General features: G+C 65.5%; 54 protein-coding genes (1 of these 54 only partly in view). 24 read left to right on the top strand and 30 right to left on the bottom strand.

The genetic code is table 11. From position 1 onward, the window contains the following. Nucleotides 1–202, top strand: partial view of an ornithine cyclodeaminase family protein gene (locus EPY72_RS07100; protein WP_135805988.1) — the 3' end only. The gene continues 794 nt to the left of window position 1, outside the view; 202 of the gene's 996 nt are visible here — the last part of the coding sequence; the start codon falls outside the window, past its left edge; its stop codon occupies nt 200–202. Nucleotides 203–318: 116 nt separating this feature from the next. Here the strand turns inward: EPY72_RS07100 and EPY72_RS07095 are convergent, their stop codons facing one another. Beyond that, entirely contained in the window at nt 319–1,602 is a 1,284-nt protein-coding gene (locus tag EPY72_RS07095; protein ID WP_210423507.1) for a carboxylate--amine ligase, read from the bottom strand. Nucleotides 1,603–1,990: 388 nt separating this feature from the next. On the opposite strand from EPY72_RS07095, the gene leuS reads away from it, so the two are divergent. Next, nucleotides 1,991–4,651: a leucine--tRNA ligase gene (leuS, locus tag EPY72_RS07090; protein WP_135805987.1), complete on the top strand. Its 2,661-nt coding sequence runs from the start codon at nt 1,991–1,993 to the stop codon at nt 4,649–4,651. 26 nt (nt 4,652–4,677) lie between these two features. After that, the gene (locus EPY72_RS07085; protein ID WP_134668329.1) at nt 4,678–5,145 is read left to right on the top strand and encodes a hypothetical protein; all 468 of its coding nucleotides are present in this window, start codon (nt 4,678–4,680) and stop codon (nt 5,143–5,145) included. Here the strand turns inward: EPY72_RS07085 and EPY72_RS07080 are convergent. The 12 genes from EPY72_RS07080 to lipA all read right to left on the bottom strand — a co-directional run bounded on the left by EPY72_RS07080 (nt 5,134) and on the right by lipA (nt 16,650). Then, nucleotides 5,134–5,631, bottom strand: coding sequence for a hypothetical protein (locus EPY72_RS07080; RefSeq protein WP_135805986.1), 498 nt, complete (start codon nt 5,629–5,631; stop codon nt 5,134–5,136). The two genes, EPY72_RS07085 and EPY72_RS07080, sit on opposite strands and share 12 nt — an antisense overlap. A 43-nt stretch (nt 5,632–5,674) precedes the next feature. Then, a complete protein-coding gene (locus tag EPY72_RS07075; RefSeq protein WP_134668325.1) occupies nt 5,675–6,127 on the bottom strand; it encodes a peroxiredoxin in 453 nt (150 codons plus the stop codon). 38 nt (nt 6,128–6,165) lie between these two features. After that, nucleotides 6,166–6,609: an Hsp20/alpha crystallin family protein gene (locus EPY72_RS07070; RefSeq protein ID WP_134668323.1), complete on the bottom strand. Its 444-nt coding sequence runs from the start codon at nt 6,607–6,609 to the stop codon at nt 6,166–6,168. A 67-nt stretch (nt 6,610–6,676) separates the two neighbouring features. Further along, on the bottom strand, nt 6,677–7,483 hold the full coding sequence (gene pheA / locus EPY72_RS07065) for a prephenate dehydratase (protein WP_135805985.1): 807 nt from the start codon (nt 7,481–7,483) through the stop codon (nt 6,677–6,679). A 139-nt stretch (nt 7,484–7,622) separates the two neighbouring features. Then, nucleotides 7,623–9,047, bottom strand: a complete 1,425-nt coding sequence (gene lpdA, locus EPY72_RS07060) for a dihydrolipoyl dehydrogenase (protein WP_135805984.1) — start codon at nt 9,045–9,047, stop codon at nt 7,623–7,625. Nucleotides 9,048–9,143: 96 nt separating this feature from the next. Then, nucleotides 9,144–9,800, bottom strand: a complete 657-nt coding sequence (locus tag EPY72_RS07055) for a lactate utilization protein (RefSeq protein WP_135805983.1) — start codon at nt 9,798–9,800, stop codon at nt 9,144–9,146. 173 nt (nt 9,801–9,973) lie between these two features. Next, nucleotides 9,974–11,191, bottom strand: a complete 1,218-nt coding sequence (gene ilvA, locus EPY72_RS07050; RefSeq protein ID WP_135805982.1) for a threonine ammonia-lyase — start codon at nt 11,189–11,191, stop codon at nt 9,974–9,976. Nucleotides 11,192–11,299: 108 nt separating this feature from the next. After that, a complete protein-coding gene (locus tag EPY72_RS07045; protein WP_135805981.1) occupies nt 11,300–11,566 on the bottom strand; it encodes a hypothetical protein in 267 nt (88 codons plus the stop codon). Between the two features lie 141 nt (nt 11,567–11,707). Beyond that, nucleotides 11,708–13,252, bottom strand: coding sequence for a dihydrolipoamide acetyltransferase family protein (locus EPY72_RS07040; protein ID WP_135805980.1), 1,545 nt, complete (start codon nt 13,250–13,252; stop codon nt 11,708–11,710). A gap of 1 nt (nt 13,253) precedes the next feature. Continuing rightward, nucleotides 13,254–14,255 carry an alpha-ketoacid dehydrogenase subunit beta gene (locus tag EPY72_RS07035; protein WP_134668313.1) on the bottom strand — a complete coding sequence of 334 codons (1,002 nt, stop codon included), beginning with the start codon at nt 14,253–14,255 and terminating at the stop codon, nt 13,254–13,256. A 2-nt stretch (nt 14,256–14,257) separates the two neighbouring features. Beyond that, nucleotides 14,258–15,367, bottom strand: a complete 1,110-nt coding sequence (pdhA, locus tag EPY72_RS07030) for a pyruvate dehydrogenase (acetyl-transferring) E1 component subunit alpha (RefSeq protein WP_134668311.1) — start codon at nt 15,365–15,367, stop codon at nt 14,258–14,260. A 314-nt stretch (nt 15,368–15,681) separates the two neighbouring features. Next, complete coding sequence (lipA, locus tag EPY72_RS07025; RefSeq protein WP_134668309.1) at nt 15,682–16,650, bottom strand: lipoyl synthase; 969 nt, start codon at nt 16,648–16,650, stop codon at nt 15,682–15,684. A gap of 224 nt (nt 16,651–16,874) precedes the next feature. On the opposite strand from lipA, the gene EPY72_RS07020 reads away from it, so the two are divergent. Next, complete coding sequence (locus EPY72_RS07020) at nt 16,875–17,201, top strand: DUF378 domain-containing protein (protein WP_135805979.1); 327 nt, start codon at nt 16,875–16,877, stop codon at nt 17,199–17,201. 8 nt (nt 17,202–17,209) lie between these two features. On the opposite strand, the gene EPY72_RS07015 is transcribed toward EPY72_RS07020, so the two are convergent. Then, entirely contained in the window at nt 17,210–17,842 is a 633-nt protein-coding gene (locus tag EPY72_RS07015; RefSeq protein ID WP_135805978.1) for a ribulose-1-phosphate aldolase, read from the bottom strand. Between the two features lie 169 nt (nt 17,843–18,011). On the opposite strand from EPY72_RS07015, the gene EPY72_RS07010 reads away from it, so the two are divergent. Then, entirely contained in the window at nt 18,012–19,409 is a 1,398-nt protein-coding gene (locus EPY72_RS07010) for an MATE family efflux transporter (RefSeq protein WP_135805977.1), read from the top strand. On the opposite strand, the gene EPY72_RS07005 is transcribed toward EPY72_RS07010, so the two are convergent. The 3 genes from EPY72_RS07005 to EPY72_RS19280 all read right to left on the bottom strand — a co-directional run bounded on the left by EPY72_RS07005 (nt 19,406) and on the right by EPY72_RS19280 (nt 22,729). Beyond that, a complete protein-coding gene (locus EPY72_RS07005; protein WP_134668302.1) occupies nt 19,406–21,760 on the bottom strand; it encodes a DEAD/DEAH box helicase in 2,355 nt (784 codons plus the stop codon). The two genes, EPY72_RS07010 and EPY72_RS07005, sit on opposite strands and share 4 nt — an antisense overlap. Before the next feature lie 69 nt (nt 21,761–21,829). Beyond that, nucleotides 21,830–22,474 carry an HAD family hydrolase gene (locus tag EPY72_RS07000; protein WP_244605540.1) on the bottom strand — a complete coding sequence of 215 codons (645 nt, stop codon included), beginning with the start codon at nt 22,472–22,474 and terminating at the stop codon, nt 21,830–21,832. An 81-nt stretch (nt 22,475–22,555) separates the two neighbouring features. Further along, on the bottom strand, nt 22,556–22,729 hold the full coding sequence (locus tag EPY72_RS19280; RefSeq protein ID WP_168216004.1) for a DUF7987 family protein: 174 nt from the start codon (nt 22,727–22,729) through the stop codon (nt 22,556–22,558). A 116-nt stretch (nt 22,730–22,845) separates the two neighbouring features. Here EPY72_RS19280 and EPY72_RS06995 point away from each other — a divergent pair, with 116 nt between their 5' ends. The 4 genes from EPY72_RS06995 (at nt 22,846) to EPY72_RS06980 (ending at nt 26,701) form a co-directional block, all read left to right on the top strand. Beyond that, a complete protein-coding gene (locus tag EPY72_RS06995) occupies nt 22,846–23,640 on the top strand; it encodes a topoisomerase DNA-binding C4 zinc finger domain-containing protein (protein ID WP_135805976.1) in 795 nt (264 codons plus the stop codon). Nucleotides 23,641–23,752: 112 nt separating this feature from the next. Beyond that, nucleotides 23,753–24,835, top strand: coding sequence for a tRNA-intron lyase (gene endA, locus EPY72_RS06990; RefSeq protein ID WP_134668298.1), 1,083 nt, complete (start codon nt 23,753–23,755; stop codon nt 24,833–24,835). 8 nt (nt 24,836–24,843) lie between these two features. Further along, on the top strand, nt 24,844–26,427 hold the full coding sequence (locus EPY72_RS06985; protein ID WP_135805975.1) for a tryptophan--tRNA ligase: 1,584 nt from the start codon (nt 24,844–24,846) through the stop codon (nt 26,425–26,427). A gap of 73 nt (nt 26,428–26,500) precedes the next feature. Next, entirely contained in the window at nt 26,501–26,701 is a 201-nt protein-coding gene (locus EPY72_RS06980; protein ID WP_134668294.1) for a DUF8123 family protein, read from the top strand. A 12-nt stretch (nt 26,702–26,713) separates the two neighbouring features. Here EPY72_RS06980 and EPY72_RS06975 read toward each other — a convergent pair whose 3' ends face one another. Beyond that, a complete protein-coding gene (locus EPY72_RS06975) occupies nt 26,714–27,520 on the bottom strand; it encodes a hypothetical protein (protein WP_135805974.1) in 807 nt (268 codons plus the stop codon). Between the two features lie 143 nt (nt 27,521–27,663). Here EPY72_RS06975 and EPY72_RS06970 point away from each other — a divergent pair, with 143 nt between their 5' ends. Both EPY72_RS06970 and EPY72_RS06965 read left to right on the top strand, forming a co-directional pair. Continuing rightward, entirely contained in the window at nt 27,664–28,374 is a 711-nt protein-coding gene (locus EPY72_RS06970) for a 5-formyltetrahydrofolate cyclo-ligase (RefSeq protein WP_135805973.1), read from the top strand. A gap of 90 nt (nt 28,375–28,464) precedes the next feature. After that, entirely contained in the window at nt 28,465–29,643 is a 1,179-nt protein-coding gene (locus EPY72_RS06965) for a M24 family metallopeptidase (protein WP_134668990.1), read from the top strand. A 41-nt stretch (nt 29,644–29,684) separates the two neighbouring features. Here the strand turns inward: EPY72_RS06965 and EPY72_RS06960 are convergent, their stop codons facing one another. Both EPY72_RS06960 and EPY72_RS06955 read right to left on the bottom strand, forming a co-directional pair. Further along, on the bottom strand, nt 29,685–32,690 hold the full coding sequence (locus tag EPY72_RS06960; RefSeq protein WP_135805972.1) for an FAD-binding and (Fe-S)-binding domain-containing protein: 3,006 nt from the start codon (nt 32,688–32,690) through the stop codon (nt 29,685–29,687). Nucleotides 32,691–32,699: 9 nt separating this feature from the next. After that, the gene (locus EPY72_RS06955; protein WP_135805971.1) at nt 32,700–33,671 is read right to left on the bottom strand and encodes a D-2-hydroxyacid dehydrogenase; all 972 of its coding nucleotides are present in this window, start codon (nt 33,669–33,671) and stop codon (nt 32,700–32,702) included. Nucleotides 33,672–33,804: 133 nt separating this feature from the next. On the opposite strand from EPY72_RS06955, the gene EPY72_RS06950 reads away from it, so the two are divergent. Then, nucleotides 33,805–35,085: an amidohydrolase gene (locus EPY72_RS06950; RefSeq protein WP_135805970.1), complete on the top strand. Its 1,281-nt coding sequence runs from the start codon at nt 33,805–33,807 to the stop codon at nt 35,083–35,085. Further along, nucleotides 35,082–35,252, top strand: coding sequence for a hypothetical protein (locus tag EPY72_RS19275; RefSeq protein WP_168216003.1), 171 nt, complete (start codon nt 35,082–35,084; stop codon nt 35,250–35,252). Before EPY72_RS06950 ends, EPY72_RS19275 begins: the two co-directional genes overlap by 4 nt. 108 nt (nt 35,253–35,360) lie before the next feature. On the opposite strand, the gene EPY72_RS06945 is transcribed toward EPY72_RS19275, so the two are convergent. After that, the gene (locus EPY72_RS06945; protein ID WP_135805969.1) at nt 35,361–36,719 is read right to left on the bottom strand and encodes a class-III pyridoxal-phosphate-dependent aminotransferase; all 1,359 of its coding nucleotides are present in this window, start codon (nt 36,717–36,719) and stop codon (nt 35,361–35,363) included. Nucleotides 36,720–36,773: 54 nt separating this feature from the next. Continuing rightward, nucleotides 36,774–38,417 (bottom strand): BCCT family transporter, encoded by a 1,644-nt coding sequence (locus tag EPY72_RS06940; RefSeq protein WP_135805968.1) that lies wholly within the window; start codon nt 38,415–38,417, stop codon nt 36,774–36,776. 545 nt (nt 38,418–38,962) lie between these two features. Between EPY72_RS06940 and EPY72_RS06935 the strand changes: the two genes are divergently transcribed. Then, nucleotides 38,963–39,616: a DUF8102 family protein gene (locus EPY72_RS06935; RefSeq protein ID WP_135805967.1), complete on the top strand. Its 654-nt coding sequence runs from the start codon at nt 38,963–38,965 to the stop codon at nt 39,614–39,616. Nucleotides 39,617–39,706: 90 nt separating this feature from the next. Next, the gene (locus EPY72_RS06930; protein ID WP_135805966.1) at nt 39,707–40,774 is read left to right on the top strand and encodes a succinylglutamate desuccinylase/aspartoacylase family protein; all 1,068 of its coding nucleotides are present in this window, start codon (nt 39,707–39,709) and stop codon (nt 40,772–40,774) included. 7 nt (nt 40,775–40,781) lie between these two features. Here the strand turns inward: EPY72_RS06930 and EPY72_RS06925 are convergent, their stop codons facing one another. Both EPY72_RS06925 and EPY72_RS06920 read right to left on the bottom strand, forming a co-directional pair. Next, nucleotides 40,782–41,171, bottom strand: coding sequence for a RidA family protein (locus tag EPY72_RS06925; RefSeq protein ID WP_135805965.1), 390 nt, complete (start codon nt 41,169–41,171; stop codon nt 40,782–40,784). A 41-nt stretch (nt 41,172–41,212) separates the two neighbouring features. After that, the gene (locus tag EPY72_RS06920; protein WP_135805964.1) at nt 41,213–42,595 is read right to left on the bottom strand and encodes an aspartate aminotransferase family protein; all 1,383 of its coding nucleotides are present in this window, start codon (nt 42,593–42,595) and stop codon (nt 41,213–41,215) included. 505 nt (nt 42,596–43,100) lie between these two features. Between EPY72_RS06920 and EPY72_RS06915 the strand changes: the two genes are divergently transcribed. After that, entirely contained in the window at nt 43,101–44,399 is a 1,299-nt protein-coding gene (locus EPY72_RS06915; protein ID WP_135805963.1) for a tyrosine-type recombinase/integrase, read from the top strand. Between the two features lie 127 nt (nt 44,400–44,526). Here EPY72_RS06915 and EPY72_RS06910 read toward each other — a convergent pair whose 3' ends face one another. The 3 genes from EPY72_RS06910 to EPY72_RS06900 form a co-directional block, all read right to left on the bottom strand. Next, nucleotides 44,527–45,633: an HNH endonuclease gene (locus EPY72_RS06910; RefSeq protein ID WP_135805962.1), complete on the bottom strand. Its 1,107-nt coding sequence runs from the start codon at nt 45,631–45,633 to the stop codon at nt 44,527–44,529. Between the two features lie 194 nt (nt 45,634–45,827). Further along, nucleotides 45,828–46,511 (bottom strand): tyrosine-type recombinase/integrase, encoded by a 684-nt coding sequence (locus EPY72_RS06905; protein ID WP_135805961.1) that lies wholly within the window; start codon nt 46,509–46,511, stop codon nt 45,828–45,830. A gap of 150 nt (nt 46,512–46,661) precedes the next feature. Next, nucleotides 46,662–47,057 carry a hypothetical protein gene (locus EPY72_RS06900; RefSeq protein ID WP_135805960.1) on the bottom strand — a complete coding sequence of 132 codons (396 nt, stop codon included), beginning with the start codon at nt 47,055–47,057 and terminating at the stop codon, nt 46,662–46,664. A gap of 238 nt (nt 47,058–47,295) precedes the next feature. Between EPY72_RS06900 and EPY72_RS06895 the strand changes: the two genes are divergently transcribed. From EPY72_RS06895 to EPY72_RS06875, 4 genes are all read left to right on the top strand, one after another. Next, complete coding sequence (locus tag EPY72_RS06895; protein WP_135805959.1) at nt 47,296–47,502, top strand: hypothetical protein; 207 nt, start codon at nt 47,296–47,298, stop codon at nt 47,500–47,502. Nucleotides 47,503–47,504: 2 nt separating this feature from the next. Further along, nucleotides 47,505–48,293 (top strand): site-specific integrase, encoded by a 789-nt coding sequence (locus tag EPY72_RS06890; RefSeq protein WP_135805958.1) that lies wholly within the window; start codon nt 47,505–47,507, stop codon nt 48,291–48,293. Nucleotides 48,294–49,325: 1,032 nt separating this feature from the next. Continuing rightward, a complete protein-coding gene (locus EPY72_RS06880) occupies nt 49,326–49,796 on the top strand; it encodes a PDDEXK family nuclease (RefSeq protein WP_210423506.1) in 471 nt (156 codons plus the stop codon). Then, entirely contained in the window at nt 49,796–50,833 is a 1,038-nt protein-coding gene (locus EPY72_RS06875; RefSeq protein WP_135805956.1) for a hypothetical protein, read from the top strand. Before EPY72_RS06880 ends, EPY72_RS06875 begins: the two co-directional genes overlap by 1 nt. A gap of 74 nt (nt 50,834–50,907) precedes the next feature. Here the strand turns inward: EPY72_RS06875 and EPY72_RS06870 are convergent, their stop codons facing one another. After that, nucleotides 50,908–51,300, bottom strand: a complete 393-nt coding sequence (locus EPY72_RS06870; RefSeq protein WP_135805955.1) for a SpoIIAA family protein — start codon at nt 51,298–51,300, stop codon at nt 50,908–50,910. 279 nt (nt 51,301–51,579) lie between these two features. Between EPY72_RS06870 and EPY72_RS06865 the strand changes: the two genes are divergently transcribed. Further along, nucleotides 51,580–51,960 carry a hypothetical protein gene (locus EPY72_RS06865; protein ID WP_135805954.1) on the top strand — a complete coding sequence of 127 codons (381 nt, stop codon included), beginning with the start codon at nt 51,580–51,582 and terminating at the stop codon, nt 51,958–51,960. A 70-nt stretch (nt 51,961–52,030) separates the two neighbouring features. Here EPY72_RS06865 and EPY72_RS06860 read toward each other — a convergent pair whose 3' ends face one another. Then, the gene (locus EPY72_RS06860; protein WP_135805953.1) at nt 52,031–52,837 is read right to left on the bottom strand and encodes a nucleotidyl transferase AbiEii/AbiGii toxin family protein; all 807 of its coding nucleotides are present in this window, start codon (nt 52,835–52,837) and stop codon (nt 52,031–52,033) included. Then, nucleotides 52,834–53,667 carry a type IV toxin-antitoxin system AbiEi family antitoxin domain-containing protein gene (locus tag EPY72_RS06855; RefSeq protein WP_135805952.1) on the bottom strand — a complete coding sequence of 278 codons (834 nt, stop codon included), beginning with the start codon at nt 53,665–53,667 and terminating at the stop codon, nt 52,834–52,836. The genes EPY72_RS06860 and EPY72_RS06855 overlap by 4 nt, the downstream gene beginning before the upstream one ends. Before the next feature lie 426 nt (nt 53,668–54,093). On the opposite strand from EPY72_RS06855, the gene EPY72_RS06850 reads away from it, so the two are divergent. From EPY72_RS06850 to EPY72_RS06840, 3 genes are all read left to right on the top strand, one after another. Next, nucleotides 54,094–54,600, top strand: coding sequence for a DUF8009 family protein (locus EPY72_RS06850; RefSeq protein ID WP_135805951.1), 507 nt, complete (start codon nt 54,094–54,096; stop codon nt 54,598–54,600). 161 nt (nt 54,601–54,761) lie between these two features. Next, nucleotides 54,762–55,568, top strand: coding sequence for a uracil-DNA glycosylase family protein (locus EPY72_RS06845; protein WP_135805950.1), 807 nt, complete (start codon nt 54,762–54,764; stop codon nt 55,566–55,568). A 131-nt stretch (nt 55,569–55,699) separates the two neighbouring features. Continuing rightward, entirely contained in the window at nt 55,700–56,065 is a 366-nt protein-coding gene (locus EPY72_RS06840) for an Nmad3 family putative nucleotide modification protein (protein ID WP_135805949.1), read from the top strand. Nucleotides 56,066–56,181 lie beyond the last annotated feature (116 nt).

The raw sequence follows: 56,181 nt of genomic DNA, 5'->3' as shown, positions 1-56,181 counted from the left end.
GAGCGACGACGACATCTACGGCGAGGTCGGCGACATCGTCGTCGGCGACATCGAGGGGCGCACGGACGACGACGGTATCACGGTGTTCGACAGCACCGGGCTCGCGATTCAGGACGTGGCCGCGGCCCACGTCGTCTACGAGCACGCCGACGAGAACGACAACGGCTACCCCTTCGATCTCATCGGCTCGGACGTCGAGTAGTCGGGCTACCGCGACCGCCCGCCGGGGAGGCGCTCGGTCGGCGCCGCGCGTCCGCACTCCCCTTCTCATACGGCGCGTATCGACGACTGCACAGAGACGCGTTTTCGGCGGTTCGATCACCCGCGGCGAAGCAGGTTCACCAGCGTCGTCGCCGCCCGCGTCGCATTCCCCGAACCGACGGGCGTCTGTTGTTCGCGCTCGTCGATCGCGGCCTCGAAGAGGCCGGCGACGTCCCGGAGGAACGGGCCGACGTCGTCGGCGCTGAGGTAGTCGAACTGGGGGTGGCGAACGACCGAGGCGACCGTCGCCGCCGCGGTCCCGGCGACCGAGGGGCGTTCGACCACCGGGTAGTCCTCGAAGAGGACGCTGTGGAGGTGGAGCAGTTCCCCCCGGAGCAGGTGGCCCGCGACGCCGACCTCGTAGTCGGGGTCGGTCGCCGGGCGCTCGCCCGCCGCCATCGCTCGGTAGAGGTTCGGGAAGTCGACGCCGGCCTGCACCGTGAACGGCAGCGACGACCAGAACCGCGGGTTCACCTCCATCAGCTCGAACTCGCCGGTCTCGTCGTCGTGCAGGAACTCGACCATCGCGAGCCCGTGCCAGTCGAGCTCGTCGAGCAGTCGCAGACCCGCCGCTTCGAGCGCGGGGATGTCGACCGACTCGCGGTAGGCGCTCGGGCCGCCGCAGTACTTGTAGCCCCGGAGCTGGCGGTGCTGGAACGTCGCGAGCGCCTCGCCCTCGTCGTAGAGCGCGAAGAAGCCGTACTCGTCGTTTCCAGGCACGTACTCCTGGACGATCGGAACGTGACCCATCTCGGCGACGATCGAGTCGCGGTCGGGCTTGCCGCCCGGCTCGACGTACCTCGTCGTGCCGTGGCGGTACTCGGCGGCCGACTCCGGGCCGACGTACTCGGCGGTCGGCAGGGTGTAGCGCGCCTTGACGATGACCTCCTCGTCCCACGTCGTCCAGTCGTCGAACCGTCGAGTCTCGGGCGCGGGGACGCCCGCCCGCTCGGCGGCCGCGAACAGTTCGACGCGGTCTTGGGCCCCGCGGAGGGTGTCGAGCGACGGCCACGGCGTCCCGACGTGGTCGGCAAACGCCGACCGGTGGGCCGCCAGCGCGTAGACGTCGGGCTCGCGGAGCGGGATCACCGTGCACACGTCCTCGCGCTCGGCGAGCCCCAGCAGTCGCCGGGCGTACGCCGAGAGGTCCTCGGTCGGGTCGGGGGCCGAGACCGTCTCGTCGACGTACCGCGACCGGAACGCCGGCGGGTCCTCGCGCTCCGAGACCGCGATCGTCCGGACGCCTTCCCGACCGAGCGCCCTGACGCAGGCGGTACTGCTCGGGACGTCGATGGCGGGAACCACGACGCTCGGTCCTTCCTCGTGTCTGTTTGCTCTCATTGCGTGGGGACCACTTCGTGTAATGTCTTTGTTATGAATCGGCTGTCGCGGACGATCGGCCGACTCCGCCGGCCGCAGGCGGCTCCTACCGTCGAGAGCCGACGGCGTAAACGGCCCCTATCGACGGGGAAGCGAAATCTTACCGCCCGAGGGCGCGCGACAAGTGCCCACCGAGACGGGCGGCGGGCCGACTCCGAGGGGGTGTTCGACCCCGTGGGCGCGCCCGTCGGCGTCCCGCCCGCTAAGCTCAAATCTGCGCCGGGCTCGCGGTCGCCAGACCCGCCGGGAGCCGGACCGATCTCGACGCGGCGAGCGCGGTCGGCGCCCCGAACTGCCGTATTGAAAGACCTTTGGCCCTCGACTTCGTACGCTCGCCCAAGAGATACGTATGGGACGCCAAAACGGCTACGACCACCGAGAGATAGAGCGACGCTGGCAGGACCAGTGGGACGAGGCCGACGTGTTCCGGGTGCCAGACGACGCCGAGGACCCGGCGTACGTGCTGGCGATGTTCCCCTACACGTCCGGCCAGCTCCACATGGGCCACGTCCGGAACTACGCGATTACCGACGCTCTCGCCCGATACCGCCGGATGGACGGCGACGAGGTGCTCCACCCGATGGGGTGGGACTCGTTCGGACTGCCGGCCGAGAACGCCGCCAACGAACGGGACACGAACCCCCGAGAGTGGACCGAGCGGTGCATCGAACAGATGCGCGAGCAGTTCGAGGCGCTCGGGTTCGGCTACGACTGGGACCGGGAGGTGACCACCTGCGATCCCGACTACTATCGGTGGAACCAGTGGATCTTCAACCGGTTCCGCGAGGCGGGGCTGGTCGAGCGCCAGGCCGCGACGGTCAACTGGTGTCCGTCCTGCGAGACGGTGCTGGCCGACGAGCAGGTCGAGGGCGAGGCCGAACTCTGCTGGCGGTGTGACACGCCGGTCGAGGAGCGGGACCTCGACCAGTGGTTCTTCCGCACGACCGAGTACGCCGACGAACTGCTCGAGGACATCGACGAGTTGGACGGGTGGCCCACCAACGTCCGGGACATGCAGCGCAACTGGATCGGCCGGACCGAGGGCGCGGAGGTGCCCTTCGACGTCGAGACGCCCGACGCGACCGAGACCGTCCGGGCGTTCACCACCCGGCTCGATACGATCCACGGCGCGACGTTCTTCGCGCTCGCGCCCGACCACCCGCTCGCGGAGGCGGCCGCCGAGCGCGACGACGAGGTGGCCCACTTCGTCGAGCACGTCGCCGACCCGGACGGCGACGAGCCCCAGGGCGTCGCGACCGACATGACCGCCCGCAACCCCGTCACGGGCGAGGAGCTACCCGTCTTCGTCGCCGACTTCGTGCTCTCGGACATCGGCACCGGCGCGCTGATGGCGGTCCCCGGCCACGACGAGCGCGACCACGCGTTCGCCCAGTCCCACGACCTGCCGATCCGGCAGGTGATCGCCCCCGAGGACGGCGCGGATACCGAGGACGTCGACATCGAGGCGGCGCCCTACACCGAGGACGGCGTCCTCGTCAACTCCGGGGAGTACGACGGCCTGTCGAGCGAGCCGGCCCGCGAGCGGCTGACCGAGGAGGTCGACGGCGCCGACTCGGCGGTCCAGTACCAGCTTCGGGACTGGGGCATCTCGCGCCAGCGCTACTGGGGGACGCCGATTCCGATCGTCCACTGCGAGGAGTGTGGGCCCGTCTCGGTCCCCGACGACCGGCTCCCGGTCGAGCTCCCGGAGTTCGTCCACACCACCGGCAACCCCCTCGACGCGGCCGAGGAGTGGAAGCACACGGAGTGTCCCGAGTGTGGCGGCCCCGCCGTCCGGGAGACCGACACGATGGACACCTTCGTCGACTCGTCGTGGTACTTCCTGCGGTTCACCTCGCCGGATCTCGACGACGCCCCGTTCGACGTCGAGCGCGCGAACGACTGGATGCCGGTCGACGAGTACGTCGGCGGCGTCGAGCACGCCGTGATGCACCTGCTGTACTCGCGGTTCGTCACGAAGGCGTTCGCGGACCTGGACCTGCTCGACCACCGCGAGCCGTTCGAGTCGCTCACCACGCAGGGGATGGTGCTTGGCGAGGACGGCGCGAAGATGTCGAAGTCGAGAGGAAACGGGGTCTCGCCCGAGCGCATCGTCTCCGAGTACGGCGCCGACACCGCCCGGCTGTTCGTCCTCCGGGCGGCCCGCCCCGACAAGGACTTCCCGTGGAGCGAGGAGGGCGTCCGGTCGTCTAACTCGTTCCTGAAGCGACTGCTCGAGATGGCCCGCGAAGTCGATCCGGACGCCGCGGCCGACGACCCCGACGACCCGGCCGCCGAGTACGTCGCCCGCGAGGTCGCCGCCACGGTCGAGGCGGCCACCGACCGCTTCGAGGAGATGGAGTTCAACCGGGCGGTCCAGGCGATCGACGAGATGGTGTCGCTTCTGGTGCGGTACCGCGACCGCGACGCGGTCGACCCCGGCGTCGTCGCCCGGGGCGTCGAGGTCGCCGTGAAGCTCCTCGCGCCCGTCGCGCCCCACGTCTGCGAGGAGTGCTGGACGGCGCTGGACGGGGAGGGCTTCGTCGCCGAGGCCGACTGGCCGACCCCCGACCGCGACGTGAACGACCACGAGCAGGCGGTCCGGCTGGTCGAGCGGACCCGCGAGGACGTCCGGGACATCGTCGAGGTCGCCGGCATCGAGGAGCCGACCGCCATCGACGTGGTCACCGCGCCCGAGTGGATGCACGATGCGCTCGAACTCGCCCGCGACGCCGACGGCGACGTGGTCGGCGCGGTGATGAGCGACGGGGACCTCCGCGAGCGCGGCGAAGCCGCCGCCGACTACGCGAAGGACCTCGCCGCCGCGGCGCCCGCGCTCCCGGAGGCGCTCGCGCCCGACCGCGAGCGTGCGACCCTCGAACGGGCCGCGTGGCTCGTCGAGTCGGAGTTCGACGCGCCGGTCCGGGTGCTCGCCGCCGAGGAGGCCGACGACGACCTCGCGAGCAAGGCCGAGCCCGGCCGACCCGCGATCCACGTTCACGAGAACTGAAGTGGCCCCGGCGTCTGGGCCAGCTCGTGGGCGCGTTCGCAGACGCGGTTCGCGACCGGCTCCGAGACGGCCTCGAACAGCGCCGCCCCTCGCTCGACTGGGAGACCGAGCGCTACCTCCGGCGGACCCCCGTCGACGTCGCGGGCCGGGACGCGACCCGGTTCGCGGCGGTCGAGGTGGAGTGGCGAAGGGCCGACCCTGTGAACAACACGGCGAAGCTGTTTTACTACGCCGAGGACGGCGAACTCGACGCGTACGACGACGTCGCGGTGATCCAGCTCTTTTCGGGCTACTACGATCTCGCGTCTGGCGGGGTGTCCTCGAAGCGCGAGGTCGCGGAGTTCGTGGGCGAGACCGCCGCGGAGTCGGTCGAGCGCGTCTCGTATCGTCCGGTCGCCCTCCCGATCGAACCCCCGAAGCGCGGGGGCGACCGCCCCGAGGGCTGGCGCGACCGAATCGACGAGACCGCCCGCGAGATCGCGTCACTCCTGTAGCTGTGCGGGCTCGCGCCCGAGCAACGGCCGGGCGTCGAGCCCGTAGACGACGCCGTACGAGATCGCGAGCGTCAGCGCGTAGGACGCGCCGGGCACCGCGAAAAACGGGAGCGCGAGCATCGAGGTTCCGAGCAGATCGAGGACCGCGAGCGCGCCGAACGGCACCAGAAAGCCGAGCACGAGCAACAACAGCGTCACCTCGACGCGCCGGCCGTGAGCGCGCGGCGCTCGGCCGGCCGGTGACCGGACCGCGACCCAGCCGTATCCCGCGAGAAACGCCCCGAGCAGGACCGCGAGAAGCTCCCACCGCGCCGAGAGGGCGAACGCCCGCCCGGTCGCGGTCAGGTACCACCCGACGCCGAGGAACGCGAGCGCGAAGACGTAAAATCCCGTCACCGCCCACTGGACGCCGGCGACGAGTCGGGCCCGGACCGGCGAGACCGGCGCGGCGTCGGCGGCCGAGGCGGCGTCGCTCGCATCCTGCATGGGCGAGCCTCGACGCGGGGGCGAAAAACGCTGTCGGCGCGAGCTATTCGAGCGCGACGAGGTCGTCGTCGAGCATGTCGCTCAGCACGTCGCGGGCGTGGCCGTCGGGGTCGACGCCGTCGTAGACCGCCTTGACCTCCCCGTCGGCGAGGACGAAGGTGGTTCTGGCCGCCGCACCCCGCGAGGTGTCGACGTCGAACGCCTCGGCGAGTTCGCGCTCGGGGTCGGCGAGCAGATCGAACCGGATCTCGTACTTCTCGGCGAACGCCTCGTGGCTCTCGACGTCGTCGGTCGAGACGCCGAACACCGAGACGCCGGCGTCGTGATAGCTCTCCAGTTCGGCGTCGAACTGCTCGGCCTCGGTCGTACAGCCGGGCGTGTCGTCGCGCGGATAGAAGTACACCACCGTCGGTTCCTCGAAATCGAGCGCGACGGTCTCGCCGCGCTGGTTCGTCGCTTCGACCGTCGGCGCGTCCGCGCCGGTTTCGAGCGTCATGGCTCGGGATTGACGGCGAGCGGGCAAGGAGCTTGTGCTTACGAGATGTCGATTCGGTGCGAGTCCTGATCGCCGGCCTTCGGGAGCGTGACCGTCAGCACGCCGTTGTGGTATCGCGCGGTGGCGCTCGCGGCCTCGACGGGTTCGGGAAGGGTCACCGAACGGCTCGCCGACTGGTGGCGACGCTCCCGGCGGATGTATCGGCCCTCGTCGGTGTCTTCGTCGGCCGCGGTCGACTCCTCGTGTTCGGCCTCGATCCGGAGCACGTCGTCCCGGATCGTCACCTCGATGTCGTCCTCGGCGAACCCCGGCAGGTCGGCGGTCGCGACGTACTCGTCGTCCCGGTCGGCGACGTCGACCGAGACCTCGCCGTCGCCGAGCGTCGACTGCCAGTCCGACTCGCCCATCGGCTGTTCGAACTGCCGGGACATTCGGTCTATCAGCTCTTCGAGCTCTTCGAACGGATTCCGTCGTTTTGTCATAGTATCCCCCACGGGCGTTCCCGCCCGGCGGAGGTTCGGCGCGCCCGGCCTTAAAAATTCGTTCGGGTCAGTAGAGGACGTGCTCGGTGTCGTACGAGCCGAGCCGCCGGACCCAGCCGTTCTCGGCGATGTCTTCGAGCGCCGCGATGGCGGCCTGCGAGCGCTCCTCGTAGAGGCCCGCCGCGAAGTCGAGGTGGAACACGTAGTCGCCCAGGCGCTCGCCGCTCGGCCGGGACTCGACCCGCGTGAGGTTGATGTCCCGGTCGGCGAACGGTTCGAGCAGTTCGAGCAGCAGGCCGGGGTAGTTGGCGTTCGGATACACGACCAGCGAGGACTTCCCGCCGGCCTCGGACCGGTGGCTCGTGGGCGCGATGACGAAAAAGCGGGTCGCGTTCGACGTCCGGTCCTGAATCCCCTCGGCGACGATTTCCAGGTCCTCGCCCGCGTTGTCGGGGTGGCCGATGCCCGCGACCGTCGGGTCCTCGCGGGCGCGCTCGACCCCGCGGGCGGTGCTGGCGACCGCTTCGAGGTCGGCGTCGGGGTACTCGGATTCGAGGTACGACCGACACTGAGCGAGCGCCTGCGAGTGGCTGGCGATCGTCGAGAAGTTCCCGCTCTGGGCGAGCAGGGCGTGGCGGATCGGGGTGACGACCTCCCGAACGACCGAGACCTCGCGGTCGGCCAGCGCGTCGAGCGTCTCGGTCACGCTTCCCTCGATGCTGTTCTCGATGGGGACGACCCCGCGCTCGAACGACTCGTCGGCGACCGCTTCGACGATGGCGGTGACCGACTCCCGGAACTCGACGTCGTCGGCCACCGCGCTGGCGGCCCGGTGGGAGTAGGTCCCGGACGGACCGAGCGTGACTGCTTGCATGTGGCGGTGTGTTTCGCTGTTGAGGACAAAAGGCCGTCGGGTCTGACAGCGTTCGAGAGCCCCGACGGCTCCGGGGCGGCGAGTCGTCTCTCGGTCTCCGGACGGTCGGGGGAAAATCCGCGGAGTCGGCGGGCGGCTCCTACCGGTTCAGCGTGTGGATCGCGTGGTCGAGCGCGTTCTCGGCGGCCTCCATCACGGCCTCCGAGAGGGTCGGGTGGGTGTGGATGGTCGAGGCGACGTCCTCGAGCGTCGCGCCCATCTCGATGGCGAATCCGAGTTCGGCGATCAGTTCGGAGGCCTCCGGCCCGACGATCTGTGCGCCCAGCAGGAAGCCGCTTGGCTCGTCGGCGACGACCCGGACGAACCCCTCGGCGTGGCCGGTGGTGAGCGCTCGTCCCGAGGCGTTGAACGGGAACTGTCCGACCGTCGGCTCGAAGCCCTCCTCGTCGGCCTCGGCCTCGGTCAGGCCCACGGTGGCGATTTCGGGGTCGGTGAACACCGCGGCGGGAACCGCCTGATAGTCGAGGGCCGCGGGCTCGCCCGCGATGACCTCGGCGGCGACCTGCCCCTCCTTGCTCGCCTTGTGGGCCAGCATCGGCTCGCCCGCAACGTCGCCGACCGCGAAGACGTGCTCGACGTTCGACCGGGCGCGGTCGTCGGTCTCGATGAATCCGGCGTCGGTCGTCTCGACCCCCGCGTTCGACAGTTCGAGGGTGTCGGTGACGGGGTCGCGGCCGACCGCCACGAGGACCTTTTCGGCGCCGAACTCCGAGACCTCGCCGTCCTCGTCTTCGGTCGCGACGGTGATCCCGTCGCCGGCCTCCTCCCAGCCGCTGGCGGCCTCGCCGAAGTGAAAGTCGACGCCAAGCGACTCGGCGTTCTTCTTGACCGGGCGCGCGAGGTCGTCCTCGTAGGCCGGTAGCACCGAGTCGAGCATCTCGACGACGGTCACGTCGGTCCCGAGCTTGGCGAACACGCCCGCCAGCTCCATCCCGATGTAGCCCGCGCCGACGATGACCAGGCTTTCGGGCACCTCCGCGAGCGCCAGCGCCTGCCGGGAGTCGAGGACCGGCTCGTCGCCGAAGTCGAAGCCCGGCACCTCAATGGGGCGACTTCCAGTCGAAACGATGGCGTGTTCGAACTCGACGGTCTCGGCGCCCTGCCCGTCGCCGCCGTGGACGACGCGCGCGGAGTTCTCGCCGGCGAACTCCGCGCGACCCTCCATCAGCTCGACGCCGTTGGCCTTACAGAGCTTCTCGACGCCGCCGGTGAGCTGGTCGACCACGCCGTCTTTCCACCCGACCATCTCGCCCATCTCGACCTCGGGGTCTGCGTAGATTCCCATCTCCTCGGCGTGGCCGGCCTCGTGGGCCAGATCCGAGGCCGTGATCATCGCCTTCGACGGGATACAGCCGTAGTTGAGACAGGTCCCGCCGTAGGCGTCTTTCTCGACCAGCGTCACGTCGAGGTCGAGCTGGCCCGCCCGGATCGCGGCGACGTAGCCGCCCGGTCCCGCGCCGATTACTAACACGTCCGTGCCCGTAGAGATGTCTCCGACGACCATGTGGTCGGTAAATCGGGCTACCCGGTGAAAAATCAGGCGGGTTTTGCGACGGCGAGTGGGCGGTCGGCCGCGAACGGCCGGCCCGGCCCCGCCGACTCAGTAGCCCAGAGACTCGCGGACGAGCACGACCGTCGTCCGGTCGTCGTCGTTCTCGTAGCGGTAGATGAGCTGTTTGGCGATCGCGCTCGGCGCGCCGTACACGTCCTCGGCGCGGGCGTCTTCGAGGGGGTAGGCGACGTTCTCGAGGCGGTCGAGCGCGGCGTCGAGGTCGTCGACGACCTTGTTCGCGCCGGTGACCAGCAGGAGGTTGGCAGCCGCGAACGGGTAGGCGCCGATCCGGCTTCCCGAGGCGTCGGCCGCGACGAGTTCGCCCGACTGGGCGACGGCGTTGACGCCGCCGAGGAAGTAGTCGGCCGTCTGGGCCTCGCGGCGCGCGGCGGCGCGCTCGGTGTCGTCGTCGATGTCGAAGACCTCCGCGTGGAGGTTCTGCCAGTTGTGGTCGCCGTCCATCAGGTAGTCGTCGAACCCGATCTCCTCGAGCGTCGTGGAGTGACCGTTCATCACCGAGGCGCCCTCGGGGATTCGGGATTTGAGCTCCGCCAGTGCGTCCTCGGCGGTGTCGACCACGACGACCCCGAAGCCGCGGTCTTCGAGGTTCGAGACCGCCGTTTCGAGTTCGTCGTCGGTGGGGAGTTCGTCGAGCGATTCGTCGTAGGAGACGTCGTCCGCGTAGGCCGCTTTGTCGTGTTCCATGGGTAAATCTCCGGGACGCGCCGGCTCGACTTCTCGGAGCCGAGCGACGCGTCGCTCTTCGACCGGACGTACTCGCGCCGACACCATAAGCGCTCGCGGACGCGAACGTCGCCAGACGGCATCGGGGTTGCCGGGTGACGCGCCCGTAACTACCGGGGGTCGCGGCGGGTCGCTTACGCCACGCGCTCGACTTCGTAGCCCGCCTCGCGGACCGACTCGGCGATGGTCCGGGCGTGGCCGGCCCCGTTGGTGACGACCTGAAAGACGAGGTACGCCTCGCCGACCCGGAGGTCGTCGACCGCCCGGTCGTGGCGGACGGTCCGGATGTTCGCGCCGGTGTCGCCGATCAGCCCCGACAGGGTGGTCATCTCGCCGGGCTGGTCCTCGATCCGGATCCGGAGCCGGACCAGCTGACTGCGCTCGGTCAGCGCCTGTGTGAGCACCGTCTGGAGCATCGACATGTCGATGTTGCCCCCCGACAACACCGGGACCACGGTCTCGTCCGCGACGTCGAGGTCGGACGAGAGCAGCGCCGCGACCGACGACGCTCCCGCGGCCTCGACCAGTTGCTTGGCGCGTTCGAGCAACACGAGCTCCGCGCGAGCGATCTCGTCGTCGCTGACGGTCACCACCTCGTCGACGTGGTCGTCGATGAGTCCGAGCGTCAGCTCCGAGATGCCGCCGGTGGCGATGCCGTCGGCGATCGTCTTCGGCGAGTCGATCGAGGCCGGAATCCCCTTATCGAGGCTCTCGGGCACGGTCGCGGCCTGCTCGGCCTGGACGCCCACCACGCGGATCTCCGGGTCGAGTTCGGCCAGCGCGGCGCTGGCGCCGCCGATCAGCCCGCCTCCGCCGATCGGGACGACGACGGTGTCGACGTCGGGCAGTTGCTCGTGGATTTCGAGGCCGATGGTCCCCTGTCCGGCGACGATGGCGGGGTCGTCGTAGGCGTGGACGAACGCGGTGTCGTCGGCCTCGGTCAGCGACTCGGCGTACTCCATCGCGCCCTGAAAGTCCCGGCCCCGGAGCTCGACGGTCGCGCCGTACTCGCGGGTGGCATCGACCTTCGCCTGCGGGGCGTTCTCGGGCATCACGATCGTCGCGTCGACGCCGGCGGTGGTCGCGGCCAGCGCGACCCCTTGGGCGTGGTTGCCCGCGCTCGCGGCCACGACCCGGGCGGCGTCGCCGGCCTCGACGACCTGTTTGATCTTGTTCGAGGCCCCCCGGGTCTTGAACGAGCCGGTGCGCTGGAGGTGCTCCATCTTGAGCTCGACCTCGGCGCCGGTCATCTCGCTCAGCGACCGGCTCCGTTCGATCGGGGTGCGCTGGACGACCGACTCGTCGAAGCGCTCGCGGGCGGCCTCGACGTCGGTCAGCGTGACTCCGGTCATATTTGCCAGTGGCGGGAGGCGACCTAAAGTACTTTCTCAGTCGCCCCGCCGACGGGAGCGTCGCCCGTCGCGGTGTCGGTCGGCTCCTCGATCACGCTCACCCGACGGTCACGCGGCGTCGTCGTCCGGGCGAGAGACCGGCTCGACGCGAAACACGTAGTCCCCGGCGGCGGCGTCGAGGTTCGCGGGGCTCTCCTCGGCGGTGTGTGCTCGACACAGGAAGGCTCGCGCCTCGACGGTGCCGTGGCCGGTCTCCTCTTGGTAGCGTTCGAGGACGACGAACTCCGGCGGGTTGTCACACCCGCGACGGTGACACGAACCGGGCGGGTTCGCGCTTTCGGGCTCGCGTTCGCGGTCGGCGTCTGTGTCTCCCATCTCCCGTATCCCTTTGGCGGACTGCGCCATAACAGTGTGGTCGAGACGCGTCCCGAACGCGGGTCGCGAACGGAGCGTGCGCGCTCGGCCGCTCCGTGCTCGCCGGACGACCGCGGTGGGGCGGAGACGGGCGATCCCGACCTACTCCAGCAAGAGGAGTTCGGGATTCTCGACGTACTCCATGAACGTGTTGGCGAACGCCGCGGCGTCGGCGCCGTCGACGATCCGGTGGTCGATGGTCAGCGAAATGGGGAGGGTGTGCTTCGCCACGACCTCGCCGTCTTCCACGACGGGCCGCTGTTTCAGCTCGCCGATGCCGAGGATCCCCACTTCGGGGTGGTTGAGGATGGGCGTGGCGTACTCGCCGCCGATGGCGCCGAAGTTGGTGACGGTGAACGTCGAGCCCTGTAGCTCCTCGCGGGCGATCGAGCGGTCCCGGGCCTTCTGGACCAGTTCGTTGACCTCGCTCGATATCTGGAGCAGGCCCTTCCCGTCGACGTTCTCGACGACCGGCACCATCAGGCCGGCGTCGGTCGCGGTCGCGACCCCGACGTTGTAGTAGTTCTTGCGCAGGATCTCGCCGGCTTCCTCGTCGAGTTCGGCGTTGAGCTTGGGGTGGCGCTTGAGCGCCGCGACGACCGCCTTCATCACGAACGGCATGTAGGTCAGCCGGATGCCCTGCTCGTCGGCTCTGGGCTTGAGCCGCTCGCGGGTCGCGACCAGCTCGTCGACCACCGCGGTGTCGTGGTGGGTGACGTGGGGCGCGGTGAACTTCGAATTCGACATCGCCTCGCCGATGGTCTTGCGGACGCCCTTGTACTGGACGCGCTCGACCCGCTCGCCCGACTCGGCGCCGGCGCCGGCCGATCCCGCGGCGTCGGCGCGCTGGGCGCGCTGTTGGGCCTCGGCGTACTCCCGGACGGCCTGTTCGGTGACGAACGCCTCGCCGTCGCGCTGTTCGGTCGCGGGGACCGCGTTCAGGTCGACGCCCCGCTCGTCGGCGATCCGCCGCGTCGCGGGGGCGGCCAGCGTCCGGTCGCGGTCGGCCGACTCGGCGGGCGCCGAGAAGTCCTCGGTCGTGGGCTGAGCGCCCTGTTCGCGGGTCGCCGCGACGTCGTCGCCGACCGGCTCCTCGGCCGCCGCGAGCGCCTCGTCGCGCTCGTCGGCGCCGTCGTCTGAAGTGTCGGAGCTCTCGCCCGGTTCGGCGGCGGCGCGCACGTCCCGGTCGGTCACGCGACCGCTCGGGCCCGAGCCCTCGACCGCGGCGATGTCGACGCCGAGCTCGCGGGCGAGTCGGCGGGCGCTCGGGGCGGCGAACACCCGTCCCTCGCCGGTCGAGACCTCCTCGGAGTCGCCGGCGTCCGGGGCCGTCGGTTCGGCGTCGGCCTCGGAGTCGGCTTCGCCGGCGCGCTTCGCTTCGCCCTCGGTCTGGTCTTCGACCGGTTCGCCCTCCACGTCGAAGGTGATGATGACGTCGCCGACCGGGACGACCTCCCCCTCCCCGGGGATGATCTCCCGCACCGTGCCGTTCACCGGCGAGGGGACTTCGACGATCGCCTTGTCGGTCTCGACCTCGGCGACCGGCTGGTCCTCCGAGACCGGGTCGCCCTCCTCGACCAGCCAGGTGACGATCTCGCCCTCGCTGACGCCTTCGCCGACGTCGGGAAGTTTGAATTCGCGTACCATGTTAGAAGCTCACCGCGTCGCGGATGCCTTCCTTGATCCGGGCCGGCTCCGGCAGGTAGTAGTCTTCGAGCGCGTACAGCGGGAACGGCGTGTCGAAGCCGGTGATGCGCTCGACCGGCGCCTCCTGATACAACAGCGCCTCCTCCTGGATAATCGAGGCGATCTCGCCGCCGAGACCGCCCGACTTCGGCGCCTCGTGGACCACCGCGGCCCGCCCGGTCTTCTTGAACGATTCGACGATGGTCTCCTCGTCGAGCGGCGAGATCGTCCGGAGGTCGACGACCTCGACGTCGATCTCGCCCTCGAGTTGCTCGGCGGCTTCGAGCGTCGGCCGGGTCATCGCGCCCCACGTAAACACCGAGACGTCCGATCCCTCCCGGCGGACCGCGGCTTCGCCGATCGGCACCTCGTAGGAGTCGGTCGGCACGTCGCCCCGGAACGCCCGGTAGATGAGCTTCGGTTCGAGGAACATCACCGGATCGGGGTCCCGGATGGCCGACGCGAGCAGGCCCTTGGTGTCGTAGGGCGTGCTCGGGATGACCACCTTCAGTCCGGGCTGGTGGGCGAAAAACGCCTCCGTCGACTCGGAGTGGTGCTCGGGCGCCCGGATCCCGCCGCCGTAGGGCGCACGGATCACCATCGGACAGGTGAACCGTCCGCGGCTCCGGGTGCGCAGGCGCGCGACGTGGCTCACGATCTGGTCGAACGCGGGGTAGATGAATCCGAGAAACTGGATCTCGGGCACGGGCTTCAGGCCGTAGGCGGCCATCCCGACCGCGGTGCCCACGATGCCCGATTCGGCGAGCGGCGTGTCGATCACGCGATCGTCGCCGAACTCGTCGTAGAGGCCCTCGGTGGCCCGGAACACGCCGCCGTTCTTGCCGACGTCCTCGCCCATCACGAGCACGTCTTCGTCCCGCTCCATCTCGGTGTGCAGGCCGTCTCGAACCGCCTGCACCAGCGTGAGGTTCTCGGTCGCTTGCTCTGAGTCTGGCTGGCTCATAGTTAGTCCTCCAGCAGCGCGTCGTCGCCGTACTGTTCGCGGACGCGGTCGAACCACTCCAGCTGTTCCTGGAGCCGTCCGGGCATCCCCTCGTAGACGTGGGCGAACATCTCCTCGGGGTCGGGGCGTTCGACCGCCTCGGCGGCGTCGATGGCGTCGGCGACCCGTTGTTCGTTCTCCCGTTCGATGGTCTCGATCTTCTCGTCGTCGAGCGCGCCCCGATCGCGCAGGAACGACTCCAGCCGGGGGATCGGGTCTTTCTGCTTCCAGCGCTCGACCTCGTCGTCGTCGCGATACACCGACGGGTCGTCGGCGGTGGTGTGGGCGCCAAAGCGGTACTGGACCGCCTCGATCAGCGTCGGCCGTTGCTCGTCGTCGCCGGGGTCTTTGGCCTTCTCGACGGCGTCTCTGGTCACCTTGTACACCGCGAGGGGGTCCATCCCGTCGACCTGCACGCCCTCGAAGCCGTACGCCTGGGCCTTCTGGGCGATGGTCTCGCTGGCGGTCTGGCGCTCGCGGGGCACCGAGATCGCCCACTGATTGTTGTTACAGAAGAACACCGACGGCGTGTCGAACACGCCCGCGAAGTTCAGTCCCTCGTGGAAGTCGCCCTCGGAGGTGGCGCCGTCGCCGAAGTAACAGAGGAAGGCGTTGTCGTCGCCCTTGAGCTTCGAGGCCCACGACGCCCCCGTCGCGTGGGGGATCTGGGTCGCGATGGGAACCGCGACCGTGAAGATGTTGGCGTCGTCGGGGACGGCGTTGCCCTGTTCGTGGCCCATCCAGTACAGCAGGGTCTGTTTCAGCGACAGCCCCCGAACCAGCGCCGCGCCGTGCTCGCGGTAGCTCGGGAACAGCCAGTCGCCGTCGTCGAGCGCGTGGGCGCTACCGATCTGTGCGCCCTCCTGGCCCGACAGCGGCGGGTACGTCCCCATCCGGCCCTGGCGCTGGAGGCTGACCGCCCGCTCGTCGAAGTGACGGGCCAGCCGCATCTGCTGGTACATCTCTACCATCCGGTCGTCGGAGAGGTCGGGGACCTCCGCGCCCTCGACGACGTTGCCGTCCTCGTCCAGTACCTGTACGCGGTCCTGGGGGTCTCGATGTACGACGCTCACGGTCGAACCCATCCTGACATATTCAATAGGTCATCCGCACGCATTATAGGGTTTTCGTAACTAACTTTCCATAAGTATGGTTCTCCCGTCACTTTCCACCCGGAGTTCCGATTCTCCGCCGAGTAATCGTTCGTTTCTAAGTTTTCTTCGAGTATGGTAGACGTTCGTCAGACGTATACCCGCGTATCTCCGGACTGGGTGGACAAACGGCAAAAATTGCGCCAACTTCGAGAGGCGCTCGGAACACCAAGGTATTCGGTCGCTTCGGGACACTGCGGGTCTCGATCTCCCCGATGGGTCGCTTCGTCGCTCGCTCAGACGGAGGCTCGGCGGGCCTCGCGGCGCGCCTGTTCGACGGTCTTCCCGTCCCGGAGCAGGGCGTCGACGAACAGCTCGCCCGCCTTGTACGACGACCGGACCATCGGCCCGCTGGCACAGTAGAGGAAGTCGAGTTCGTCCTCGGCGACCCGCCGCCACGTCTCGAACTTCGAAGGGTGGACGTACGCCGAGACGTCGAGGTGGTCTCGGGAGGGCTGGAGGTACTGACCGAGGGTCACGATGTCGACGTCGATCTCCCGGAGGTCGCTCAGCGTCTGGTACACCTCGTGGTCGTACTCGCCGACCCCGAGCATGATGCTGGTCTTGGTGTAGACGTCCGACTCCCGCTCGGCCTGTTCGAGCACGCCGAGGCTCTGGTCGTAGCCCGCACGGGGATCCCTGACGGGGCGCTGGAGGCGCTCGACCGTCTCGACGTTGTGAGCGAGCACGTCGGGTTCGGCGTCGATGATCTTTCGGATCAGCCGTTCGTCACCCTGGAAGTCCGGGATGAGCACCTCCACGAGGATCGAGGGGTCCCGGCGCTTGATCTCCCGGATGGTCTCGGCGAAGTGGGCCGCCCCCTGCCCTTCGAGGTCGTCGCGGTCGACCGACGTGAGCACGACGTAGTCGAGCCCGATCTCGGCCACCGCGCTCGCCACGTTCGCGGGCTCGTCGGGGTCCAGCGGCTGGCCCCCGCCGGTGTCGACGTCGCAGAAGCCGCAGTTGCGGGTACACTGATCGCCCATCAGCATGAACGTCGCCGTCCCGCCCGAATCGGAGTTCCCGCCCTCGGCGTTCTGCGACCCGCGGCTTCGGCCCGACCAGCACTCACCGAGGTTCGGGCAGTTTGCCTCCTCACAGACGGTGTGGAGGTCGTGGTCCCGGAGCGTCTGTTTGATCCCAGTGAACTCCCGCCCGGCGGGCGGCTGTGTCTTCAGCCAGTCGGGTTTCCGGCGGCGGCTCATTGGAACCACGTTGGGCCGCGGTCGTCAAAAGGGTGGGGTATTCGGCGCCGGACTGGACGTTCGTCGAACGTCCGGGCCCGAAACGGCCGATCCGTGAGGCGAGCCTGCGACGACGTGCGTTGGGGTCGATCGACGGCGGCGGAACGAGCGTGAAACGGAGTACTCCGTGATTCTCGAACGCTAAGGGACGAATAACAAAGCACGTCGGGCGCCTATCGTTCGGCATGCACACTAACGGTCTCGACTGGCTCGCCATGCTGTTCGCGATCCTCGGCGCGGTGACGTGGGGCATCCTCGGGCTCACGGGGCTGACCGGCGATCCGATCAACGTGGTCGCGCTGGGGCTCGAGCCCATCTTCAGGCCCGGCCCGGCCGAGACCGTCGAGTACTTCGTCTACGTTCTGGTCGGCCTGTCCGGAGTCTACCTGCTGTACACGGCCTACAAGATGGGTCGGTCGAGCCGACGCGAAACCAAACGCCGGCGCCGCGAACCCGCCCCCGACCCCGACCGCGACCGCGAGAGCGCGGGCGCGGAGAACGCCGATCACTGAGCGCCGACTCACTCCTCCTGGCCGTACCCCTCGAACTTCTCGGCGACCGCGCCCATCTCGTCGGGACTCAGTTCGACGGGGTCGCCGATCGCCTTCGCCTGACAGTAGATGCGGGCGGTGTACTCGACGTTGACCGCGGTTTCGAGCGCGGCGTCCAGATCGTCGCCGGTCGCGAGCAAGCCGTGGTTGGCGAGCAGACACGCCTCGGCGTCGGCCGCCTCCATCGCCTCGACCGCGTTCGCGGCGAGCGCCGGCGTGCCGTAGGTGGCGTAGTCGGCGACCGGGACGGTGGTCCCCGCGAGCGCGAGCATGTAGTGGACGGGCGGGATCGGTTCGTGGAGGATCGCGAGCGTCGAGGACCACGGCGAGTGAGTATGGACGATCGCGCCCGGCCCGAACTCCCGGTAGATCGCGGTGTGCATCGGCGTCTCCGAGGACGGCGCGAGTTCGCCGGCGATCCGGTCGCCCTCGAAGTCGACGACCGGCACGTCGCCGGCGTCGATCCGGTCGTAGGCGACACCCGTGGGCGTGACGGCAAAGCGGTCCTCGCGACGGACGCTCAGGTTCCCGGTGCGACCGGGCGTGAGTTCGGCGAGTTCCGAGGCGCGGACCGAGACCGCACGGCGTTCTGCTCCGAGCATGAGTGGAGTAAGGCGGGACAGACTTATATGCGGTCTGACCGAGAGCGACGACGAGCGGGGGCGCCGACACCGACGACCGCCGGGCCCTGAACATTGTTACACGACGACAAGTTTCGAAAACCCTATACCTAACACCGGCGTTTTTCTCGTTGGATAACTACAATAAACGATGTTCGACGTTTCCCGAGATGAAATAACCGACGGATCGCTCGTCCGAGCCCTGCTGGTGCTCGCGGCCCCGCTGGTCGTCCAGAACCTCGTCCAAGTCGTCCAGAACGTCGTCGACACGTTCTGGGTCGGCCGGCTCGGCGAGGACGCCGTCGCCGCGGTCGGCGCGAGCATTCCGGTGATGGCGCTCGTGTTCAGCGCGACGATCGTCACGTTCACCGGGACGCAGGTGCTTGTCTCCCAGCGGGTCGGCGCCGACGACCTCACTGGCGGTCGGCGCGCCGCGTTCCACGGCCTGACGCTCGCGCTGGCGGTCGGCGGGGCGGTCGGCGCCGGCGTGGTCGCCGGCGCCGACCGGATCATGGCGCTCGTGCTGTCGGGGCCCGACGTGACCGCCCAGGCGGCGGTGTATCTCGGGACCGTGATGTTGGCGCTCCCGTTCATGGCCGCCAGCGACGCCATCGAGGGCGGGTTCGTCGGCTGGGGCGACTCGCGAGCGGCGCTGTACGTCAACGTGACCGCGGTCGTCGTCAACCTCGGACTGGACCCGTTTTTGATCCTCGGCTGGGGCCCGTTCGCGGCGATGGGCGTCCGGGGGGCCGCGATCGCGACCGCCGTCGGCTACACCGCCGGGTTCGCGCTCGCACTCGGATTGCTGGTGAGCGGCCGAGACGGCTACACGATCACCCGCGAGTCGATCGGCTTCGATCCGGCGGAGTACCGCGAGATCCTCGACGTCGGGCTCCCGCGGGGCGGCCAGCAGATCGCGAGCCAGTCGGTTCGGGTCGTCATCGTCGGCCTCGTCTCGGTCGTCGGCGGCGCCGCGGGAGTCGCCGCCTACACCGTCGGCGCGCGAGTAGCCAGCGTCGCGTTCATCCCGGCACAGGGGCTCTCGGGCGCGGCACAGAGCGTCGTCGGCCAGAATCTCGGCGCGGACCAGCCGTTGCGAGCGCGCCGAGCGACGTGGGTCGGAGCCGCCATCGCGGCCGTCGGACTGACCGCGATGGGGGCCGTCCAGTGGGCGATCCCGGAGCTTCTGGTGACCCTCTTCGTGCCGGACGTCTCCGCCCGGGGGCTCGCGCTCAGCGTCGACTACCTCCAGATTCTGGTGTTTGGCTACTGGGCCATCGGCGCGACGTACATGTTCAACGCCGGCTTCAACGGCGCCCGCCGGACGAAAGTCAGCATGGTCGCCGGACTCCTGCAGTACTGGGCGGTCCGGCTCCCGATCGCGGCGGTCGGCGCGCTCTGGTTCGATTACGGCGTCCACGCGGTCTTCTGGGCGGTCACCCTCTCGAACGTCGCGGCCGCGGTCGGCGCCGGCCTCTACTACTACTACACCACGAACAACGGGATGTTGCGCCGGGCGGCCGACCGGGTCGGCGCGAGCGCCGACTAGTCGACCCGGACCGTCCGGGAGTCTCGGACCGGGAGCAACGGCAGGTCCGGGAACGTGACCTCGATCTCGTACTCCATCTCGTCGTCGGTCCCGCCGAACACGCCGACCGGGACGGTCGTCTCGGCGTCGAGGTACGTCTCGGTCGCGGTCATCTCGACGCCGTTGACCGTGACCCGGACGCCCGCCTGCGCGCCGTCGCCCGCGTTGTGCACGGTCACTTCCCGCATGTCGTTCTCGCCGCGGGGGACCGAGTCGGGGAACGGCCCCCACTCGACGTCCACCGCCGGTAAGTCGCGGGCGCTTTCGAGGACGGCCTCCGCCACGCCGGCCGAGAGTCCGGCGTCGACGAGACCGTCTTCGCCCGCCGCGCGCACGTCGGCGGGCGTCGCGATGCCCTCGGTGGCGAGCTTGCTCGCTCGGCCCGATCCCACGCCGTCGATGGCGGTGAGCCCGACCGCGTCGTCGCTGACCCCGTGGTCGATGCGGGCCTCGATCCGGCGCGCGAGGTTGGCGGCCGCCGGGCGGTCGAACCGATCGAAGAAGGCGCCCAGCGCCGCCAGCAGTCGGAGCGCGTTCTGGGTGATGACCCACGCGTCGCTCCGGAGTTCGGTCGGCGTGGTGCCCGACATCGACGATCGGAGGATCGCGAGCACCTTCCGGGTTCCGGGGTCGAGGTCGCCGGTCTTCCGGCCCACCAGCACCGAATCGACCGCCTCGCGCTCGGACTGGCGGGCGCTCACGCTGTCGAACTCCGCGGCGTCGGCGACCGTCCGGAGCACGTCGGCGGTCCCGACCGACTCGGCCTGCGCGAGGTCGTGGAACCCCTCGGCGGTCTCGAGCCGGAGATAGAACTTCGAGGCGAGCCGACCCAGCGGCGTCGCCGCCACCGAGAGGTCCTCGCCGACCTCGACGAACCCGCGGGCTTCGAGACCGTCGAGCGCGGTCCGGACTCGCTCGCGGAGCCCCTCGTGGACGTCGTCGAGGCCGTACGCGTCGGGGTCGGCCCGGGCGCGGACGTAGTAGAACGTCGTTTCGAGCCAGTCCATCACGTCGCCGAGGTCTCTGATGGTCCCCATCGCGATCTCGGCGTTGAGGTGGGCGTCGAGGTCCGCCGCGAGCCGCGACTCGATCTCCTTGCCGTCCCGGAGGAGCCGGCGGTACTTGTCGGCCTCCGAGCGGTCGCTGACGACCCAGCCGTAGCCCACGTCGTCGTACTCCGGGCGGCCCGCCCGCCCGAGCATCTGGAGGATGTCGAGCGGGCTCATGTCCACCTCGCCTTCGAGCGGGTCGTGGAGCTTCGTGTCACGGAGCACGACACACCGGGCCGGGAGGTTCACGCCCCACGCCAGCGTCGACGTCGAAAAGAGGAGTTGGATCTTGCCCTGCTTGAACCACTCCTCGACGAGGTCCTTGTCGTTTTTCGAGAGCCCGGCGTGGTGGAAGGCGACGCCGTCGAGGACCGACTTGCGGAGCGTCTCGTTCTGGAGCGCCTTGGTGTCGGTGTGAAAGTCGTAGTCGCCCCGCGCCCCGACCGGAACGTCGCGCTCGGCGATCTCGTCGCGGGCCTTCTTGGCGGCCTGCACCGTGTCCTGCCGAGAGGAGACGAACACGAGCGACTGGCCGCCGTCCCGGATGTGGGGTTCGGCGAGGTCGAGCGCGCGATAGAGCCGGCGGTACTTGTCGGCAAAGGAGTTGTCGCCGTGGGTGTAGGTCTCGACGCCCGAGTGGAGCTCGACCGGCCGGTAGTCGTCGCCGAACTCGAAGGTCGCCTCTGGCGGGGCGTCGAGCCACGCGGCCACGTCCGAGACGTTTGGCATCGTCGCCGAGAGCGCGACCACCCGCGGGTCACAGAGCCGTCGGAGCCGAGAGATGGTGACTTCGAGGACGCTCCCGCGCTTCTCGGAGTCGAGCAGGTGGACCTCGTCGATGACACAGCAGTCGACGTCCCGGATGAACGAGTAGCGCCGCGAGTCGTGCTTGCGGGTCGCCGAGTCGGTCTTCTCGGGGGTCATCACGAGGATGTCGGCGCGCTCGGCCCGCCGGGGGTTGAGGTCGCGCTCGCCCGTGACGACGTACACCGAGTAGCCGAGTTCCTCGAAACGCTCCCACTCGCTCTCTTTTTCGTTGGTGAGCGCGCGCATCGGCGCAACGAACAGCGCGGTCCCGCCCGCCTCCAGCGTCCGGCAGATCGCCAGCTCCGCCAGCGCCGTCTTACCGCTCGCGGTCGGCGCGCTCGCGACCACGTTCTCCTCGGTTTCGAGGAGCGCGGGCAACACCTCCCGTTGCATCCGGTTGAACTCCTCGAACGGGAACGCCTCGGCGAACTCGGGGACGACCTCGGCGACTTCCATCGTTGAGTTCACGGGGCGGGGAGGGCAAAGGCGTTTCTCTCTGGGCGGACGCGGCGCCGGAGGGCCGGATTACTCGAACAGGATCGCCCGGAGGTCGTCGGGCGAGTCGGCCACCGCGTCGGCCGCCGAGAGGTCGAGGTCGGCGCCCGAGCGGTTGCGGTAGCCCACCACGGCCATCCCGGCCGCGCTCGCGGACTGGACGCCGTGCTCCGAGTCCTCGACCGCGACGCAGTCGACGGGGTCGACGCCGACGCGCTCGGCCGCGTACTCGTAGACGCCCGGATCGGGCTTGCTCGGGCCGTCGATCTCCTCGGCGCTGACCACCTCGTCGAAGGCCGCCCGGACGTCGAACCGATCGAGGACGCGATCGATCCAGTCGGGCGGCGACGACGAGACGAGCGCGAGCCGGCGGTCGTCCGCCCGGAGATCCGAAACGAGCCCCCGAAAGCCGTCCATCAGGTCGACCCGCTCGCCGTAGAGGTCCCGGGCCGCCTCCTCGTAGCGTTCGACGAACGCCGACTTGTCGACGGTCGTCTCGTAGTGTTCGTCGAGGTAGTCGTAGATCTCCCGGAAGTTCATCCCGGTGGTCTCCTCGGCGTCGACCGATCCCTCGACCACCGCTGGGTAGATCCGGGTCTCTTCGATGTCGACCCAGTAGCGCTCGGAGTCGACGACGACGCCGTCCATGTCGAACAGCACGGCCGTTGGTTGCACGGTCGGACCGACGGCGTCGATCGGAATATGCTTTCTGCGCCGTCGCGCCGACCGTGACGGATCGAGAGCCGACAGGGAACGTCAGGCGTCTTGGCGGCGGCGCCACTCGTCGCGGACCGTGGGACCGACGCCGCCGACGCCGATCAAGATCCCCCACGCCACGGCGCTCGGCGCGCCGAGCGCCGTGGCGACGAGGAAGCCGACGACTCCGCCGGCCACGAGCAGGGCGGTTTCTTTCGTGTCGCGAGAGACCATATCAGCCGTATGACACTGTGGGCATAAAAAACGCCCGTCGCGAGCGACCGGGACGGCGGCCCGGACGCGTCGGGGCGCGCGAACGTTTAAATCACAGGCCGGGACCACCCACGTCTGTGACCGACTCAGTTCGCGTCTACGCCGGCGACTGTACGACGATCTACCGCTCGGACGACGACCCCCGCCGCCAGCGCGGGCGCGTCGTCGTGGTCCACAAGCCCGACGGCACCGTGCTCGTCCACGACGCGGCGGGCTACCAGCCCGTCGCGTGGCTCACCCGCGCGGACGCGGTCCACCGCGAGCAGGGTCCCGACGGCGAGTTCGCGCTCGTCGCGGTCAAGGACCGCGACCGCCTCCGGGTCGAGGCCCACGGCGACGGCGACCGCGCCAGCCACGACGCCACCGCGGCGGGCGTACCGGTGGGTGGCTGTCCGGCGTGTGACGGCCGACTCGTGCGCGCTCGCGGCGCCGTGACGTGTCTCGACTGCGAGGTCGACCACGGACTCCCGCGGGACGCCGTCGTACTCGAAACCACCTGCGAGTGTGGCCTGCCGGAGATGGCGGTCGATCGCGGCGACCGGTTCGAACTCTGTGTCGACCGCGACTGCGAACGCCTCGACGACGCGGTGCGCGACCGGTTCGACCGCGAGTGGGCCTGCCCAGACTGCGGCGGCGACCTCCGGGTGTTGCGCGAGCGAACCCTGTTTCTGGGCTGTGAGCGCTACCCCGACTGCGACGCGACGTTCGGACTCCCGGACCGCGAGGTAGTCGGCGACTGCGAGTGCGGACTACCGCGGGTCCGAGTCGGTGACGGCGCCGACGACGCGAGCGATCCGGCCGGCTCGCGGTGTCTCGACGCCGAGTGCGAACGCCCCCCGGCGACGAGCCGAGCCACACGGAACGGGGAGTAGCCGCCCGAGTCGCCCGACCGAAAGCGCCGCGAGCGCGCTCTTCCCGCGGACAGGCCGTCGGCCTCGCGGGGACACCGGAGCCCCTTTGACGCCGGGAATCCGATGGACGCCCATGGACGGACGCCTTCGCGACGGCGAGGTGGTGGTCGGCGGGGACGCCCGCCAGCGCTTCTACGATTCGAGCGGGTACGGCCGGCCGCTCGACGCCGGCAACCACATCGCGCTCTCGCGGGTCGAGGCCGCGTATCTGCTGTTCAAGGGAGATCTCGATAGCGTCGTGCGGGACGCGGCGGAGGGCCGATCGGGGGCCGACGGCGAGCGCATGGGGTTCCGGGCGTTCCTCGCGGCCGCCGGCGACGAGATCGCGACCCGGTTTCTGGTGTACGCCGACCTCCGCGACCGGGGGTTTTACCTCTCGCCGGCCCGCGAGGGCTGGGTCGAGGCCCCGCGAGCCGAGTCCGACTTCGTCGTCTATCCCCGCGGGAAGGGGCCGTGGGACGACGAGGTGCTGTATCGGGTCCGGGTCGTCGGCGAGCGCGCGGCCGTCCCGGCCGCCGACCTCGGAGCGACGGTGCTCGCGGTCGTCGACGAGGAGAGCGAGATCACGTACCTCGAAACCGATCGGGCGGACCTGCGGGGCACCTCGACAGTCGAGTTGCCCCGGGACGTGTCGGCCGACCTGCTCGACGACCGCGTGCTGGTGTGGGAGCCCCCCGAGCGACTCCACTACTTGGGGTTCTACGGTCAGCCCCTCGACGGCCGGGACCCGAACCGTTCGGTGCCGGGCGCGCTCCAGCTCTCGCTGGTCGAGGCCGCGTTCCTCGCCACGGAGGGCGTCCTCGCCGTCGAGGGCGGTCCCGAGGCCGTCCGCGAGCGCGGGCGGGCCGTCGAGGGCGAGCGGTTCGATCGCCGACTCCGGGTGTACCGGGCGCTCCGCGAACGGGGCGTCGTCCCCAAGACCGGCTTCAAGTTCGGAGCGGACTTCCGAACCTACGCCGAGGTCGAGTCGGTCGACGATCTGGGCCACTCGGAGTGTCTCGTCCGGGTACTCCCCGACGACCACGCGTTCGCGCCCCGCGATCTGGCGCTCGACGTGCGCCTCGCCCACGGGGTCCGGAAGCGAATGATTTTTGCGCTGATAGGGCCGAACGACGGCATAACGAGTTGGCTCTCGGTGGGCCGATTGACACCGTGACATCATATATGACACGAGATACCACTAGCGACCGCGGGCGAGACCCGGACGGCGAGGACGCGGCCGAACCGCTCCCCGACGGCGGGACGGCGGCCGGCGACGACGAGACGACCCTCGACCCGTGGGGGTCGGCGACCGTCGCCGACTACCGGAAGCTGTTCGAGGACTTCGGCATCGAGGCGTTCGACGAGATACTGGCCGAGGTGCCCGATCCCCACTACCTGATGCGGCGGGGCGTCATCTTCGGCCACCGCGACTACCGCAAGGTGGCCGAGGCGATGGCGACGGGCGAGCCCTTCGCGGCGCTCTCGGGGTTCATGCCGACCGGCGACCCCCACATCGGTCACAAGCTGGTGTTCGACGAAATCATCTGGCACCAACAGCAGGGCGGGGACGCCTACGCGCTCATCGCCGACCTCGAAGCCAACAGCGCCCGCGGGATGACGTGGGACGAGATCGACGAGCACGCGCGAGACTACCTGCTCAGCCTGCTCGCGCTCGGGTTCGACCCCGAGGAGGGCGAGCTCTACCGCCAGTCGGACAACCGCGAACTCCAGGACCTCGGGTTCGAACTCGGCGAGAGCGCCAACTTCTCCGAGCTGGAGAACATCTACGGCTTCGACGGCGAGACCAGCGTCTCGCACATGCAGAGCGTCGTGACCCAGATGGCCGACATCCTCTACCCCCAACTGGACGAGCCCAAGCCGACGGTCATCCCGGTCGGTCCCGACCAGGACCCCCACGTTCGGCTCGCGCGGGACCTCGCGGCCCGGACGCAGTTTTTCGGCGTCACGAAGGCCTACGCGAGCTTCGAGGCCGACGCCGACGAGCGCGAGCACCTCGCGGCGGCGTACGGCGCGCTCTCCGAGGACACCGACGAGCCCGTCCGGTGCGAGGACGCCGCCGACTGGCTCGAAGCCGAGATGGCGCCCGACGACGCCCGCGAGCGCGTCGCGGCGAAGCTCCGGGAGGCGGGAAAAGAGCCCCTCCGACCCCGGGTCAGGTTCCTCGACCGGAACGCGACCGACGAGGCGTTCGAAGCGCTCATCGACGCGGTCGACGGCGAGAAGCGCGTGTTCGACGAGCACGTCGATTCGTTCGAGCTCTCCCGCGAGGCGGCCGAGGAGCTCGCCCGCGAGGTCGAACTCGACCACGGCGGCTACGGCTTCGTCGCGCCCTCCTCGATCTACCACCGGTTCATGACCGGGCTGACCGGCGGGAAGATGTCGTCGTCGGTGCCCGCGAGCCACATCAGCCTGCTCGACGACCCCGAGGACGGCTACGAGAAGGTGAAGGCCGCGACCACGGGCGGCCGGGAGACCGCCGAGAAGCAACGCGAGCTCGGCGGGCAGGCCGACGAGTGTCCGGTGTACGAGCTGTACGCCTACCTGCTCGCGGGCGACGACGACGAGTTCGCCAAGCGGGTCTACGACGAGTGTGTGGACGGCGAGCGCCTGTGTGGCGACTGCAAGGAGCAGGCCGCCGAGCTGATGCGGGAGTTCCTCGCAGACCACCAAGAGAAGCGCGCGGAGGTCCAAGAGCTGTTGGAGGCGGCGGACATCGACCTCGACAGCGATCGGGCGCGGACGTGAGTCGACGAGTCCGCGCCCGGTCGAGCGGGTGCATTCGGTAACAGTTAACCGGGCGGAAGGGGTGGACGCACGTATGGCGACGACGACAGCGGACCGACTCGAACCCCTCGGCATCGGCTTCGGCGTACTGATCGCGCTCGTCGGCATCGCGACGCTGGTCGGGATGCCGTGGGCGCACAAGGGCGGCGGCGCGCTCCTGGCGGTCGGACAGGTGCTCGGCGCGCTGTCGGCGATCGGTATCGGCGCCGGACTGGCGTGGGTCGCGAAGGAGTAGGCCGCGATTACGTTACTTGTTCGGCAGGAACGCGAACATCACGAGGAACGCGACCGTGAGGCCGCTGAGGATGACGACTCCCCACAGCCCGGCGATGCGTTCGTCGAAGTCGGCCTGCGCGTCGAGTTGCTGTTGATACTCGGCGGTCTGGGTCGAGAGCAGGAGTTCGCCCTCTTCGGGGAAGTGAGGCACGAAGCTCTGCGTGTCGCCGGTCGGGCCGAGCGTGACGTTCCGGCCTTCCGCGAGACCGACCTCGTTCGTCCGCGTGCCGGTCCACGCCAGCGTGGCGACGTCGGCCGTGATGTTGCTGACGGTCGTTTCGTTGCCCTCGTACTGGAGACTCTCGCCCTCGGCGAACGTCCGGGTGTCGGGCTCGCCGAACTGATCGCGCTTGTACTCGTCGACCGGGACGAGCGTCCGGTTGTCGCCCTCACCGACGATGACGTAGCGAGTCTCGTCTTGGGTGACCGTCGAGGTGTTCTCGCTCAGGTTGAACTGCTGGCGGAGCGTCACCTCGCCCGGGTCTGACTCGTTGGGGATGAGCACCCGATAGGTGGTGTTGTCCAACTGGGTCGTCGTGTTGTTCTCCCACGTCGCTGTGTACCGGGCGGACTCGTTCGTCCACGCCAGCGTTCCCTCGCCGTCACCGATCGACGCCACCGTGTACTGGCGGTCGCCGACGGTCAGCGTCTGGTCTTCCGTGTACGTGTCGCCTTCGACGCTTATGTCGGGCTGTTGAGCTGTCCCGATGAGCGAGTACGCGCCGGCGGCGACGACGAGAAAGAGGACGGCGTACACCGTCGCTGAACGTCGTTGCATATTCGAAGCCGACGGACGCGCTCCGTTTAATGGTTACTTTTCGAGCGAGCGACGCGGGCCAAACGGTTTAGTCCGGCGAGCGAGAAGTATCACGCTTGGCCCGGAGCCGGGAGCTTTTCGGCGCCCACGGACCGAACGCGAGTATGGACAAACAGGAGTACCGCGAGCGCATCTGGGACCGACTGGAAGCCGAGGGGATCGCGCGCTTCCCGTTTCCGCCCCACGGCCGGATTCCGAACGTCGCGGGCGCCGCCGACGCCGCCGACCGACTCGCCGAGACCGACAAGTGGCGGGCGGCCGACGCGGTGAAAGCCAACCCCGACGCGCCCCAGTTGCCCGTCCGCCGGCGGGCGCTCCGGGCGGGCAAGACCGTCTACATGGCCGTGCCGCGACTCCGCGACGAGAAGCCTTTTTACGAACTCGACCCCGGCGAGATCCCGCCCGAGGCGTACGACAGCGCGCCGACCGTCTCGCACGTCGAGGACCACGCCCGGCAGGTCGGTCCCGACGCGGTCGACGCGATCGATCTGGTGGTCTCGGGGAGCGTCGCGGTTACCGAAGCCGGCGCCCGGATCGGCAAGGGCGAGGGGTACAGCGACCTCGAATACGCGGTCCTGTGCGAACTGGGACTGGTCGACGAGGAGACCACGATCGCGACCACGGTCCACGACGCCCAAGTGATCGACGGACCCGTCGACGTCGACGCCCACGACGTGCCGATGGACCTCGTGGTGACCCCGACCCGGACGATCCGGACCGAGACCGACTACGATCGGCCCGTCGGGATCATCTGGGAGGCGCTGTCGGCCGAGCGAATCGAGGAGCTCCCGGTGTTGGCGCGCCTGCGAGAGTGACTCGACCGAGATATACACAGTAACCGATTTTATCGTACACAAAAAACCTTATACTCTCGGTCGGCGAACGGGGTAGTGAGTAGCGTTGCCATGTCTCAGGTGATCTTCGACGAGAGCGAGTACGAACGCCGAATCGAACGGACGAAAACGCGACTGCGCGAGGAGGAGTTGGACGCGCTCGTCGTCTCCGACCCCGCGAACATGAACTACCTCACGGGATACGACGGCTGGTCGTTTTACGTCCATCAGGCGGTCATCGTGACCCCGGACCGCGACGAACCGGTGTGGGTGGGCCGGGAGATGGACGCCAACGGCGCTCGGGCGACCACGACGCTCGACGAGGACAGCATCCGGGCGTACAGCGACGACCACGTTCACTCGCCGTACGACCTCCATCCGATGGACTTTCTCGCCGACCAACTGGAGGCGCTCGGAGTCGCCGACGGTACGGTCGGACTGGAGATGGACGCCTACTACTTCACCGCCAAGTCCTACACTCGCCTCCAGAAGAACCTCCCGGAGGCCGACTTCGAGGACCACACGCTGTTGGTCAACTGGGCCCGGGTCGAGAAATCCGAGCAGGAGTTAGAGTACATGCGCCAGGCCGCCCGCATCTCCGAGAACGCGATGGCCGCGGGGCTCGACGCCATCGGCGAGGGCGTCCCGGAGTACGAGGCCGCCGAGGCGATCTACTCGGCGCTCGTCGACGGCACCGACGAGTACGGCGGCGACTACCCCTCGATCGTGCCCCTGATGCCGTCGGGCGACCACACCGGGACGCCCCACCTCACCTGGACCGACCGGGAGTTCGAGGACGGCGACCCGGTCATCATCGAGCTGTCGGGCTGTCGTCATCGGTACCACTCGCCGCTCGCGCGGACGACGTTCGTCGGCGACCCGCCGGCGGAGGTCCAAGAGACCGCCGACATCGTGGTCGAGGGCATCGACGCCGCGCTCGACGCGGTCGAACCCGGCGTGACCGCCGAGTCCGTCGAGAAGGCGTGGCGCGAGACGATCGCGAAGTACGACGTCGAGAAAGAAGACCGGATCGGCTACTCGATGGGGCTGGGCTACCCGCCGGACTGGGGCGAGCACACCGCCAGCATCCGGCCGGGCGACGAGACGATCCTGGAGGAGAACATGACCTTCCACATGATCCCGGGACTGTGGTTCGACGACTTCGGCGTCGAGCTCAGCGAGACCTTCCGGGTCACGTCCAGCGGCGCGGAGGTGCTCGCGGAGTTCCCGCGAGAGCTGTTCACGGCCTGAACGCGGGGCGCGGACCGCCCCGAGACGGCGCCGGGCCCGGCCTACCGGCCGGCGGCGTCGGCGACCTTCTCGATCGGGTGGGGCGGCTCGGGGGCGTCGCCATCCCGGTCGCCGAGCTGGGTCCGACACGACGCGCCGGGCGCGACCACCACGTCGCCGTCGCTGGCCTCGACCTGCTCGAACAGGATCTCGCCGATCGCTCTGCTCATCGAGTAGTGTTCGGCCTCGTAGCCGAAGCTCCCGGCCATCCCGCAACATCCCGAGTCCAGCGGGTCCACCTCGTAGCCCGCCGCGTCGAGCACCGCGGCGGCGTGGTGGTCTTTCTTGGTCGCCTTCTGGTGGCAGTGGCCGTGGTAGGTCACCGACTCGTCTGGCGCGTCGAACGCGACCGCGTCGGTCAGGTCGAACCGGTCGAGATACTCCAGCACGCCGTAGGTGTTTCTCGCCACCCGCTCGGCGTCGGTCGTCTCGCCCAGCAGGTCGAGGTAGTCCGACTGGAGCATCACGGCGTCGGAGGGCTCGACCAGCACCACCTCCCAGCCGTCTTCGACCTTCGGCGCGAGCGCGTCGACGTTCTGCGCGGCGCGCTCGCGGGACTTGTCGAGAAAGCCCTTCGAGTGGGCCGGCCGCCCGGTCGAGGTCACGTCCGCCGGGATCCGGACCCGGACCCCCGCGGCTTCGAGGACGCGGACCGCCGCCTTCCCGGCCTCGGGATGGTTGTAGTTGGTGTACGCGTCGGGGAACAGCGCGACCTTCCGGACCGCGTCGGCCGCAGAGACACGGGGACCGCCCCGGGCCTCGAACCAGTCGACGAAGCTCTCGCGGTGGAACGTCGGGAGCTCGCGCTCGCGGGCGATGCCGACGGTCTTCTCCAGGAGGGTGCGGGCCCCCGGGAGCTTCTCGGCCCAGTTCGAGAGGGGCGCGAGCGCCGATCCGACCGCGTTGAGCCGGTCGACCTCCGAGAAGAGGCGCTCGCGGAGGTCGGCGCCGTGCTCCTCGTGGTGGGCGTGTTCGACCTCGGCTTTGAGCTTCGCCATGTCGACCTCGCTCGGACAGTCGCGCTTACAGCCCTTACAGCCGATACAGAGGTCCATCACCTCGGCGACGAACTCGGTGTCGGTCGAATCCTGATCGAGGTCGCCGCTCATCGCCTGCCGGAGCATGTTCGCCCGGCCGCGCGTGCTGAGGCTCTCCTCGTCGGCGGCCCGGTAGGTCGGACACATCACGCCGCCGGTGGTCTCCTGCTCGCCCCGACAGCCCCCACAGCCGTGACAGAGTTCGGCCATCCCCTGAAAGCCGTTCTCGTTGGCCCAGTCGAGCGCCGGATCGAAGCCGGCCTCGAACTCGTAGTCGGGGTCGAATCGCAGGTTCTCGGTCATGTCGACGTCGCCACACACCTGCCCGGGGTTGAGCAGCCAGTCGGGGTCGAACGCGGTCTTGAGATCGCGAAACACGCCCCAGACGTGGTCGCCGTAGAGCTTGCGGTTCCACTGGGTCCGGGCGCGGCCGTCGCCGTGTTCGCCCGAGACGCTCCCGCCGTACTCTACGACGAGGTCGGTCACCGCGTCCGAGATGGACTCCATCTGGTTGACTCCCGCCGGGCTCTTGGTGTCGACCAGCGGGCGCATGTGCATACACCCGGGACCGGCGTGGGCGTAGAAGCTCGCGAACGTGTCGTTGTCTTCGAGGACCCGCTGGAACTCCGCGACGTAGTCGGCGAGGTTCTCGGTCGGGACCGCGGTGTCCTCGATGAACGAGATGTGTTTGGCGTCGGAGGTCCTAGAGAGCAGGATCGGCATCCCGGACTTCCGGAGCTTCCAGAGCTGGGCGCGCTCGTCGGCGTCGTGGGCTTCGAGCGCGTCGAACGCCCGGTCGCCCACGCGGTCGTCGAGCAGGTCCGCGACCTGCTCGCGGCCGCGGGCGTCGTCCTCGGCGTAGAACTCCACGAGTAGCGCGGTCTCGGTCCCCGACGGGAGCATCCCGACCACGTCCGCGAACTCCTCGGTGTCTCGGGCCAGATCGAGCAACACGTCGTCGATGGCCTCGACGGCCGCCGGGTCGTGGTCCCGGACGATGTCGTCGACGTCGGCCATCGCGTCCAGCAGGTCGGGGTACGTGAGGAGCGCGACCGCCTTGGTCTCGGGGACGGGTTCGAGCGAGACCGTCGCCTCGGTGACGATCCCGAGGGTGCCCTCGCTCCCGGCGAGCAGGCGCGCGAGGTTGACCGAGCCGTCCTCGGCCTCGGCTATCAATCGATCGAGGTTGTACCCCGAGACGTTGCGCTTGAGCTGGGGGTAGACGTCCCGAACCGCCTCGGCTTCCTCGTCGACGATGCGAGCGACCTCGGCGTAGATGCGGGCTTGGAGGTCCTCGGCCGCCGGGTCGGCCCGGGCTCGGAGTTCGTCGAGCGAGACCTCGCCGAACGTCGTCACGGTGCCGTCCGCCAAGACGACCTCGCACGACTCGACGTACGCGTCGGTCTTGCCGTACTTCAGCGAGTGAGCCCCCGTCGAGTTGTTCCCGATCGCACCGCCGACGGTGCTCCGGTTGCCCGCGGCGGGGTCGGGCGCGAACTTCAGACCGTGGGGCGCGAGCTCGTCGTTGAGCTCCGCGAGGACCGCACCGGCCTGCATCCGCGCCCGGCGGTCGTCGGGGTCGACCTCGACCAGCTCGCCCATGTGGGTCGTGAAATCGAGCACGACCGCCTCGTTGACCGCCTGCCCGGCGAGGCTGGTCCCGCCACCCCGCGGGAGGACCGGGATCTCGCGGTCGGCGCAGTACTCGACGACCGCCGCGACGTCCGCGGTCGAGGCCGGGAGGACGACGCCGATCGGCGTCACCTCGTAGGCGCTGGCGTCGGTCGCGTACAGCTGGCGGGAGTACGAATCGAAGCGGACCTCGCCGTCGATCCGGTCGCGGAGGTCTCCGACGAGCTCCGCGTCGGCGACGCCGCCGCCGACGTAGTCGTAGTCGGCCCGCGGGTCGGCCGCCGGATCGTCGTCGCGGTCCGGCCGCTCGTCGGCGGCCGGGGTGTCGTGTGTGGCCATCTGTTCGAGCTAACGGGACTCGGGCGCAAGTACTTGGTTTTCGAGCGCCGCGCCCGAGTCGAGCCGTTCGACGTTGTCGGCGACGATGTCGGCGAGCCGCTCCCAGTGGCGCGGGGTGTGGCCGCCGGTGTGGGGCGTGATCAGGCAGTTTTCGAGGGTCCAGAGCGCGTGGTCCTCGGGCAGGGGCTCGGGGTCGGTCACGTCGAGGGCCGCGCCCCGGATCTTGTTCGAGCGCAGCGCCGAGACGAGCGCGTCGGTGTCGACGATGGGGCCGCGGGCGGCGTTGACCACCACGGCGTCGGTCGGGAGCGTCGCCAGTTCGGCCTCGCCGATCAGCCCGCGGGTCATGTCGTTGAGCGGGCAGGCGACGACGACGTACTCGCTGCGCGAGAGGGCGTCGTGGATCGCCTCCTCGTCGAAGCCGACGACCTCGTCGGTCGGCCCGCCCTTCGAGGGGGTGTAGCGGACGCCGATCGTGTCGACCTCGAACCCGTCGAGGCGCTGGACGACCGCCTGTCCGATGGAGCCGAGCCCGATCACGGTGACGGTGCTGTCGGTGAACTCGCTCGACTGGAAGTGGCGCCACTCGCGGTTCCGCTTGCGCCGCCACCCCTCGTGGAGCCGGCGCGCGAACGCGAGCATGTTGCCGATCGCCTGCTCGGCGATGCCGGGCGCGTGGATGCCGCCGGCGTTCGTGACCGCGACCCCGCGGTCGGCGAACGCGTCCATCGGGACGTGGTCGGTGCCCGCGAACGTGCAGGCGAACAGTTCGAGCCGTTGGGCTCCCGAGAGCGTCTCCTCGTCGACGGTGATGCCGGTGACGACCCGGGCGTCGGCGACGAGTTCGCGCTCCTCGCTCGGCGTACGCGCGAGCGCGACGGTGCGGTCGGGGAGTCGGTCGCGCAGTTCGTCGGCGTACGATTCCATCGATAGCCCTTCGGTCCCCTCCCGAAGGACGACGACGTCGGGTTTCTCGTTCATGGTTGGGTGGTCGCGTCTCGCGGACGCGCTGTGAGTGTTCGACCCATGGCGAGTGGCGGACTTAATCCTTTGTGTAGCCACTATTAACGGAAAGCGTTTACAAATAAGTGGCTGGAGCGTGTGAGGTCCACGCATGCCAGAGACGGTTCGAGACGAACTGGCCGAGACCCGACGCGAGTTCCACCGGTATCCGGAGCCGGCGTGGCGCGAGTTCTACACCACCCACCTGCTGGTCGAGGCGCTCGAACGGATCGGCGTCGACGAGCTCGCCGTCGGTCCCGACGCGTACGACCCCGACGACCGGATGGCGGTGCCCGACGACGACAGCGTCGAACGGTGGTTCGAGCGCGCGCGCGACCGGGGCGCGGACCCCGGGCTCCTCGACGCGATGGCGGGCGGCAACACCGGCGCGATCGCGGTGCTCGACCGGGGCGAGGGGCCGACAGTGGGCCTTCGGGTCGACATCGACGGGCTGTTCATCGAGGAGTCGAGCGCCGACGACCACGCTCCGGCCGCCGAGGGGTTCCGGTCGGAGACCGGCGAGACGATGCACGCCTGCGGCCACGACGCCCACATGACCTGGGGGCTGGCGACGCTCGAAGCGATCAAAGACAGCGACTTCGCGGGTCGGCTGGTCGTCTTCTTCCAGCCCGCCGAGGAAACTTCCGGCGGCGGCTACCCGATGGCCCGGAGCCGGTTCGCCGAAGGGCTCGATTACTTCTTGGCGGTCCACGTCGGCCTCGACCACCCGACCGGCGAGGTGGTCGCAGGCATCGAGCGCCCGCTGGCGATGTGCCACGTCGACGCGACCATCCGGGGGACCTCCGCCCACGCCGGAAAGGCCCCACAGGACGGCGACAACGCGATGCAGGCGCTCGGCACCGCGATCCAGAACGCCTACGCCATCCCGCGCCACGAGGACGGGATGACCCGGGTGAACGTCGGCAAGGCGTCGTCTGGGACCGCGAGCAACGTGATCGCCGAGCGCGCCGACCTCGTCGCCGAGGCCCGCGGGGAGACCACCGAGCTGATGGAGTACGCGAAAGGCCGGCTGACCGAGACCGTCGAGACCGCCGCCGAGATGCACGGCTGTGAGGCGACGGTCGAGGTGGTCAGCGAGTCGCCGCGGGCCGACAGCGACCCCGAACTCGTCGACGTCGTCGCGGACGCCGCCCGCGGCGTCGAGGGCGTCGACACCGTCGTGCCGACCGCCGATTTCGGCGCGAGCGAGGACGCCACCTTCCTGATGGAGCGCGTCCAGGAGGCGGGCGGGCTCGCGTCGTACCTCATCGTCGGCACCGACCACCCGACGAGCCACCACACCGAGACGTTCGACGTCGACGAGCGGAGCCTCGCGACCGGTGTCGAGGTGTTGACCGAGTCGATCCGCTCGGTCGCGACCGACGGCGCATGACCGAGCGCGCCCCCGACGCCGACGACGTCGTCACTCACGCCGACGTCGAGACCGCCGATCCGAACCGAACCCCCGTCGCCGCCGCGATAGCCGGTAGCGGCCCCGAGCACCTCGCGGAGACGCTCGACGGGCTGGACGCTCTCGACGGGGTCGCGGTCGAGGACTGACGTCCGGCGAGGAGTCGGTCCGCGCCGAGGCGCGTCTGGCGTCTCGCCTCCGAGCTCGATTCGGTCCGAGCACTCGGACGCCGGACGCCGATCGTCGTGATCCGGGTCCTACGCGACCCGCGACGCGCGGCCGGCGGCTTCGACGGCGTCGGTGAAGATACCGATGCCGAGCTCGATCTCGCGCTCGGTCGCGTCGAGCGGCGGGAGCAGTCGGATGGTCTTGGTCCCACAGCCGAGGGTGAGCAGGCCCCGCTTCAGCGACTCCTCGACCACGGCGTCGCGCCGGTCGGCGGCGTCGAACTCGACCGCGAGCATGAGTCCTTCGCCCCGCACGTCGACGACGTGGTCGGGCGACCCGTCGGCGAGCAGTTCCGTGGCCTGGCGACCCCGCTCGGTCGCGTTGTCGAGCAGGTCGTGTTCCTCGATCGCCTCCAGCGTGAACACGCCCTGCATCGACGCGAGGATGTCGCCGCCGCCGAACGTCGAGCCGAGGCGATTGGACTCGGCGGGGAAGACGTCCGAGCGCGAGATCGTCGCGCCGACCCGGAGCCCCTTGGCGCTCGCGATCACGTCCGGCTCGATGGGGTAGTGGTCGGCGGCCCACATCTCGCCGGTGCGGCCGACGCCCGACTGGATCTCGTCGACGATCAGCGGGATGTCGTACGTCTCACAGACGTCACCGACCTCCGCCATGAACGACTCGCTCGGGAACCGGTAGCCGCCGACGCCCTGAATCGGCTCGACGACGACGAATCCGACCTCGTCGGGGTTGAGGTGGCCGCCCTCGGGCTGGAGGGCGTTTCGGAGCTGGGAGCCCTCGCCGGTGAAAAACCCACAGTCACACGAGTCGGCGCCGCCACAGCCGTCGCAGAACGGCACCGTCCGGATGCCGGCGATCTCCGGGTAGTGGCGGGTGTAGACCTCGTTCGACCGGGTGACCGAGAGGGTCCCGAGCGTCCGGCCGTGGAAGCTGTCGGCGAACGCGAAGCCGTACTTGGCGGTCGGGTTCCGGTCGTAGGTGATCTTCATCGCGTTCTCGACCGCCTCGGCCCCGGAGTTCGACAGGAAGACCGTGTCCATGTCGTAGTGGCTCGACACCTCCGTCAGCCTCGCCATCAGGTGGCTCGAACCGGGAAGCGACGACGACTCGGGGTCGGGACCCGCCCCGAAGTACATGTCCTGGCCGGCGATCTTCATCGGCTCGACCAGATCGAACTCCTCGAACTTGTCGAGCATCTTCTCGTTGTTGTACCCCAGCGGCGCGGCCCCGATGTGGCAGGTGAAATCGAGGAGCACGTTCCCGTCGACGTCGGTGACGAACGGGCCGTCGGCCTCGGCGGTGATGTCCCAGACGAACTCGTGGGAGTACTCGCTCGGGGCCGCGTGCTCTCCGTGGAACTGCACCCACTTCTCGGCGTTCGGGCCGGGGAGCGCGTCCGCGTCGGGTTCCGCGGTGTCCCTATCCATACACAGAAAGTGTATGTGTCGTCAATTAAAAGTTGTTATTAGACGGGTCGCGGCTCAGTCGTCGTCGGTGCTCGGCCGCGTGGCGGTCCCGGATTTGTCGGTCGACTCCGAGGAGCCGACGATCGCCGTCTCCTCCTGCAACAACACGCGCCCGTACTTCGAACTGAACTCCCGGACGAGCCCGAGCAACGCGGCGAAACAGACGAACGCGAACGGCGCGCCGGTGATGATGACCGCGTCCTGGAGCGCGTTGACCCCGCCGAGGGTCATCAGGATCGCGGCGAACATCCCGAGGACGACGCCCCAGAACACGCGGTTGATGTTCGAGGGCTCGGCCTTCCCGCCGGTGGTCATCATCGACACCGCGAGCGTCGAGGAGTCGGCCGACGTGATGAAGAAGGTGGTCACCAGCAGCATGAACACCACCATCAGCACCGAGCCGAACGGGAACGTCTCGAACAGCGCGTAGCCCGCGACCGAGGCGCCGATCTCTCCGAGGGGACCCAGAATATCGGCGGTGCCGTTGTGCTGGGCCCAGACGGCCGACCCGCCGACGATGGTGAACCACGGGATGGTCGCGGCCGACGTCGCGCCGATGCCGGTGAACGCGACCTCCCGGACGGTCCGGCCCTTCGAGATGCGGGCGATGAACAGGCCCGCGAACGGCGACCACGAGAGCGCCCACGCCCAGTAGAAGACCGTCCACGCGTTCATCCACTCGGTGGCGGCGGGGTCGCCCCCGCCCATCGCGCCCGCGCCGGTGAACAGGCTCATCGAGACGAAATCGGTGATCATCCCGCCCAGCGCCTGGGTCCCGAGCAACACGAGAAACACCGACGGACCCACGACGAACGCCACCGCCATGAGCGCGACGAACATGATCATGTTGAAGTTCGAGAGTCGACGGATCCCCTTGTCGACCCCGAGCACCATCGAGATGGTGAACAAAAGCGTCATCGCGGTGACGACGAGGATGACGCCGGTGTCACCCAGATCGATGCCCCACTGGTAGTCGAGCCCGGTGATGAACTGGCTCCCGATAAAGCCAAGCGAGGTCGCGACGCCGCCGATGGTCGCGAAGACCGCGATGATGTCGACGATCTTCGCGCCCACGCCGTCGAGGTTGTCCTTGCCGAGGATCGGGGTCAGCGCCGAGGAGACCCGGAGCGGAACCGACTCGTAGTTGTACGCGAAGTAGCCGATCGCGATCCCCATGATGGTGAAGACCGCGAGCTGGGGGAGCGCCCAGTGGAAGATCGTCTGCTGGACCGCGATCACCATCGCCTCCGAGGAGCCGCCCGCGACGTCGAACAGCGGCGAGGGGTTGTCGTAGTAGAACAGCGCCTCGGCCGGACCCCAGAACACCACGCCCGCCGCGAACCCCGCGGAGTACAGCATCGCGAAGAACGACAGGAAGCTGTACTCCGGCGACTCGTCGCCGAGCTTGATGTTCCCCCACGGGCCGACGATCAGGAACAGCAAGAACAGGACGATGAGGAACACGATGATCAGCAACGCCCAGTTGAGATACTGGTTTATCAGGCCGTTGGCCGCGTCGATCCCGTCCTGGACGAGCGCGGAGTCGACGAAGTACAGCGCGATGAGTCCGACGGTCAGGCCCGCGCCGAACAGGAACACGATCGGGTCGAGCTCTTCTCTGAACCGGCCGACGGCCCCGAGGTCGTCGGCGTTACTCACGGGCGACCACCTCCCGTAACCGGAAATCGGTTTCGGGGGACGCTCCCGGTTGACCGATTCCGGTAGTCACGGAGATGCGTTCGTCGAGCTGTTCGCACGTCGGATCGGACGTAGCGCCGTACTCTCTAGCTTTCATGAGGGTACCTCACGCGCACCGTGCTATCTGATGTCGCACACCCCATCCGTCGTGAACAATTGGCATAAACATTACGTTTATTGAGGTCAATGGAAACAGAATATGTGTATTGAATCCTCTAGTATACGCTATTCGTTTACTTCCCTAACGGTAATTCGCCGGCGGGGGAGAGAATGTCGGGGGCGGCGACGGGATTACTCGGCGGTCGCTTTTCGGCGTCACGAGCAGTCGTCTGCGCAGTTCGGATCGCGCCCGGTCGAAATGCACCCGACTGTCGTTCTCTATTCGGCGACCCCATCGCCCCGTCGATCACCGCCGTACCCGGTTTCGACCCGTCTCTCGCCGAATCAGCCGGAAATATCGTCCGACTACCGTAACCCTTAATCAAATACGTACACACATTCTGTGTATGACCGACGGTCCCGACGAGGCCGACTCCGACGCGAGCGTCACGTACTCGCCCGACCGCGGCAGGGGGATCCTCACGCCGAGCGACCGGGAGTTCCTGCTCGGGCGCAAGACCGACTACACCGAACACTCGAAAAAGCAGAAGCGAAACCGGATCCGACGCCGCATCCGCAACTCCATCCTCGACTTCACGATCCTGTTCGAACACCTCGAAGACCGCGACCGCGAGACGGTGTTCAACCCCGACGACGACGCCCGCGAGGCGTACACGCAGGGCATCATCGACCTGCTCGCCTTCCTCCACCTCGGGACGATGGGCTACTACACCCCGTTCAAGGACATGCTCTCGCAGGGGGTCAACAAGGCCGAACAGGAGCTCGCGGGATCTGACTACCGGATGGTCACCGTCGACTTCAACGTCGACCCGGTCGGCCAGATCGACGTCGACGAGGTCATCGACAAACTCGAATTCGGCGACTTCAGCGAGGTCACCGACGAGGAGCTGTGGGCGTTCGTCCGGCTCCTCTCGGAGTCCGAGGAGTTCTCGCCGACCGAGATCCGCTCGGAGATGAAAGCCCAGATGACCGAGTTCATCGAACAGGTCGACGCCGCCGCCGAGCGCCGCGACCAGCGCGTCGAAGAACTCAACGACTGAGGAGGACCGCCGCGTCGCCGAGCGACTCGACGGCGGAAACTGCGTTGCCGGTGGCGAACGCGTTTTGTCGGCATCGCGCGGAAGGCCGGTATGGAGATCGGAACTGCAGAGGTACGTGCAGGCGAGACCACGACCGGGTACGTCGAAGCGACCGAGCTCCCGACCGACGGCGCCGAGCGACTGCCGATCGTCGTCGCGGACGGCGCCGAGTCCGGCCCGACGCTGTGGGTCGTCGGTGCGATCCACGCCGACGAGACGACGAGTCTGGCGGTCGCACACGAGTTCGTCGAGTGGCTCGACCCCGAGGGACTCGCCGGGCGGGTCGTCTGCGTCCCAAACACCAACCCGGCCGGACTCCGAGTGACCGGCCGGACGTCGTACTACCACGGCGACGATCCCAACCGCTACTTCCCAGCCACCGACGCCGAGGCGACCCGGCCACCGCGAGTCCAGGAGATCATCGACCGCCGGCTGTTCGATCTCGTCGCCGACACCGCCGACGCCCTCGTCTCGTTGCACACCTCGTGGGTCGGCTCGGCGTCGTACGTCATCCAGCCGCGGGTCACCTACGGGCGAGACCGAACCGAGGACGAAGCCGACGCGCTCGCGACCCGGCTAACCGACCTGACCGCGGCGTTCGGCCTGCCGGTCGTGAACCAGTACGAGCGGTCCCGGGAAGTCGCCGAGGGGCTCCACCGGTCGCTGTCGGGCGCCGCGGTCCACGAGGCCGGGATTCCGGCCTTCACGCCCGAGCTCGGCGGGCGATACGTCGTCGAGGACGACGCCAGACGCTACGGCGTCGAGGGACTGAAGAACGTGGCGCGGGCGCTCGGGGTCGTCGACGAGCCGCCCCGAGCCGAACCACAGCTCGAAGCGCCCACGCCGTCGCCGCGAAAGCGGGCGGTCCACCCCCACACCGACACCGCCGGAGTCGTTCGGTACCGCGTCCGAGAGGGCGACGTCGTCGAGGACGGAGAGCCCGTGGCGGACATCCTCACCCCGCACGGCGAGCACAGGGCGACCGTCCGGACCGACCGGCCGGGCTACGTCCTGAGCCGCCACGAGGGCGCGACCGCCTACGAGAACGATCCACTGCTCGACCTCGCGGTCCCCGACGACGACCCGCTCGTCGTGGCCCGCGAAACCGACGGCGAGTGAGTCGGGGTCAGCCCAGATACGCCACGGCGTCGAGTTCGATCCGGACGTCGCCGGGGAGCCGGGACACCTCGACGCAGACTCTCGCGGGCGGGTCGCCGGGGAACCGCTCGCCGTAGGCGTCGTTGACGCGGTCGTAGTCGTCGAGGTCGGTGAGGTAGACGGTCACCTTGACCACGTCGTCGAGCCCGTCGCCGCCGGCCTCCTCGACGACCGCCGCGAGGTTGTCGAGGACGCGGTCGGTCTGGGCCTGCACGTCGCCGTCGACCTCCGCGCAGGTCTCGGGGTCGACGGGGCCGTGGCCAGAGACGTACAGCGTGTCGCCGGCCCGGACCCCCTGCGAGTAGGGGTTGTCGTTGCGCGGTGCGTCGTCGGTCACGATTCGGTCGGTGTCGGTCATAGGTCGTCGTGGATGGTAGTGGGTCGTCTCTCGCTCCGCGATCAGGCGACGCTCTTGGCGTCGGCGGCGACGTCGCGGATCGCCTGCTCGACGACGTCCATCGCGGTCTCCGCGAGCGCCTCGGTGAGCACCAGCGGCGGGAGGAGCCGGAGCACGTTGCCGTGTCGCCCGGCCTTCCAGACGAGGACGCCGTTCTCGTAGCAACGCTGTTGGATGGCCGCGACCGCGTCGTCGTCGGGCGCGCCGTCGGCGTCGACGAACTCCGCGCCGATGAACAGGCCCTTGCCCCGGACCTCACCGATTGCGCCGGTCTCCTCGCCGACGTCCCGGAGACGCTGGCGGATGTGGTCGCCGAGTTCGCGAGCGTGGGCGAGCAGGTCGTGGTCCTGCATGTACTCGATGGCCCGAGTGCCCGCGCGCATCGCGACGACGTGACCCCGATAGGTGCCGGCGTGGTCGCCCGACCCCCAAGTGTCGAGGTCCTCGTGGTACATCGTCGCCGACAGCGGGAAGCCCACGCCGCCGAGCGCCTTGGCGGTGGTCATCACGTCGGGGGTGACGTCGTACCACTCGCTGGCCCACCACTGACCCGAGCGGCCGAGCCCCGCCTGGATCTCGTCGAAGACGAGCGTCACGTCGTTGTCGTCGGCGATCTCGCGCAGGCCCTTGAGGAAGCCCTCCGGTGGCGTGATGACGCCGCCCTCGCCCTGAATCGGCTCGACGAAGATGCCCGCGGGGTTGGCGAGCCCGCCGTACGGGTCCTCGACGATGGCCCGGACCTCTTCGAGGGCGTGATCGACCGCCTCCTGGGGCTCTTTGCCCTGTCTGAACGGATGGGGGTACGGGGCGTGGACGACCTCCGAGAGCAGCGGCGTGTAATCCGCTTTGAACTTCTTGTTGCCGGTGAGGCTCATCGCGCCGCTGGTCGCACCGTGGTACGCTCCGCGGAAGGCGACGAGGCCGTCGCCGCCCGTGTTGTACTTCGCGAGCTTGATCGCGGCCTCGACCGCGTCGCTGCCGGTCGGGCCGCCGAAGACGACCCGGTTGTTCCCTTCGAGGCCCTCGGGGGCGATCTCGTCGAGCTTCTCGATGAGTTCGAGTCGGGCCTCAGTCGGGAAGTCGACGGTGTGGACGAGCTTGTCGGTCTGCTCGTGGACCGCCTCTAGCACGTATGGGTTCGCGTGGCCGACGTTCAACACGCCGATGCCCGCGAACATGTCGATGAACGTGTTACCGTCCGCGTCGCGGACCGTCGCGCCCTTGCCCTCTTCGAGGGCGACGGGGATATCTTCGGGGTACGCGACCGCGCTGCTGTCGATGTCGCGTTGCTTCTGAAGCAGTTTTTCGGATTCCGGTCCGGGAACAGTGCTCACGTCGGGCGCGTCGTCGTAGTGCAACTCGTCGATGGGTGGTCCAGCCGTCATAGGAGAACGCATGCGAATGATCCATAAATATCTTATCCACGGATTCTATCCATATCATACACAGAAATCGATACCGAGGGGATCGGTTCACGGAAACACACCACAAGGTCGCGTGACGCCCCTGAGCCACCTGATGGCGCTATTCGTCGACTCGACTGCCGACGGTGTCGGAGACGAGAATCCCGTCGCTTACGGCTCGAAGTAGCCTTCCTCAGAGATTGTGCGGACACACAAATCGACTGCCGGCTCCGAACCGTCGTCGAACGCCTCTGCAGTCCGGTCTGGGCGAGAGAGCGAGCTGAGCTCGACCGCGAACGCTCAGCAATCGCGTCTCGGTCGCGGGCCGTTCGGTACACTCGACTCGGACGTCGGAATCGACCTCGGCGACGGGTCGGTTTCGAACGACGAACGTTCCGCTCCGAAACTCGCTGTTCTCACGTAGAAAGCCAAGGGCCGGCTTTAAGGCTGAACGTTAAAGCCCTGCACTTCAAATTAATAAATGACGATGGGAACGAGAGACCAAATCGAGAACCTCCAAGAAAGAATCAAGAAACGTTCAGGTCTGTCTGACGAGGAGCCTGATGACGAGGACGCACCGTCGATCTCGGAGGACGACGCCGAGGCGCTCCTCGAATTTAGTCGGCAACTCGACCTGCTGAGTTCGAAGTACGGCGACTACAGGCATCTCAAGCTCCTCCGTCACTGCGTCATCATGGCGGAGCAAGTTGGTGGACTCGCGGACGCGCTCGAAAGTCGGGACGCTGCAGAAGACGTCGTCGTATGGATCAACCGGGAACGTAACACCCCAGAGTTCAGCGAAGAGACCAACCAGGACTACCGGGTCGCACTCCGAGTGTTCGGGAAGCGAGTCCTCAAGATGGCTGACGACGAGGTGCCGGACTCGCTTGCATGGGTTCCAACGGGGACGAGCAACTCCTACGATCCCTCGCCCAGTCGGGCGGACATGCTGGACTGGAAGGAGGCCAAACGGATGGCTAACGAAGGAACGACCAATAAACGTGATAAGGCACTCATCACGGTCGCCCACGAGCTCGGACCCCGAGGGGAAGAAATGCACGAGGTCCGGATGGGGCAAGTCAACGATGCCGACCATGGGATACAGATCATTCTCGACGGGAAACAGGGGGAGCACTCCGTCACGCTGATCAACAGCGTCCCATACCTGCAGCAGTGGCTCAGCGAGCACCCCGCACCAGATGACGACGAAGCATTTCTCTGGTGCAACCTGGACGACGCGTACGACAACGCTAGCTACCAGACGTTCCTCGGGCGGTTCAAGAAAGCGGGACCACGAGCTGGCATCGACAAGCCCGTAACGCCGACCAACTTCAGAAAGTCGAACACGTACTGGCTCGCCAAACAGGGAGCGAACGAGTCGTTCATTAACGACCGCCAAGGCAGAAAGCCGACCTCCGACCACGCGCGACGATACATCGCGGCGTTCGGACCTGAGAACGAGAACAACCAGTACGCGGAGCTTCAGGGACTCGACGTGCAGACGGAGAAAACAGAAGATCGGACACCAATCACGTGTCCGCGGTGCGACAAAGAGACCCCGCGCGATGAACCGTTCTGCGTCTGGTGTCACCAGGCGATGGAACCGGAAGCCGTCGACGAACTCGAAAAAGAGGAATCCAAGCAGCGGAGAGAACTACTCCGACTGGCGAAGGAGAACCCAGAACTGCTGGACGCAGTCGAAGACATCGAACCCTTGATCGAAACGCTAGGTGGCGACGCGGAAGTCATCGATACCGCTCGGGAGTTCGTCGAAGCGACCGAGTGACCGTTGTCGGTCACTCTACTCTCCAGAACGTCCGACGACTTCTAACAGTCTCCCATCGAAACTGGAAGCAACCGCTCTGGACAACTCCAGATCTGTAAATCGGAGGGCGAGAAGAGACCAAAGAAGGCTAGAATTCCGCAAACGTCGATTGTTCCCCGGAGTCGGCGGATTCTCGCTCGCTCCCACGTCTCTCTTGCCAGAGTTCGTAGTCATCGAAGTCAGCATCAATCCAGTCATTCCAGAACGCCTCGCGTGAATCGTACTCGACTGTATCATAGGAGCCGTCAACCTGCTCCTTCCCGCGACCGTGAGCGTACTCGTGGTGCCTATCACAGAGCAAAGCGAGGTTATCTTTCTTATGTGGCCCACCCTGCCCGTGTGGGATGACATGGTGAACGACTGTTCCTTCCTCCCCACAAACGACGCACTTGCCGTCGTCACGCTCACGGACCTCCCGCTTGAGTGCTGGGGGTGCCCGACGACTCTCCGCTCCTCGCTCAGACGAGTAAGTAATTCGCCGAGCGTAGGAAAGAGAGCAATCGGCGACACGGGCCGTGAAACGGTTATCAAGTCGGAGGTATGGAAAGCTCTCTTTCAGTCGCTTGACCACCTCTTTCTTCTGGGTTTCTTCGTGGGGGTGCCCTGCGACATCGCGGTAGAGAGAAATCAATTCCCTTCGAACCGATTGCTCTTCTCTAGCCAGCGAGATCCACTCAGAGTCATAACGACGGGTATACTCCCGGATGATGGAATCTGTTCTTTCTAGTCGCTTTAGGAACGCAACACGGTCCTGCTTCTCAGGATCGTTTTCGTGGTGCTCAGCGTACAACGAGGAGGACCCACCCGAGCCTATGCTAGTTGAGTAGTGCCATCGTTCCTCTTCGTTGTGGATTTCTAATTTACCACCGCTATCGCTCTCAACGGAGAATTTCTCTGCCTTGTCACCGAGCCACCTGTGGGCAGGAACCGTCCGAGAGCGAAGGACAGCTTCGCGCTCATAAGGAAGCCACTCTCGCCGACGAACAAGGGCGAGGTATCGTTCGCTGTCGGGCGCGTTCGCTCCCAGTGTCTGTGTCAGCGTTTCGAGATCACCAAGTTCAGTCTTCCACTCGGCAGCAGTCGAAGCGGGGATGTCGAAGCGAGATGCAATACGCTCAACGGCCTCATTATCGAACATCGAGAGCGGATCGGGATGAGGAGTGCCCGTGACCTCTTCACGTGTGATTCGGGTCATTCAGCAGGTGAAATAGGCGGTACGTATTCACTCTTGATACGCTCTTCCGTCCTCCACCAATACACCACCCTTATCATTAAACTCGCAACCTCACTTGCGAGTGTTTCACCACGGATGGTGCCTGATTAGTATGGTTTCGAAAGGGCCGAAGCAACCGGAAGCTAGTTCGGCAGTTCGCTACAGCCAGTAAGTTATCAGCAGCCGGTTCCGCACCAGAGACATCGTTGGTTTGGCAGAGTCCATGCTCCACAGTCTGGACACTGGATGGGAGGCCGCGGTCTGACATCTTCGTTGAGACCGTCCTCTTCGAAGGTCTTGACGAACTCCTTGCGCTTGTGTGGTCCCCACCCGAATCGCTCCCGAAGGGCAGGAGCCCTCAGCCCGAGCTGAACAGCCAGCTGTTTCGCTCGTGACCGGCGGATGTCGTACAACGTGAACTCTGTCGGGACCTCAGCGCGCTTACAGGCCCGCCTCGTGATCAATCGGAACTGATTCAGAGAGATTTCCTTGTTCGAATGGGTATGCGTCCAGACTGGCGACTCTGGGGCAGCTTCCTCTACAGGGTCAGCGTTGCCAGCTAGCAGTTCAGTTACTGGATGTTCTACTTGCACCCACTTTTTCAGGTATGGCATCGACCCGCAAAGGGTGAGTAATCGTTCCCGGCCATCTGGACGAGTAAGCAGGATGGCCATGTGGTCGCCTCTGTCTTCCAAGTCATCGAAGCTGAGCTGGTGGAGTTCAGACGTCCGTGCATGCGACTCCCATGCGACTGCTATGACGGCTTTGTCTCGGATGTGAATGTCCGGATGTTCGAGGATCGGTACGATGTGGTCTTCCCAGCGGAGTATGGTTCCCTGGTCGTCGTTCGGTTCTTGCATGACGCATCCAAGCGTTCGGGCCAGGGGATAATCGCCAAACCGGGGGTGAAGTCACTTCACCAGCGAAATTTTTATACAGGTCGATGATTCGTGACCGGTTTCTTGGAGAGGAGACGATCAAACCCCTACTGAAGCAAGTTATTCAGTCGGCTATGAGAACGTAGAATCGGTATGCTCCTGGTGGTGAAGGTCGAGACTTGATGTGTCCGTGTGAACCCCGGTGTTTCTGGATTTGAGCTTAGCGATCTGGGACCGGGACAGCTTTGAAGCGCACAGTCGCCATCGTTTCTCCCCGTCTCCATTGAGGAACCGAGTAACAACACCAGCATCCTCTGCCTCCGAAAGTATCGAACTCAAGGAGGCTGGAGAGTATTCTCCAACCTGGACTGTTTCCTTAGCCCCCCGTGAGTCGTCTGCAACAACCGTATTGACCTCATCTCGAAGTGCACTAAACGCGTAACTGCCCCCTTCTGCATCCAGCAACACTTTCAGCACAACTTGCGCGTATTTCTGGTTCAGTAGTCGTTCAAGCTTGGTATCGTCCATTGCAAGACGGGTTCCCAGGTCTGTATGTAAATAATATAGCCAAGGGTAGGACTACAAAATCCAGAAATGATCCTGTACAGTTTCCCGGAAAACAACAGGGTATATTGTAGAAGCCACCTGTCGAATTCCGTTTCTAGAGGGGCTACCTACTGGATTCAGAATAGGCGTTAAATAGTTTTCTCTGGTGAAGTCACTTTATCCTCGTCGCGTAGTTTACCCTCTCTGTTCTACTTCGGGTATGGCCGAATACGAGGACGGCAGTCTTCCACCGAGGGAGTACGTGCGGGAAAACAAGGAGCAACTCGAACGGTTGATCAAACACAGCAACAACGATTTCGTTCGAGCATTGGCGATAGCGGCATTCGTCGAATACGGGGAGGACGCATCGGTAGAATCGCTCACGAAAGACTTGGAGCGAATCAAGGAGTTGGAAGAGGTTCGGTGAGGATGCGGCTGGTCCCACACTCCAACTCAGACGGCTATCGGGTCTTCATGGAGCCGCATGAATACGAGACGATGGTCGAATGCGCATCACGTGATCGAGCGGAGATCGCGTTCCGGCTCGGTGCGGAATGCTCCCTGAGGAAAAAGGAGGTACTTGAGGTGACCCTCAATAAGATTCAGAAATCCCGAAGCCCTGGGGTAGAGATTTCCTTTATGCGCGTGTGGGGAAAGGAGACACGAAAAGAGAACAGTAAGAAGCCGCGAAAACCCTGGGTTCCTAACTCGTTACGAGAGGAACTCGAACGGTACAGCAAACGGAAGAACATCAGGCCTTCGTCCCCTCTGTATCCGAAATCCAAAGGAACCCTCCAAAACGATATCGTGGACGCACGGGAACGAGCAGCGGAGAAAACCGGTGATGATGATTTCCTCGAAGTGACGTTCCACGACTTCCGACGGTATTTCGCAACTCACCTATTCTACAGAGAAGGGGTTAACATCGAATTCATCGCAGCCCTCGGCGGCTGGGAAGATCCAGATTACATGAAAGAGGAGTACCTGGACCCCTACTTCGATGACGTTATCGAGCGACACTTGGCCCAGAAAGGAGTGCTCGACATCGAGAATGACCACCAGTCGGACTTCGAGAAGGTGCTAGAGAAGATGAGCGATCTGAGTAACCGTATTGATACTCTTGAGCGAACCGTTGCGACAGACACCGGTGAGTTCGAGTCTGAAGAAGTGGAGTCCGAGGAGAGCGATGAGGATCACGCGTTGGAAGAGTTCCTGTAATCCCTCTTCTCCGGGTTATGTCGGCTAGATCCTGCTACCAACGAAGAAGTCTCTGAGGTGCAAAACGGTCGTCCAGTTCTGAAGAAGGCGAGACATTAATAGCGTTGCCTCGGTGGGTTGAACGCGATCCGATCTATTCAGAGCGGGAACATAGGACTCATAATACCATCTGCGTCGTTCGGCTCTGCAAATGTCCTTCATCGGTCTGTCGTGTAGCAGAGAAGATGGCATTCTCATCCACCATAGCTCAATAGGGATGACTAAGTTGAAATTGGAATATTGGGTACATTAGTATCAATCTGTTATATCTTGATGACCCGCGAAACCAGATGGTTACGCAGTCACCCATAATATAGAGATCTGCAAAAATCACCGTATGGGAGTAGGGCGATTCGGTTCTGTATTCATCCATATTATCGGAATATGACTAACCAGAATGGAGCCGTCCCGCGATTTTTCCATTATTTCTTCTTGTACGCAACGGCAGATACAGTCACTTCTTTATCATGTATCGGCGGCGGCAATAGCTGAGATTTGTACTATTTTCTATCTAATCTTGATTATTACCGTGACCGGTTCAATCTCCTTTCAGCCCGAGACCTCAGCACTTGTTGTGCGTAGAGAGCATCATCTCGGTCACTCTTCGCTACCTCTTCGAATGCTCTACGAGATATTTGCTCCGTCAATAGCTCACCATCCTCGATTTTCCAGATAAATGGTTCTCTAGGGTCAAGTTCTCGTTCTCGCAGCATTCTACCATCCACTCGAAGCGACATCACCAGCTCGTCTCCGTATTCGATTGCTTGGTCACGGCTCAAGACCAAGTTGTCAAGGTATTCGTCACCGTTCGGTGATGGTGTCGCCCATTCTACTGTCCACTCGGGTTCGATATTATGTGAGGACATGCTCGTCCGTTGGTTGTTGAACACCAAAAGCCGTTGAGACACTAAGCAGGGAGGAGGAGACCAACAATCAAGAGTGTCCTCTCAAGTGGGAGAACACTATTGAAACCAGAGTGACTCTCGTAGGCTAATGGTTAACGTCTGGATGACTAACGGCACCCCGACGATGCCGGGGATTCTGAACCCGTTGACTGCTGCCTGTGATCAAGGGTATGTGCCGGACGAGGTCTGGGTTCTATCGAATCCCGGCGTCGCTGATTACGTTGCCGAGGCTACTGACCGGTTCGAGGTAATCATCGATGCGTATGGCGGAGATGCTGATGTCTCAGTACACGAGTTGGAACAGGAGACTGACTTCCCCGGCATCATTGATTTCTATCGATCTACTATCGAAGCCGCTCTGGATCAGGAAGACACGGTTGCTGTGGACGTAACGCCGGGTCGAAAGTTTATGTCCGCGATTGCGTTCCAAGCGGGGTTCAAGTTTGACGCCGACCACATCTTCTATTTCCACCGGAAAGCAGGGGGGTATTACGGGCAGTACTATGCCGAAATCCCACGGACAGCAACTGATTTGATCGATTTTAAGGAGGTTCTGTAATGGAGATTGAGCGTCGGCGATTGGTAGTGCTGTTGAACGCGCTATACGACCAAGGCGTCGAATCAGTCTCTGTGAAGCATCCGTGTACAGATATCGGTGAGTTAGTTCAGATCACCTTAGAGGACGATGGCCGGGCTACGGTACGGTTTACGCAAGGAACGATGACGTATCAGGATAACCGTGACACGATTCCAGCGAAGTACGGTGAACCTGCCTTCAATGACCTGCCAGATGCAGAAACGTACACTCGCGCGGCGGTCGGAAGCGGCCACGTAACGCCAGCAAACCACGACGACGTCCAAGATTTCATTCGGCGGTACGGGTATGCAGATCTCGAAGCCGGCAACGACCCTGTTGTCGTTGGGCTTGATGCGAATATTATGCCGTGGCGGCTGCCTGAAGCGCTTGGATTCGATAGTGAGACGGGCGATACTGACGAACGAGACCGCCGCCCAACTAATGGATACGCACTCGCAACCGGCGTCAAGGAAGAACTGGATTGGCACTTCAAGCAGTACAATACACACGAGTTGACCGAAGCCTTCGGCGACGAATTCGCTCGGCTCGATAACCAGCCAGCCGGCTCCAATCGGGAAGGGTTCCTCGGGCTCTACGAGTATCGTCGCCTACGGACTGACCGGACAGTCGATATTATCGAGTGTGACACCGGTGATGAAGCGATCATTTCCGCGTACCAAGAATTCAATCAGAACAGTCGAAAGCAAGCAGTGCTGTTCAGCAATGATTACGGATTCATCGACAGGAGCATCGATGCCGGCGTGCCGGCCCAGCACGTTGAGTACCCTATCGACATTCCGCGAAAATCAACGGGCTCGTGGACGCAAGCAGCCGAACTACTCTACTACCTCGCAATCCTGTTCGGAGTGATTCAACTCCCGAAGGTCACCATCTACGGTGTTTGGAACGGAAAAGACGGACGTCACTGGCAACATGAACAGCTCGATATCGACTGTCGAAGCCCAAAAATCGAGCCGCAGCTGGAACGCGACCTCACCATCCTCGATGCAACTTATTGATAGAGAGTCATGAACAGTTCACTCACCTGTTCTTCGTCTCCACAATCCGCATAATACAGCTGAGAATCGTAGTGCTACGGGCGGGGTGAGACGTTACGGATCCATTGTATGGCCTCGTCGCGGTTGTCTAGTTGGAAGTATCGCATCTGGTCGGGAGCAACTGGCCAGACTGGCCGAATAGCTCGCCACTGGTGAAAGAGTAATTTCGCCCAGAACGAGTCTCCGACGCACGCGTAAGAACGGATGTCGAACTTGGGCCCGTATCGAAGGTCTGGAAGAACCCCGTGCAGATGGGTGAGATACGTCGTTGCTGTCCAGTCGGGGACTTCCTCATACACTCGGATTGACCCGTGTTGCTTCGTTCGCTCAATGAGTAGTGAATAGAATTCCTCGTATCCGTCCGCAGTACCACCCCCGACACGTACGGCAACGAGATCATCCTCTGTCGCGTCCAGTATCTCAAACATCCGTATCGAACGCAATCGAACACATGTATCAAAGTTCCCAGGGTTGCTCGACGAATTAGTTCGTACACTTGCCGAGCAGGGGATTAAACCCCGCCAATCTGGAAATCAATCACCGTGGAAACTGTGCCACTCTGTGCTGGCAAAATAGTGAACTGCACAGCCTCAAACGGGGGACCACAGTGCGGGAGCCTGGTGCGCGTTCTGCAGAATACGGTCCAACTGAAGATGGCTCGGCGTTGGGGAAACTGATTACCGGCGTGCCGGTGTAGCACCGCATCGATGCCCCAGATATTCGACTTCTACTGTACGAATCCGGACTGTGACTTTAAGATGCCGTCCGGCTGGGGGTACTACATGTACGCGGTAGCGGATGACGGCGAACGCGTCCACTGTCCACATCCCGGGGAAATGGGGCGAGCGAGAGAAGTGATCGGCGAGGACGCATCACAGGAAGAGATCGACCGTCGCACCGGGTTCAACACGTACTGCTTCTGCATCCACTGTGAAACGCAAGTGGACCTAGACTTGGATAGGGATGAGAAAGCGTGTCCGGAGTGCCAGTCGAACGCAGTCAAGACCATCGATGAACTCGTCGACGAACAATGCCCTGTTTGCGAAGCTGGAATGGTTATCGCCGAAGACACCGGCGCAATAGCATAGCAGAACGGTACGATGTGACCGAAAGCCAACGCACCCGGGCACTCGGTTCTGCCGTTGTCCACTTCCAGAACTAGCGTTGCTGCTCGTCTATTAGCGAATCGACGTAGTCTTCGAGTGTGTCATACACGGTGCCGAACTCGGGTAGGTCTGCAACCAAATCAGGAAGCGTATTCTGCCAACCGTCACGAATCTCGTCCCGTTTCTCTCCAGGAAGCCCGTCCCGAAGGTTGATGTCTAGCCCGTCGTGGTCGCACTTCCGCCTGAATGCCGGAATGATAACCGAATCATCAATGTTAGCCTCCGTAATCATTCGATAGAGGTCGTAGTAGTCACGAGCCTGTGACCGCTGATAGAGTGCTCGCAACTTCTCCGCGAAGATCTCCTCCAAGCTGTACGCGGTCAACTCGAATTCTGGGACGTCTTCGTAGCGGTGGTGATGAGTCACTGGGTCAAACGCCACGTATTCGTCGATCATGACGTCGAGACTCGTTGTGTTCTTGTGACCGAGCACAGCGGTGTACTGGATGTCGATATCGACGTAGTGCGTCGGGTACGCTTCTTTCTGTAGTTCGCGGTGTTTGGTTACCTCGAAGTCGATACCAGAGGCTCTGGTCGCGTCGTCCAATGTGCTTTGCAACTCGGCTTCGCTCCCCTGGTACGCTCCCTCGACACCGAAATCGAGGTCTTCCGAGTAGCGCCACGTCTCCGGGAAGTACAACTTGCTGAGTGCAGTGCCGCCCTTGAACAGCAGGTTGTCACCGTACGAACTCGTGTAGATTGCCCAGAGGATCCACGAATTGACGTAGTTCTTCTCCGCGTAGCCGAGGCGAACATCTAACTCTCTGGCCTGCCGTCGAAGTTGCGCTTCAGAGATCATGAGAAGTCCTCCGGGAGGAACGATTCGGGGGCGACGTTCAGACGGAGTTGATACGTGCTGTCGCGGGTACCCTTCGCTTCTCTCGTCGGATCTAGCAGTGGGTAGCCAGTTGTGAAGTTCTCGACGAGGTCCTCGTACCCTGGCAGAGAAATATCCAACTGGTCGGCGAGATACACGAGTCGTTTCGTTGCGGCACCGTTCCCAACTCGCCGCAGGTACTCGACGACTCGCTCCCACGAACATTGCGTGTCGACAGCATTCTGCATCGCCTTCGCAAGCTCGCTGATACCCCCGCAGAACTCGGGGTGGTCGGCGCAATCGACCAGGGTTTTCTCGATGCTCGCTATGTTCACCTGGTTTGACCCGACTGCCGTCGGGTGATAGCCGAAGAACTTCTGCTCAGTGACGGTCACGGGTCGATACGTTACCCCGTGGATTTCCCGCTCTTGGGCGCGCTCTGTCGTCACGATGTACACCGTTCGAGACAGCTGCTCCGTCAGCCCGTGATGGTTCAGCGCGCTCCAGTACCCGATGTACATCGGGTCTACGAGTGCTGATGCGATGACGAACTCGTGTTCGGTATACACGGCGTTCTCGCCCGCAGCGAGCGGCAGGATGAGGTACTTCCCGTGGGCGATCCGCTCTAGCCAGCCTTTCTCCTTGAGGGCATACGCCATGTCCTTGGCCGACTTCCGCGGAATGTCGAGGACATCCGCGATGTCACTAATAGTGATGACCTGCCGGTTCTCGCTTGCAAGCCGTGACAGTGCCTGCGACTCACGTGTCGCCAGGCTCTTTCGTTGAGTCTCTTCGCCGTTTGTTGAGTCCATAGCCGCTCAGCGTACATAGACTCTAAATCCGCCCTCGGAATAAAGGTACTCGTTGAGAAGAGTTCTGACCAAAGTCGCCTCTACAACCGCTCAGCATACATAGACTCTAAATCTGCATCCGACACCAACACGAAACAGACGCTTCTCTACCGGTGAGTTGAGTTCATCAGCCTCCCCGAGAGTTGCAAGCCAGCGATCAAGGAACGTCGAGGCTCCGAACCGCACCCTAGCGACCACACTCGCACTCGGGTCATTCTCGCCCTCGTAGAACTCCGCGATGAAACATTCGTAACCGCGTGACAGCGAACCTCCTACACCATAGTGAAACGGCTTTAGAAGAGCCAATAGGTCGCATAATATCTTCTGAGGGAGTATTGTGGCCAGGGTTTATCCGAAACCAGGTGAGAAATTGTGTGCTGTTCGACCATGACGGGAACACAGAATTCCACCGACACGAGCACCGACACAGATGATAGCGTCATCCTCGTCGTTGATCCCGACGACATCCTCAACGCGATGCGACGCAACGCACGCGACGCCCACACTCGTCGAACCCACAAACTCCGATTCAACCGACCACTGGAGGGTCGCGTTACCGCCAGCACCCACGTCCACCAGGAAGGAACCTACTGGCCAAACCCAAAGACAGCCCCACTCACTCTCGAACCGGAACAGTTCATCGAGGATGATGCAGCTGAAGAGACCGCGCACCCAGAACAGTGGCAAGTTCACGAGGCCGCGAAGGACGTCGACGGCGTAGACGACGTCGCAGACGTGAGCGACGAAGCACTCGACGAGTGCTGGGAAGTCCATCTTGAACACTGGGAGAGCGCCGTCCGGCATCATCTGAAAACAGAGGTCGACATCCACGAGTACAGACACGGACCAGGCGTCGAACCACACATCGTCACCGTCGAGTACGACGACGAGTAATAATCGCCAGTAAGATCTTCGTGTATCCCCGCAGTGATTGTGTGAGGAACTCGCGGCATTTCCCGTAAATATCCGATGTCGAGGGCTTCCCGGAAACAATCCGACTGGTCGCTATCCTCGTTGGAACAACTAAGTCCGACGTAGCTCAATGGCCCTACAACATGAATTCAGAGTTTGTTGAGCACATCGAACATCCCGAATCCAGGTATCTCCAAGAGACTCAGCAACGTGCTTACGACCGCGTCCGCGACCGCTTGAATGACCACCACATGGTCGATGTTCCCGAACAGGTTCTCGAAAAACTCACCTACGCCTACTACCACGATTGGGAGCAAAACAACCCTTCCTACGTCTTCTTACTCGCTGACCCCGGCGTGCCAGGAGAGCACGTCGTCTTCGAGGCAAACGCCTACGCCGACCTCGACACCGATAACTACAGAGAAAAGGTACACGTTGACCAGCGCTTCGGCGCTCGATGGTTAGCGAAGAAACGCTACACAGACTTTACCTCGGAGTTCATCCAACAGTGCCAAGAACACGGGTTGATCGATGTGGACGAGCCATGGTGGCAGTATCTGCTCTCCGGATCCTTTTTCGATGATTTCTACATGACTGACGTGGTGAAGTACCGCGAAAACAGCCCCTCCAAAGCAGCCCTCGATGCCTCAGTCCGCCTCTGTCTCATCCGCGAATTAGAATACATCAACCCCGACTTGATCTTCACCTTCGGCAGCCGAGCTTGGGACGCCGTCCAGACACACCTCCAAGCAGACCCCATCGGTGATCTCGACGACCCGTCCTCAATCACCGAAGTTCACGGGACACTCCACCGCGCAACACGCGAACACGACGTCCCAATCCTTCCCTGCGGACACATGAGCCCGCAGTTTCGCGGCGCACAGATCACCCACGAGGAATACATGGAACGTATCGCGGCTGGACTCGAAACACATGCAGCGGCTCAATAACATCCTCAGAGTAATTCGAAGCCTCAGCAGGGAAGATACGAAACCACACGGCCCTCGACCCTGACTGGTTCTGGTGGCAGCCAGCCTGGTTTGGTGAACCTATTTACTCCGTTGGGACACTGGTTGCGATAATGTCAGGATATCTGATTCGAGTAGGGCTGGATTCTGGGGAGATTGGTGGTGGTGGCCATAGTCCGATAAACAGCGATGGGCGTTTTGACTACATCCCGATTCCCGAAGATGCGGATACTACAGAGGAAACAACGTACGATTCGTTTTCGAGTAGAATAGGGTCAACTGCGTCTGAGCATACGACACGAGATGGAATCACCACGCTACACTATGACCCCGAGTTTGAGACGTACACATATGGCGAGGTAGGGAAAAAGAAACGGCAGTCGTTACGAAAACTGTCAAATGGCGATTTGCTGGTGTTCTATTCAAGCCTGAAACCCTCGAACGGACTTGGATCAATCAGGCTGTATAGGCTGTGTTGAATCGCCATACGGCAGAGAGGTAGGCCGCTAAATCAAAGGAGTTGAAGCGGGAGAGTTCCGTTGACCATGACGCAAATCTCCCGCTTCATCGGGGAGGTTGTACCGGTTGCTCAAAG

The organism is Halorussus marinus (genome assembly GCF_004765795.1).
GTDB classification, from domain to species: Archaea; Halobacteriota; Halobacteria; order Halobacteriales; family Haladaptataceae; genus Halorussus; species Halorussus marinus.
Note: the sequence above shows the minus strand (reverse complement) of the source record. Positions and strands in the feature narration are given on the sequence as shown.

Excerpts from the sequence above, each read along its gene's own strand:
- pheA (WP_135805985.1), bottom strand. The coding sequence starts at position 7,483 with ATGCAAGCAGTCACGCTCGGTCCGTCCGGGACCTACTCCCACCGGGCC.
- EPY72_RS07015 (WP_135805978.1), bottom strand. The coding sequence starts at position 17,842 with ATGCTCGGAGCAGAACGCCGTGCGGTCTCGGTCCGCGCCTCGGAACTC.
- EPY72_RS06845 (WP_135805950.1), top strand. The coding sequence starts at position 54,762 with ATGAATTCAGAGTTTGTTGAGCACATCGAACATCCCGAATCCAGGTAT.
- EPY72_RS07005 (WP_134668302.1), bottom strand. The coding sequence starts at position 21,760 with ATGGAAGTCGCCGAGGTCGTCCCCGAGTTCGCCGAGGCGTTCCCGTTC.
- EPY72_RS06910 (WP_135805962.1), bottom strand. The coding sequence starts at position 45,633 with ATGACCCGAATCACACGTGAAGAGGTCACGGGCACTCCTCATCCCGAT.
- lpdA (WP_135805984.1), bottom strand. The coding sequence starts at position 9,047 with ATGGTCGTCGGAGACATCTCTACGGGCACGGACGTGTTAGTAATCGGC.
- EPY72_RS06935 (WP_135805967.1), top strand. The coding sequence starts at position 38,963 with ATGACCGACGGTCCCGACGAGGCCGACTCCGACGCGAGCGTCACGTAC.
- EPY72_RS06905 (WP_135805961.1), bottom strand. The coding sequence starts at position 46,511 with ATGCAAGAACCGAACGACGACCAGGGAACCATACTCCGCTGGGAAGAC.
- EPY72_RS06880 (WP_210423506.1), top strand. The coding sequence starts at position 49,326 with ATGGTTAACGTCTGGATGACTAACGGCACCCCGACGATGCCGGGGATT.
- EPY72_RS06945 (WP_135805969.1), bottom strand. The coding sequence starts at position 36,719 with ATGGATAGGGACACCGCGGAACCCGACGCGGACGCGCTCCCCGGCCCG.
- lipA (WP_134668309.1), bottom strand. The coding sequence starts at position 16,650 with ATGAGCCGCCGCCGGAAACCCGACTGGCTGAAGACACAGCCGCCCGCC.
- EPY72_RS06955 (WP_135805971.1), bottom strand. The coding sequence starts at position 33,671 with ATGAACGAGAAACCCGACGTCGTCGTCCTTCGGGAGGGGACCGAAGGG.
- EPY72_RS07045 (WP_135805981.1), bottom strand. The coding sequence starts at position 11,566 with ATGGGAGACACAGACGCCGACCGCGAACGCGAGCCCGAAAGCGCGAAC.
- EPY72_RS06950 (WP_135805970.1), top strand. The coding sequence starts at position 33,805 with ATGCCAGAGACGGTTCGAGACGAACTGGCCGAGACCCGACGCGAGTTC.
- EPY72_RS07010 (WP_135805977.1), top strand. The coding sequence starts at position 18,012 with ATGTTCGACGTTTCCCGAGATGAAATAACCGACGGATCGCTCGTCCGA.
- leuS (WP_135805987.1), top strand. The coding sequence starts at position 1,991 with ATGGGACGCCAAAACGGCTACGACCACCGAGAGATAGAGCGACGCTGG.
- EPY72_RS07080 (WP_135805986.1), bottom strand. The coding sequence starts at position 5,631 with ATGCAGGATGCGAGCGACGCCGCCTCGGCCGCCGACGCCGCGCCGGTC.
- EPY72_RS07040 (WP_135805980.1), bottom strand. The coding sequence starts at position 13,252 with ATGGTACGCGAATTCAAACTTCCCGACGTCGGCGAAGGCGTCAGCGAG.
- EPY72_RS06975 (WP_135805974.1), bottom strand. The coding sequence starts at position 27,520 with ATGCAACGACGTTCAGCGACGGTGTACGCCGTCCTCTTTCTCGTCGTC.
- EPY72_RS07055 (WP_135805983.1), bottom strand. The coding sequence starts at position 9,800 with ATGGAACACGACAAAGCGGCCTACGCGGACGACGTCTCCTACGACGAA.
- EPY72_RS06900 (WP_135805960.1), bottom strand. The coding sequence starts at position 47,057 with ATGGACGATACCAAGCTTGAACGACTACTGAACCAGAAATACGCGCAA.
- EPY72_RS06865 (WP_135805954.1), top strand. The coding sequence starts at position 51,580 with ATGCCCCAGATATTCGACTTCTACTGTACGAATCCGGACTGTGACTTT.
- EPY72_RS06915 (WP_135805963.1), top strand. The coding sequence starts at position 43,101 with ATGGGAACGAGAGACCAAATCGAGAACCTCCAAGAAAGAATCAAGAAA.
- EPY72_RS07020 (WP_135805979.1), top strand. The coding sequence starts at position 16,875 with ATGCACACTAACGGTCTCGACTGGCTCGCCATGCTGTTCGCGATCCTC.
- EPY72_RS06855 (WP_135805952.1), bottom strand. The coding sequence starts at position 53,667 with ATGGACTCAACAAACGGCGAAGAGACTCAACGAAAGAGCCTGGCGACA.
- EPY72_RS06985 (WP_135805975.1), top strand. The coding sequence starts at position 24,844 with ATGACACGAGATACCACTAGCGACCGCGGGCGAGACCCGGACGGCGAG.
- EPY72_RS06860 (WP_135805953.1), bottom strand. The coding sequence starts at position 52,837 with ATGATCTCTGAAGCGCAACTTCGACGGCAGGCCAGAGAGTTAGATGTT.
- EPY72_RS07035 (WP_134668313.1), bottom strand. The coding sequence starts at position 14,255 with ATGAGCCAGCCAGACTCAGAGCAAGCGACCGAGAACCTCACGCTGGTG.
- EPY72_RS06970 (WP_135805973.1), top strand. The coding sequence starts at position 27,664 with ATGGACAAACAGGAGTACCGCGAGCGCATCTGGGACCGACTGGAAGCC.
- EPY72_RS06840 (WP_135805949.1), top strand. The coding sequence starts at position 55,700 with ATGTCAGGATATCTGATTCGAGTAGGGCTGGATTCTGGGGAGATTGGT.
- EPY72_RS19280 (WP_168216004.1), bottom strand. The coding sequence starts at position 22,729 with ATGGTCTCTCGCGACACGAAAGAAACCGCCCTGCTCGTGGCCGGCGGA.
- EPY72_RS07095 (WP_210423507.1), bottom strand. The coding sequence starts at position 1,602 with ATGAGAGCAAACAGACACGAGGAAGGACCGAGCGTCGTGGTTCCCGCC.
- EPY72_RS06960 (WP_135805972.1), bottom strand. The coding sequence starts at position 32,690 with ATGGCCACACACGACACCCCGGCCGCCGACGAGCGGCCGGACCGCGAC.
- EPY72_RS07075 (WP_134668325.1), bottom strand. The coding sequence starts at position 6,127 with ATGACGCTCGAAACCGGCGCGGACGCGCCGACGGTCGAAGCGACGAAC.
- EPY72_RS06890 (WP_135805958.1), top strand. The coding sequence starts at position 47,505 with ATGCGGCTGGTCCCACACTCCAACTCAGACGGCTATCGGGTCTTCATG.
- EPY72_RS06965 (WP_134668990.1), top strand. The coding sequence starts at position 28,465 with ATGTCTCAGGTGATCTTCGACGAGAGCGAGTACGAACGCCGAATCGAA.
- EPY72_RS06850 (WP_135805951.1), top strand. The coding sequence starts at position 54,094 with ATGACGGGAACACAGAATTCCACCGACACGAGCACCGACACAGATGAT.
- endA (WP_134668298.1), top strand. The coding sequence starts at position 23,753 with ATGGACGGACGCCTTCGCGACGGCGAGGTGGTGGTCGGCGGGGACGCC.
- EPY72_RS06930 (WP_135805966.1), top strand. The coding sequence starts at position 39,707 with ATGGAGATCGGAACTGCAGAGGTACGTGCAGGCGAGACCACGACCGGG.
- EPY72_RS19275 (WP_168216003.1), top strand. The coding sequence starts at position 35,082 with ATGACCGAGCGCGCCCCCGACGCCGACGACGTCGTCACTCACGCCGAC.
- EPY72_RS06895 (WP_135805959.1), top strand. The coding sequence starts at position 47,296 with ATGGCCGAATACGAGGACGGCAGTCTTCCACCGAGGGAGTACGTGCGG.
- EPY72_RS06875 (WP_135805956.1), top strand. The coding sequence starts at position 49,796 with ATGGAGATTGAGCGTCGGCGATTGGTAGTGCTGTTGAACGCGCTATAC.
- EPY72_RS06920 (WP_135805964.1), bottom strand. The coding sequence starts at position 42,595 with ATGACGGCTGGACCACCCATCGACGAGTTGCACTACGACGACGCGCCC.
- EPY72_RS06870 (WP_135805955.1), bottom strand. The coding sequence starts at position 51,300 with ATGTTTGAGATACTGGACGCGACAGAGGATGATCTCGTTGCCGTACGT.
- EPY72_RS07070 (WP_134668323.1), bottom strand. The coding sequence starts at position 6,609 with ATGACAAAACGACGGAATCCGTTCGAAGAGCTCGAAGAGCTGATAGAC.
- EPY72_RS06925 (WP_135805965.1), bottom strand. The coding sequence starts at position 41,171 with ATGACCGACACCGACCGAATCGTGACCGACGACGCACCGCGCAACGAC.
- EPY72_RS06980 (WP_134668294.1), top strand. The coding sequence starts at position 26,501 with ATGGCGACGACGACAGCGGACCGACTCGAACCCCTCGGCATCGGCTTC.
- ilvA (WP_135805982.1), bottom strand. The coding sequence starts at position 11,191 with ATGACCGGAGTCACGCTGACCGACGTCGAGGCCGCCCGCGAGCGCTTC.